This is a genomic window from Shewanella morhuae (assembly GCF_900156405.1).
In the GTDB taxonomy this organism is placed as follows: Bacteria; Pseudomonadota; Gammaproteobacteria; order Enterobacterales; family Shewanellaceae; genus Shewanella; species Shewanella morhuae.
In genome coordinates this window covers 57,672-115,342 of sequence record NZ_FTNN01000001.1, presented here as the reverse complement: position 1 = coordinate 115,342, position 57,671 = coordinate 57,672, and the positions used below count along the sequence as shown (strand labels likewise).

The following is a 57,671-nucleotide window of genomic DNA, read 5'->3' as shown; positions in this document are numbered from 1 at the left end:
ATGCTGCCAATTCGATAGGGTAATTTTTTTCGGCTTATCGATACGCCTCCCAAGCAGAGTCGCCACCAGCTGGCGCGTTCCCATTTCTTTCTCCGCACCAAGTTGCGCCAATGCCCAGTTTAAATCTAACGTTGAAGCAACACTGATACCCCATTGCTGCTTGAATGCTTGCGAATCACTGCGTAAACCAATCCCGACTTTGAGTATGTTTTCATCTTCCAATACGGTTTTTAACTGAGTGAATTGCTCACCTAAAATGGCATGTTGAAATAAATAACAAGCATCCATTGTGGCGATTTGGATAAGGCTTAAAGGATATTGCACACCACGCTCAAAGCTAGCGCGGGTTTCAGTATCAAAACCCAAGATTTGCTCAGCCTGTAATCGCGCAACAACTACATCGAACCCCGATGGCTGCACCACTTCAATGTGGATATGTTGCAATTCAAAGTCCGCTAATGCCACAAGCTCTGCATCATCGATACGAGTGGTTAAAGCAATACGCTGTTGCAACCATAAATAGGCTAACTTACGCTGCGCTTGCAGTTGTGGGTTAACGTTAACACTGCTTTTAGTCTTTGCTATACCCTTCTGAGTTTCTAACGCTTCATATTCTATTGATTCTGCCGAAGTATTAAGCTTATCCAGATAAGCAGAGCCTGCCGCATCCATTGCCGCAATCAGCCCGTCAGTATCTTGACCAAATTCTTTACGTAACCATGCCAGCTTACTTGAAGAAATACAGTGCCTCATTAACTTCATCGTCGCCCTTCCTTGTTCAGCCAATCCCTAATTACCAATACGCGCACCTCACTTGCTGCGGAGTTTCTGTAAGCCAGTCATCACCGCGAGCGCTACAGCGCCAGCAAGCACACCAAACAAGCCATTGAGCACAGTGGGTGTCAGCAGGGCAAGCACTGGCCCTACAATATCAATCGTTGCGACTACTTGCTCAGCGTGCTGAATTTGCTCAGCCACCGAGTGCAAACCGTGGGTTAAAATACCGCCACCCACCATAAACATGGCCGCAGTGCCAATAACAGTTAAACTTTTCATCAATAAAGGCGCTGCACTCAATAGGCCTAAGCCCAGTTTACGGTTTATTTGCGTTAATGCTGAGTCGCCTTGACGTTGGCTCAGATACAAGCCTGCATCGTCCATTTTGACAATTGCTGCCACTAAACCATACACGCCAATAGTCATAATGATGCCAATCACCGCTAAGGTAAAAAACTGCGTTGATAGAGATTTGTCCGCCACTATGCCTAAGGTAATGGCGATAATCTCAGCGGATAATACAAAGTCGGTACGAATCGCACCTTTGACTTTTTCAGCCTCGTAGGCAGCTAAATCTTTGATGTCGGGTAGCTCATTGCTTTGTTGTGTTTCGCTGTGTTGCTGACCTTTTTTATGGCTATAGCTGTGATGCAGTTTCTCAAATCCTTCGAAACACAAGAACAGCCCGCCGAACATTAATAGCGGCGTGACAGCCCAAGGAATAAAAGCACTAATCAACATGGCTGCGGGTACTAAAATACATTTATTACGAAACGATCCCTTAGCCACAGCCCAAACTACCGGCAATTCGCGCTCGGCGCTGACGCCGGTGACTTGCTGTGCATTAAGGGCTAAATCATCCCCAAGCACTCCCGCAGTTTTCTTTGCCGCCATTTTACTCATTAATGCAACGTCATCTAAAATCGATGCGATATCGTCAAGTAAGGTTAATAAACTCGCGCCTGCCATAGTAAATCCCTCTATGCATCATCGATAAATCATTCTACTTTTGCCATAGTAGCTTAGTTAGATTAATGACGTATAGCGAAATGCTTTCTAACTTAACTGCCTAAGTTACTTAGATTATCGGTACTCCTTTCGCTTATCAAAAAGCGCGTAAGCAAGATCACATCAGCAATGTAATTACGGCGCATTGTTGTCGAAAAAGCGTATACTAATGCGTAGAATTTTTTACTCATTTGCCGTTACAGGATGTCAACATGACTCAAGATGAAATGAAAAAAGCAGCCGCTTGGGCCGCACTCAAGTACGTTGAAAAAGACAGTATTGTTGGTGTTGGTACGGGTTCGACCGTGAATCACTTTATTGATGCATTAGCGACCATGAAAGCCGATATCGAAGGTGCTGTCTCAAGTTCTGAGGCATCAACACAGAAAATGAAAGCGCTGGGTATTCCTGTTTACGACTTAAACAGCGTTGATCGTTTATCTGTCTATGTGGATGGTGCGGATGAAATCAACGACCATATGGATATGATCAAAGGCGGCGGCGCTGCATTAACACGCGAGAAAATTGTTTCTGCTGTGGCTGAAAAGTTTATCTGTATCGTTGATAACACTAAGCAAGTCGACATTTTAGGTGAGTTCCCACTGCCGATTGAAGTCATTCCTATGGCTCGCTCTTACGTGGCGCGCCAGCTTGTTAAGCTTGGTGGTGATCCTGTGTATCGTGAAGGTGTGGTGACTGATAACGGCAACATTATCCTCGACGTTTACAACATGAAAATTCTTAACCCTAAGGAATTAGAGAAGCAGATCAATCAGATAGTTGGTGTAGTAACTAACGGTCTGTTCGCCAATCGTGGCGCCGATGTGTTGTTAGTGGGTACGCCTGATGGCGTAAAAACCTTTACTGCCAAATAAGTTCAGCCTTAATTATTGCATCACAGCCATAAGGCATTGATATAAAAATGCCAGCCACTTTATACAAGAGGCTGGCATTTTTTTATGGTTCTATTTTTAAATCTAAGACCTATAAAAATTTAGGCTACCAAGCTCTAGCGACTAAACCTTTTAAATAGAATCCTTCAGGGAAGGCGCTACCAATAGGATGATCGCTTGCCTGACTTAAGCGTTCGATAAACTGGATTTCACGTTTCGCATCCAACGCGGCATCAGCCACGATTTTTTGGAATAGATCCGCAGGCATTAACCCTGAGCAAGAGAAGGTCAATAACACCCCGCCCGGATTCAACAACTGCAATGCAATCATGTTGATGTCTTTATAACCGCGGCAAGCTCCGTTCAGTTGTGCTTTATTATCGGCAAACTTAGGTGGGTCGAGCACAATCACATCAAAGGTTTTGCCTTCATCACGGTATTGGCGCAGCAACTTAAACACATCGGCTTCGTTGTAATGCACATTGTCATCGCTCAAGCCGTTAATTTGCATATTATAGCGAGCATTTGCTAGCGCTAGAGAAGATACATCGACGTTTTCAATACTCGCAGCACCGGCTTTAGCCGCATAAACACCAAAGGTGCCTGTGTAGCAAAAACAGTTCAATACCGATTTGCCCTTAACAAAACGGGCAGCAATAGCGCGGTTATCTCGTTGATCAAGATAGAAACCTGTTTTATGACCTTTAATCACATCAACCGCAATCTTAATGCCATTTTCTTCAATGATTACCGGCATTTCAGGCAGGGTGCCGTGCAATAAACCAGTAACGGGCAGCAGGCCTTCTTTTTTGCGAGAATCTACATCTGAGCGCTCGTAAATGGCACAACCTGGGTATTGTTCGGCCAATAACTCGACTAACGTATCACGCCAAAGCTCAGCACCCGTGCTTAATAGCTGACAAACGAACACATTGTCATATCTATCAATGGTAATTCCAGGTAAACCATCGGATTCAGCGGCCACTAAACGATAACCGGTTAAGCCTTGCTCACGGATGAGATCATTACGTCCTGCTTGAGCACGTTGCAAACGTCTAGCAAAAAAATCGCGATCAATTTCTTCTTCGCGATCGAATGTCCAAATCCGTACTTGAATTTGTGATTCGCCCGACCAAGCACCACGACCTAACCAATGACCATCATGGGCAACCACATCGACGGTTTCACCCGCTTGAGGTTTTCCCTTAATATTATGAATAGCATTAGAAAATACCCAAGGATGGCGGCGTTCGAGCGACTTTTCGCGCCCGGGGTGAAGTTTGATTCGGATAGCCATGATGTCGCCTTCTAAAAAATAGGACAGCGATAATATACCCAAAAAAGCCTGATTGCGAGAAGCTAGCGCGCCCCAGCGCGATTATTCTGCCTATTTCGATTTAAAAGTTAGAATTGGCCAATATCATCGACTGCGTGCGCTAGCGCCTAATTAGCGCCACAACCTAAGCGTGAACCACTTGATAAATATCCATAATAATGCCCAGTATTAGGATAATTTATCGACGAAGTGCGAGAGATACGACTACAGGTGCATGATCCGTACTGTAAGCATCACGCTCATACTCAGGTCTAACTAAGTGTCTATCGCAGGTTAGATAATCCACGACTTGAGCTAGGCTGCGGCCATGACTGGCATCAAACTCACTCGATAATAAAATGTAATCCAGCACCGAGCCTTTAGGACCATAGTAATGCGTCGCTGGCCTGTGCTCTTTATAATAAGCCGTATTACTGTGCAAATTATCCCTTAAATTCGCCTCAACAAATAATTCGTAAGCATCTTGTAACTGGTATTGAGCGAATACACTGGCCAGTGCGGCGTCAGACAAATGCCCTAATCCAGCAGCTTTCACATCGCCGCTGTGAATACTATCGCCCTGTATTGTTAATGCATCTAAGGCGCCCATCGAGAGACTATCATTAAAGTCGCCCATCACTATGACGGGATACTTGGACGTTTGCCTGCGTACTAATATGCCATTAAATAGTAATGCCGCTTCTGCGCCGCGCTGCATCGTTGACGCCCAGCGACCTAAGGCTTGCTCGGTGAGTAATTGGGTTTCAGCATGCAGTTTTATACAAGAGGCGCTGCCTACCCCCTCATCTTGCCCTAGAGGTTTCGATTCGAGCGCAAGCCCTGCGCGCTTAGACTTAAAGTGCACCACATAATAGTCACACTTACCAATATACGGCATTTCAACCGTTGCGCGCAGCACCTTACGACTAAAAGCAAATTCACTCGACAATCCCATCGCCGCCACTAAGCGCGAGTCTGGCTCAACACTGCTCACCTCAATAATGGGATAACGTGATGCCAGCGCGACCACAGGGCTGCGATAAATGTAATCACTGACCTGCGTTGGCTCATCGATTACGACAAAATGCACTAGGCCTTGCTCACTGGCGATACGCTTTAGTGGTTCAGGGCTAAAGACTTCTTGAAACCCTATGATATCGGGTTGACGGTGCGCTAAAAACTCACTCAGCCATTGGCACTTTTTTTGCCACTGACCGTGACTATAGATATTTTCAAAATCGTAGTACGCCAAAGGCGGCTCAATAAAGTTAAACAAGTTAATGCTGGCAATCTTAATGTTACTGATTGAAGTGCTATTGATGGCGGTGCTGTGGCTTAGCACGCTGCTTGCCTGAGCCTCGAGTATTGCGCCATGGGATGATGCGAGCTCAATCGGCCGCTCGGTAACGCCTTCTGCCGTAACTTTAGTCGACATAGTCGGCTCCTCAAATAACAATCAGTAAAATACTGCCATCGTAAACTATCGCAACGAAAATCCAATCGTTTACATTACTCGTACAAGCTTAAAAAGGAGCATCACACAACCAATCGATGGCTTCGCCCGTGATGGGATGCAAAAAAGCTAAACGCGTGGCATGCAACATTAAACGCTCAGCATGAGCATCTGGTATAAGTGTGTCAGATATCAATGTATTGACTCGATTGATTTCAAGTGCGCCAACGCCACCATACAGATCGCAACCTAAAATCGAATGTCCAAATTGCTGACTATGAATACGCAGTTGATGGGTGCGCCCCGACACAGGCGTAAATTCTACCCGCGTCACAAAGGGATCATTAAGGCGCTCTAATACCCGATACTGACTGATGGCAGGCTTGCCAGTACTATGGCAAATTTTTTGTAGCGGAAAATGTTCCACATCTTTAGCTATCGGCAGGTTAATCACCCCGCTGTCATCGACTAAATGCCCGTGGAGCAAAGCGGTATAGCGCTTCTCAATGGTACGTGCCTGAAATTGCTTTGTTAGCATGCCATTTACGGCTTTATTCAGCGCAACCAGCATGATGCCCGAAGTGCCAAAATCAAGTCTGTGCAGCAAGGTGGCCGTCGGAAAATCCTGCACTAAACGATAATGTACTGAATCAATGTTAAGCGGATTTTTACCTGACAAACTTAATAGACCACTGGGCTTATCAATCAGTAAAATATCGCTATCTTGATAAAGTATACGAATTTCACCAAGACAAGGCGGTGCAATAAAGGTATCAACTTTGGCAAGGCTATCGGCTGGCGCAGGCATAACAACTCTCGAAAAAATAAGTAAGACAAATAAGTGAATAGACTAAACACAAAACAGATTGCAGATTAAATAATAAGGCCGCATAACCTAAGCTATGCGGCCTTAACATTGTACATCAGAGCATTGGCTTATTTAGCCAAAATACGCTGGTGTAATTCTTGTAGTGAAATAACGTTACTACGGTCATCAGCTGTATGGGCCATACAGGTGGCAAACGCGCCGTTAATTGTCGTAGTGTAATTTACTTTGTAACGCAGTGCTCCGCGGCGTAATTGACGAGAATCTTCAATTGCTTGGCGACCTTCTGTGGTGTTAACGATATAAGTATATTCACCATTCTTGATGCGATCGAGAATGTGTGGGCGACCTTCGTGTACCTTGTTCACTAGGCGCGGATTAATACCCGCTTCACCTAGAATGATTGCAGTACCATGGGTCGCATCGATTTGGTAACCGAGCTCAATTAACTTCGCCGCTAAATCAGCAACACGTTTCTTATCGCTATTACGCACAGATAATAATGCGCGGCCAGATTTCGGCACCTCTGACGTCGCACCTAACTGCGCCTTAGCATAGGCTTCGGCAAAGGTATCGCCCACGCCCATCACTTCACCCGTTGAGCGCATTTCTGGGCCTAATAGGGGGTCAACACCGGGGAACTTGTTAAATGGCAACACCACTTCTTTCACTGAATAGAAAGGTGGGATAACTTCTTGAGTGAAGTTTTGTGATTTCAAGCTCTGGCCAGCCATGACTCGCGCAGCAATCTTAGCTAACGGTACACCGGTGGCTTTCGACACAAAGGGTACGGTACGGGCAGCACGTGGGTTAACTTCAATCATATAGATTTCGTTATCTTTCACGGCAAACTGCACGTTCATCAAGCCAATAACACCGAGTTCCATTGCCAGCTTGCTGACCTGAACACGCATACGATCTTGGATTTCTTGGCTTAAGGTGTATGCAGGTAAAGAACAACCTGAGTCACCAGAGTGCACCCCTGCTTGCTCGATATGCTCCATAATCGCGCCAATCACCACGGTTTCACCGTCGCAAATGGCATCGATATCTACTTCAATCGCATCATCTAAGAAACGGTCAAGTAGCACCGGAGATGCGTTAGACACGCTCACCGCTTCGTTAAAATAACGCAGTAAATCTTGCTTATCGTAAACGATTTCCATCGCACGGCCACCCAATACATAGGACGGACGCACCACTAATGGATAACCAATACGTTCAGCGGCAATCACAGCGCCTTCAACGGTAGTCACCGTTTGATTCTCTGGTTGCTTCATTTCTAAACGCTGGATAGCTTGCTGGAAACGCTCACGGTCTTCAGCGCGGTCAATCGCGTCAGGGCTAGTACCAATAATGGGTACGCCAGCCGCTTCTAAGGCACGCGCCAGTTTCAGTGGCGTTTGGCCGCCGTACTGCACGATAACGCCCTTTGGCTTCTCGATACGCACAATGGCTAACACGTCTTCCAGTGTCACAGGCTCAAAGTACAAGCGGTCTGACGTATCGTAGTCAGTCGAAACGGTTTCAGGGTTACAGTTCACCATAATGGTTTCATAACCGTCTTCACGTAACGCTAATGCCGCGTGTACACAACAGTAATCGAACTCAATACCTTGCCCGATACGGTTTGGCCCGCCACCTAACACCATGATTTTGTCACGGGTCGATGGGTTGGCTTCACATTCTTCTTCGTACGTGGAGTACATGTAAGCGGTATCGGTAGCAAATTCAGCCGCGCAGGTGTCGACACGTTTGTACACTGGGTGCAGGTCAAACTTGTCACGCAGCTTACGTATCTCGGCTTCGTTCACGCCTAATACATCGGCTAAACGCGCATCAGCAAAGCCTTTACGCTTAAGCTTACGCAGTAAATCGTAATCTAAACCTGCTAGACCCGCATCGGCAACGACGCCTTCAAGCTGGATAAGTTCTTCAATTTGCACAAGGAACCAAGGGTCGATATTGGTCAGCTTAAAGATTTCATCTAGGCTCAAGCCTGCACGCATCGCATCGGCAATGTACCAAATACGGTCACAACCTGGCTCTTTCAGCTCATGGCGAATTAGTTGCATCGCTTCAGGCTTAGACATATCCGTAATAGGGTCTAATCCGTTACGGCTCACTTCTAAGCCGCGCAGCGCTTTTTGCAGTGACTCTTGGAAAGTACGGCCAATTGCCATCACTTCACCGACAGATTTCATCTGTGTGGTTAAGCGATCATTAGCGCCAGCAAACTTTTCAAAGTTGAAACGTGGCACTTTAGTCACAACATAATCGATAGCAGGCTCGAATGAGGCTGGTGTGCGACCACCAGTGATATCGTTCATCAGCTCATCAAGGGTGTAACCTATCGCTAATTTTGCCGCGATTTTCGCAATCGGGAAACCGGTTGCTTTTGATGCCAATGCAGATGAGCGCGATACCCGTGGATTCATCTCGATGATAACCATACGGCCATCTAGCGGATTGATACCAAACTGTACGTTTGAGCCGCCCGTTTCCACTCCAATTTCACGCAGTACGGCCATAGAGGCATTACGCATGATTTGGTATTCTTTATCCGTCAGGGTTTGCGCTGGCGCTACAGTAATTGAGTCACCGGTGTGCACGCCCATAGGATCAAAGTTTTCGATAGCGCAAACGATAATGCAGTTATCATTGCGGTCACGTACCACTTCCATCTCATACTCTTTCCAACCGATTAAGCTTTCATCGATTAAGAGTTCATTGGTGGGTGATAAATCTAAACCCTGTGAACAAATCTCCTCGAACTCCTCCTTGTTGTAGGCGATACCGCCGCCCGAGCCACCCATAGTGAATGAGGGACGGATAATACAAGGAAAACCGACTTGATCGAGCACGCCGTAAGCTTCTTCCATGTTGTGGGCAATGCCCGCACGTGGACAGTCAAGACCGATACTTTTCATCGCTTTATCAAAGCGGCTCCGGTCTTCAGCTTTATCGATAGCATCGGCTGTTGCGCCAATCATCTCGACGTTAAATTCTTTGAGTACGCCTTTAGCTTCAAGCTCTAATGCACAGTTCAGTGCAGTCTGGCCGCCCATGGTTGGCAAAATCGCATCGGGGCGTTCTTTAGCAATAATATTGCGAACCACTTCCCATTGAATCGGCTCGATATAGGTTGCATCGGCCATTTCTGGATCAGTCATAATGGTGGCTGGGTTAGAGTTCACCAGAATAACGCGGTAACCTTCTTCACGCAGCGCTTTACACGCCTGCGCGCCAGAATAGTCAAATTCACATGCCTGACCAATCACAATTGGGCCGGCGCCTAGGATAAGAATACTTTTTATATCGGTACGTTTTGGCATTGTTCTTCTCTTCTCCTAGGGACTACTTAGCAGTCTGACGATAGTGCTCTATCAACTCAATAAAGTGATCAAACAGCGGGGCGGCATCGTTCGGGCCTGGACTTGCTTCAGGATGACCTTGGAAGCTAAACGCAGGTTTGTCAGTCAGATGGATACCTTGCAGTGAACCATCAAATAACGATTTATGTGTCACCTTAATGTTGGCAGGCAATGTGGTTTCATCAGCAGCAAAACCGTGGTTTTGGCTAGTGATCATCACAGTTCCTTGCTCAATATTACTCACTGGATGGTTGGCACCGTGGTGACCAAACTTCATCTTTAAGGTTTTTGCGCCACTGGCCAGAGCCAACAGTTGATGGCCTAAACAAATACCAAAAATCGGCATGTCGGTTTTGAGTATTTGTTGAATCGCTTCAATCGCATAATCGCATGGCTCTGGATCGCCTGGGCCGTTCGATAAGAACACGCCATCGGGATTCATCGCCAGCACGTCGGCGGCTGAGGTTTTAGCTGGCACAACGGTGACGTCGCAACCACGATCAACCAGCATACGCAGAATGTTTTGTTTAACGCCGTAGTCGTAGGCCACTACTTTGTATTTAAGCTCATTTGCTGGGGTATCTTCTGGTAAACCGCCCACTAAACGCCAGCTACCTTTGCGCCATGGATAGGCAGCTTTAGTGGTGACTTCTTTAGCGAGATCCATACCTTTTAAACCTGGGAAGGCTTTCGCCGCAGCCAATGCTTTTGCTTCGTCTAAGCCAGCACCCGCCATAATACAACCGGCTTGAGCTCCTTTTTCACGAAGGATACGCGTTAACTTGCGGGTATCGATATCTGCTATGCCAACAACATTGTTCGCTTTGAGATAATCGCTGAGGGATTGTTGATTACGGAAACTACTTGCAATGAGCGGAAGATCGCGAATGATAAGGCCACAAGCGTGAACCCCATCGGATTCAATATCTTCATTATTAGTACCAGTGTTGCCTATGTGTGGGTAAGTTAAGGTTACAATCTGGCGTGAGTAGGAGGGATCAGTTAAAATTTCTTGGTATCCTGTCATTGAAGTGTTAAAAACAACTTCACCAACACTGAGACCATCGGCACCAATTGCTGTGCCAGAGAATACAGTTCCATCTTCGAGTACGAGTAAGGCAGACTTTGTCAACGCGACCTCCATAAAGAGCCAAGCCACTGAAATATAGTGTTTTTATGTTATGTTAAGATACCAATTTCCGCGTTTTTACGAAATTTTGACAAATTCAGACGAGTTTACAGCAAAAACATCTCATCGTCTACCCGTTGGTAACTGGGTGCAAAAAAAAACGCCATATAGGCGTTTTAATATTTGTTAATGCAAACCTAAAACCTGCTGCATATCATACAAGCCCGGCTTTTGCTCCACTAACCAGTGGGCGGCGCGTATCGCGCCGTTAGCAAAGGTCATCCGGCTCGAGGCCTTATGAGTGATCTCTAAACGCTCACCGATATCGGCAAACATCGCCGTATGTTCACCGACTAGATCTCCGGCACGAATGGTCGCAAAACCTATAGTATTGCGATCACGTTCACCGGTAATCCCTTCGCGACCATATACGGCACATTTTTCAAGATCTCGACCTAAGGTATTAGCAATCACTTCACCCATTTTTAGGGCGGTGCCCGACGGCGCATCTTTTTTATATCTGTGGTGACCCTCGATAATTTCGATATCGGTGTAATCGCCCATGACTTCTGCAGCCAATTCGAGCAACTTCCACATCAGGTTGACACCCACTGACATATTAGGCGCCATCACTACCGGCGTTTGCTCGGCAAAGGCATTGATCTGTTCTTTTTGAGCATGATTGAAACCGGTCGTACCGATCACCATCGCTTTATGATGACGCACACACCAATCTAAATGGACAATACTGGCTTCTGGCGCAGTGAAATCAATCAACACATCAAAATCATCGGTCGCATCATCGAGCGAATCCATGATCATGACCTGCAATTTGCCCACACCAGCAAACTCACCCGCATCCACGCCCACCAAACTTGAGCCCGCGCGCGCAATGGCAGCGCCCAGCATAATATGGTCGTGATGGTAAGCCGCTTCAATAAGAGTGCGTCCCATACGCCCACCGGCACCGACGATTGCCACTCTCACTTGTCCACTCATTTCAACTTCCTCAATCTTTTTGACTTACATAAGAAAACGCCTAAGACAGGCTTAGGCGTTTTATCAGTACTAGATGATATCTAATAATTCAACTTCGAATACCAAAGTTGAATAAGGAGGAATCGATGCCCCCGCGCCGCGCTCACCATAAGCTAAGTGATGTGGCACAAATAATTTTAACTTGGTACCGACAGGCATCAGTTGCAGTGCTTCGGTCCAGCCAGCGATAACGCCAGATACTGGAAACTCAGCGGGTTGGCCACGAACCACAGAGCTGTCGAACACATCACCATTAATGAAAGAACCATGGTAATGAGTACGTACTGTGTCTTCGTAAGTTGGCTTAGCGCCATCGCCTTGGACTAATACTTCAAACTGCAGACCAGAGTCAGTTACAGTTACGCCATCACGCTTAGCATTCTCAGCTAAAAACGCATCACCTTCTTCAGTGGCAGCAGCTGCAGATAGCTCTTGAGCCGCTTGAATACGACCACTGATTTCAGTGAAAGCCACTTGCAGATCTTGCATAGACACTGCGCTTTCTAAACCAGCAAACGCATCGGCTAAACCAGCTTGAACGGCAGAAATATCGACACCATCAAAAGAATTGGCGGCCAGTTGCTCACCCATTTGACGGCCTACACCGTAACTTGCTTGTTGTTCAACAGTACTGAATTTATCAGACATAATTAACGACTCTCAATTGCTCAGTGGAATTTTGCGCGCCAGTTTATCATAGTTCTGCCGTCTATGCCGTTAAACTGACTGCTTATTTAATTAAAGAGGCTTTTTTAGCTCCTTAATGCGTATTTATCCAAAAACTTAACTCATCCGCCCTTTATCTTAATGCGACCAAAGGAATAGCAAACACTAGAGCTTTACTGCTATTAGCGTACGACCCATTTATTTGGGGGCAACGCACTGATTCTTTACCTGCGCTTTAGCAGTAGCATATAACGGCTGCATTTGCGCTTGTAACTGTTGCAACTGCTCGATGCGATGGCTGTTTGATGGATGAGTCGATAATAATTCTGGCCCTTGGCTACCGCCCACCTTTGACATATTTTGCCATAACAGCACACTCTGAGCCGGATCAAAGCCTGCCCGCGCCATCAACTCTAAGCCCATGACATCAGCTTCGCTCTCTTGCGCACGGCCAAAGGGTAAAATCACTCCAACCTGAGCACCAAGACCTAACGCTGACATATATAAGTCACGATTTGCCACCCCACTCACGCCAAGCGCTGCATCGGCAATTTGCATACCCACACCCGTTAACTGCCCGCGAGAAACCTGCTCGTTACCATGTTGCGCCAACACGTGCGCCACTTCATGACCTAATACCGTGGCAAGCTGATCGGGACCATTAGCGACCTTGAGCAATCCTGTGTACACGCCGATATGTCCACCAGGCAGTGCAAAGGCGTTAACTTGTTCTGAGTCAAACAACACCACATCCCAGCGCTGAGTTTGATCCGGCAGCACTGCCGTGACGCGATTCGCCACGCAATTTACATATTGCGTGAGCTTTTTATCACTGCTCACCTTTTGCTGCTTTTTCATTTCTTCAAAAGAAGCATCACCCATCTGCTGCATTTGTGCTGATGAATAGAGCAATGTTTGCCCACGTCCCGTTGGCGATTGGGTACTCATGCAAGCGGTTAATCCGAGCACGACAGACACTGCCACTAAGCCTAAACGCATAGATTTCATGTAGCACTCCTTAAATCCCATAACGGGCGTGAAAATCCTTGAGCCAACAGAGGCTCAGCTAATGAAGATATTTTACTGAGATAAGGCCAAGAAGCCAAATGTAAGTCAATACAAGACGATTAAAGTAACTCAACACCTTTTTTACCGTCACCATGACAAAAAAACAATCTCCATAAAAATTAACAAATGTAAATATCTTGCAAAAAACACTAGGTGATAATAATTATCATTCTTGCACTTCATGTTTGGTATACCAGTCTTTAGTTGGACTTTAACGACCTAAACAGTTACGGCTAGATTTTTTAGTCTGTATTAGATTAAGTTAGCTATCTGTCTTTATTAAATAAACTCTTCACCATCATGTATTTCATTGTAATCGCGAACCTATGTATAACTATTCTATTAGTCGTTCAATTTAAAAACTTTGCTAAAATCCAGCGTCACGTTGAAAAGTATTATCCAGAAGAATGGCATAAAGCTTCGGCGAATCCGATGAAAGCCCGGCTCAGTACAGCCAGAAGTGCCTACATTCGCGAGTCACTACAATATGGCTTTCTCTCTACACAAGAAGATTTAAGGCTGACTCAATTTACCCGAAATGAAAAACGCATTAGCTACCTTTGTTCTGTTATTCTTTTATGCGGTTTTATTTTTGCCTTGGTTTATTAATACTCATTTTTTAACATGGCATAAAGATACTCATCGCCCCATGCGCCCTTAAAAAAGGTGTTTTTTACATAATTGGCTTCGCGCCTAAAATGGAGTTTTTCCAGTAAACGACAGCAGGCTAGATTTTGTGTATCGGTGACGGCAATCACCCGATGTTTATCGAGTTCAATAAAGAGGTAATCCAGCAATGCGCTGACGGCTTCAAAAGCGATATGTTGACCTTGATACTCAGGCGCAATCGTAAAGCCAATTTCAACCTGTTGTTCATCGATAAAATGTAGCGCCAGATCGCCAACGAGCTTGGTCAAAGTGGCTCCCGCCGTAGAGACAATCACTAACTGAAACCAATTTCCTGCGGCGCCAAATTGCGTATAATCCATGCCTTCATAAAGGGTTATAGCATCGCTATCGCTGTAATTGCTCCAGCTTTGATATTTAGCAACCTGAGGGTCGGCGCGATAGGCGGCAAAAGCCTTAAGATCCGCTCGCTGAAATGGTCGAAGCATAAAGTGCTGAGTCGTTAAACCGTTATTCACCATGTTATGCAGTGCTTTACTTAACCCTAAGGTTGATGCCATCACTTAACTCCTTTCAGCTTCAAGCAATCAACGCTTACCTTTAAACTCTTTGGCGCTGTGCTTATTAATGCTACGGCGGTTTGCCTGTTTATCCCGCGGCGCTCGTTTACGTTCAACCTTGTCACCCTCTACAACATCACTAGCTTTTTCACTTGGCTTATCCGTTACCGGAAAATCGGCCAATAATGCCAGTGGCAACTCCCGTGTGGTCAAGGTGCGGATTGCGGCTAGGGTTGGCATTTCGCTATGGCACACAAGGGAAATCGCCAGCCCTTTGGCACCTGCTCTGGCAGTGCGGCCAATTCGGTGCACATACACTGGCGCGCTCATGGGCAAATCCAAATTAATCACCACAGGCAAAGCATCGACATGAATGCCACGCGCCATTAAATCTGTGGCCACTAATACTTGCAGCTTATTGGCTTTAAAGTCAGCTAAGGTTTGGCTGCGTATAGTTTGATCTTTTTCACCGTGCAGTGCAGCAACTTTCATCCCCGCTTTAGCAAGGCGCTTGGCAACCGCATCGGCATCATCACGAGCACTGATAAACACTAGCACCTGCGGCCATTGATATTGTTTTAATAACGCAATTAACACCTGCGCCTTACTGCCCTTGTTGACTAAATACAGCTGTTCTTCAATCTCAGCGACCACTGAGTTAAGTTGTTGGGCTTCAATACGCTGCGCGCTATGGTTTAATAATTGGCTCGCGACTTGTTCTAACGCTGGCGGAAAGGTCGCTGAGAATAACAAGGTTTGGCGAGCTTTAGGCATTAACGCTAATAGCTTTTGTATATCAGGCCAAAAGCCCATCTCAAGTAAACGGTCGGCTTCATCGAACACTAAATACTTTATTACGCTAAGGGCGATATGCGATTGCTGACATAAATCGAGTAATCGCCCCGGCGTTGCCACCAACACCTGCGGCTTGGCGGCTAACTCTGCTAATTGCGTTTCAAGCTCAACGCCGCCGCAAAGGGTTTGAATAGTAATCGGCTGTAACGTCGCATATTGCGCGAATAGATTACTCGCCAAGGTTTGCAACGCCTCGGTTACTTGCATTGCCAACTCGCGGGTTGGTACTAATATCAGCACAGATGCAAAAGCTTCGGCTTGATAAACACCGCCACCTTTGGCGTTATGCTTAGCGGTATTTATGGATTTTGGCGATATCAGTGATTGAGATAACGATGGTAATGATTGCTGCAGTTTTTGTAACAGTGGCAAACCAAAGGCCAACGTCTTACCGCTGCCTGTTTGCGCTAAAGCCAATACATCTTGCCCCGCTAGCACCACAGGAATAGCCAACTGCTGCACCCGAGTGGGTTGCACCAACTCTGCAGGCAACGCCTTAAGTAATGCCGAATTTAAGCCAAGCTTGGCAAAAGTTAACGACTCAGGGGAAGAAGAAAGCTCGGGAAAGGTCATTACAGCACCGGATCAACACATGGGAGCGAAAGTTTACTCAGTGTCGAATGGGAATACCAATATTGTTTCGGCTTTTACTCCGCTGATTTCGGGCTAGCTTATGGTAGAATCCCCTCCAATCAGCTTTATGAATGTGCAACACAACTCATTTGTTTAACTGAACGTAGTGGAACACTACCGTGATTAACTAAATGAAGAGACAAGATTATGAGTAAGTTAAATGCCGCAGAACGTAAAGCCCGCGATAACGCCCGTTTTTCACAACGTGTTGATGAGCGCCGAGTAAAAGGCGAAGACGTGGTCGCCTACGTGCTGGGCAACAAGCTCGCGTTTAAGTTTTTGACTAAACCAGAGAGACACGAATTTAAACAAAGAGAAGCGGCACTCGAAGAAGAAGCCAAGCTTAAAAAGCAGCAAGCATTTGAGCTTAAAACCGAGCAAGAGTTAGAGAAAGCAGAAGCGGCATTTACAGTTCCAGAAGAGTAAAACTCTTAGGTTTCCAAACTTCGTTTGGATTTTTGAATCGAAATCAAAGTCGAAATCCATATCAAGGTCGTGGCGCTTCGCCCCCTGATTTTTATTAGAGAATCGACCAAGGAGGACGCTCGCCCTATCCTCCTTGGATTATCCAAGACGCCCTAGCAAAGTTACATGCATTGACTACTTGCTTCGTGCTTATTCAAAAATCGCTAACGCGATTTTCCTCAACGCCCTTCAGCAACTTTGCAGGGAAGGTGAACTCTTGAAGTTGCAGTGTTGGCTGTTAATCCCAAAAGAGTTCAACCTGTCCTATCTTTTATTAATGTGTTTGTCCCATTTATTTTGTAGTACAAGTTAATATGCTAATCGGGTAACCGGAGGTATCTAGCCTCCAAAAAGAGTTATGCCTGTCTCAACTCTTCATCTCATGATGAATAATTTTGATCTAGATGAACACTAACCTATGCAATTATTTTTCTAATAGTGGCTGAATTCAGTTAGCCACTATATTAGGGAGTAACTCCTCTAGTTTATTAAGCTTTTCCGGCATAAAAACCTCTTACCGTGAGTTTTGTTCCATTGAGTGTCAGCCCCCTAATACAAAGGAAAGTTATTGTGCCTAAAAATCTGGATTATGAATATGCTCGTTATCAAACTACATCTGCCAGCAACTCGCAGCTTTAGTCAATTACTCGCAGTATATTCCCAATAATTCAAACAGACTGAAAACCATAACCAACTGATGTATAGATGCATTTATCTATTAGTATGACGATTGAGTGAATTATGATATAAGTTATGCACTAAGTAACAGGCATGACTTCCGTATGGAATAAGGACTCTTTTTGCTTCAATGGCTGAAAAGTTTTTTGCTTATCAGGGATCAAGACATTTTAAATCCTGATAGAACAATATTAAAAACTAGCTTATTGCGGATTATTCTGCTCAGTGGCGCGATTTTGACCGCTAGCATAGTGCTGCATAGCTCTTTAATTGCGTATGAGTTAAACCTCGTTTTTATTATCAGCATTACGGTCAGTTTTTTAACCGTACTGATATTAACTTTATGGTTTACGCGCAAATATTTATTCGTCAGCTCAATCAGCCTACTGGCCATGGTGATTGCCGCCTGCATTTCTATACTCTTGTTTATCCCTGACTTTAACTTATCGCAGGCAGGGATTACTTTCTTATATACCTTGCCCTTAATGGCACTTTTTCTATTTGGCAGAAAAGTGGCCGTTATTATGATGTTTTTTAATGTATTGCCTTTTTTACTGCTACTGCGTAACCAAAATATTCCCCCTATTATTGATATTGATATCAGCCTGCCTGCGACCCATGCTTATTTGAATGGCTTGCTTTTTGTCTTTTTTAATATCTGCATTCCCTTATCGGCGATGCGCCTGCTAAAAACCCAGAAAGTCCATGCGCAGAAAATGATCCAGCATCAAAATGATCTGCAACGTACCTTAGAACAATATGCTGAAATATTTGAAAACAATGGTACCGCTTCCTTCTTTTGCAATGAGGCCGGAGTGATTATCAACTTGAATAATGCGGCCAAAGAAATCGCCGGAGAGGTCACACTCAACCGCACTCGCCTATGTGACATTTTTGAACTTACCGAAGACACCAGCACAAATTTACTGGCGGCCTCGTTTCCGACTCATTTAAAAAACAATAACAGTATTAAATATCTACTGCAGAAAGCCTCCTTATCGCACCATGATACTTTGTTGTTCCACTGCCACGATGTCACAGAACAAGCAAACCATGCGATTGAACTGAGCCGACTTAAAAAGCACCATATCAGCACACATTTCTATGATTTAGTGACCGGATTACCAAACGAGAATCACTGGTATAACCCAGCTCCAAGTATGATCCATTTGGACATGAGCGTTGCCATAGTCAAAATTGATAATCTGAGTCAAATCAATGCTGCCTTTGGCATGAATTACGGGGATGCTATCCTAAAAGCCTTTGCGGTCGAACTCAAAAATCGCTTTGGGCATCAAGCAAAAATATATCGGTTTAGGGGCGCGTCGTTTGCACTTGAGTTTACCAGTCTGCCGCTGATTTCCCCCGAAAACCTAGCGCTACAATTACGAAAGCGTATTCCAACAAACCTGCAGCTTAAGCAAGAACAGCAAATTGAATTTAATCTCGAGTGCCGAGTCGGTTGCAGCTCGGGTAATAAAGCCTCACCACAGCAAGCCGCAGAGCAATGCTTAATTGCCATTAAACAAACCACCCAAGCTAACCCAGTCATGGTGTACTACATTAGTTTGATTAATAACCTTCTCGAAGCATCATCGCAGAAAGCCAGAGTTCGGGATGCGCTGAAACATAATCGCCTTGAAATGTGGCTGCAGCCCAAAGTGATGGCCGATGGCCACATTATTAGCTTTGAAGCGCTGGCAAGAATGTTCGATGAAAACGGCACTATGATTATGCCGAATACGTTTATCCCCATCATAGAGTCATCTCAATTACAGGCTATTTTTGCGATAAAAGTCTTCAGGCAATTACTTCAGTTGATCCGTTCTTGGCCGGAAAACGTGCCACTAGTCAGGATTGCCTTCAACTTATCAGGGCAGGATATTCTGTCGGATCGCTTCTTTAAAGTGTTGATCCAAACCTATATGAATCATCCAGAACTCATTCCATTATTAGAAATTGAAATTACTGAAACCTCAGTATTTTCAACCCATAAAGAAACGGGAAGGCGCCTAAATACCTTAGCTCGCATGGGGGTTTCTATCGCCATTGACGATTTTGGCACTGGCCATGCATCATTAAGTCAATTAATCGATATTAGTGCCGACACGATTAAAATCGATCGTTTATTTGTCAGTCAAATGGGCATTAGCGAACGCCACACCCAAATTGTCAAAGCGGCTATCCTGTTAGCCAAGAGCTTAAAACTCAACGTGATTGCCGAAGGTATCGAAACCGAAGCTCAGTTATTGCAACTCACTGCACTAGGATGCGAACAGTTTCAAGGCTATCTATTCGGTAAACCCGCTCCAGCAAATCTATGGCTTAAAACCTTTAGAATGCAAACTCCCACGCATTGGTTCGCCAAGAAAATGAGCGCTAATTGAGTCATGCCACTACAAATCAGAAGATTCCTCATCACTATGCCACTACAGTATTGAAATTAGAGAAGCATTGGCCAAAGTGCCATACCTCGCTCACATTGAAACTCAGGACGACTACGAGCAGGCATTGGCATTAATGGACAACCTAGTTGATGACTATGACTCGAACAAGTTTTTGATTGAGATGTTGTCACTTAGTATTGAGCTATGGGAAGAACAGGCTGATGAATTTGCTGAATTTAATGCTGCCATTGCCGAAATGGACAGTGGTATAGCTGTATTGAAAACGCTTATGTCTCAGTATCGTCTGGGTGTTGCAGATCTTCCTGAATTAGGTTCAAAAAGTAATGTGAGTAAGTTACTCAATGCCGTAGATGGCTAAATTTGCCCAACGCGCTAAAAGTGTAAAGTTAGATTTATGCATGAGGTAACAACTTGTTTTCAATATCAAATACACCTTAAACCTAAACATTAAAATTTTGCCATAATCTCCTTAGAGATTTTGATAACCGACTTATAATAGTAGTTTTGATAGGTGATAAATTACTCTATTAAATTGTATACATTCTGAACCTTATAAAATTCGGCTAAATTGACGTTTTAACCGCGTTGGGCAAATTTAGCCATTAAGGAGTTTTGGAAGCTTAACTTTTTTATCGAGGCGAATGGCTCGGCCCGTCCAATCGATAAGTTCAAGATAATCGGCAAAATGAAACGGAATGCCCGTTTGCTGACTCAGATGGTTGCACCATCATAAAGTATCAGACTTAAATAAAAGATTTCAAAAAAGTGAACCAATTATCATATCTGGATTTATAAATCATTAAGTACATATAAATTTAATAAGTAATTTAATAAGTAATTTAATTCCTGATTTCATCAATTCGTATAAATAAATAAACAAGTAACAATATTGGCAATACTATTAAAGAGATATTTATAAAAATGCTAGACATTTGATTTATGAACAATATCTTATATGTGGCAGCATACATGAAGGATGCAAATGCCAGTAATTGATAATTACATGAGAAATCAAATGACTCTCCACAGTGATAACACTTTCCTTCTCTACTAAGAACTAATTTTAATAATGAAATTGTCTTCTTACAACACGGGCAATGTTTTAATATTGTCATAACCTATACCTCGACAGAGGCTAACTTCAGTCTACTCTAGCAGACTGAAGTTAATACTAAAAACTTTTAGTTTTGATTTCTATGATAATTTGGATCACCTGAAAAGGTGATACCACCACTGCCACCTGAGCCACCTACAAGAAAAGGATCGGACAGGCATAACTTTTTGCCTAAACTTCCTAGTTGCCACTAGGCGAATGAAATCGGCAACCTTACAGATTATCAAATATACGAAGGACTTAATAGGCGTTAAGCACTGTCATGGAAGTGACCGTTGGCGGCATGGATGCCGTCGTCGAGCCCTCAGGGACGAGTTAATGGCGAGTCACTGGAATGACAGTGCTTAATCGGTTACTGCGCACTACTCTCTGAAAATCTGAGTATTCAATCGAACATAAAAAAGCCCCGCGGTGTTAAACACTGCGGGGCTTTATTCATCTAGCGCTACTAACATAACAGCTGCGCCACTAGACCAAGTTAGCTATTCAAGTCTTGAAAAAACTTCTTCACGCCATCAAAAAAACCTTCAGCCTTTGGGCTGTGCTTTCTTGACTCACCCGTTAGGGTGGCTTCAAATTCGCGTAACAGTTCTTTTTGACGTTCGTTTAAGCTAACTGGCGTTTCCATGACCACTTTGCAGAGCAAGTCGCCAACAGCATGGCTACGAACCGATTTAACCCCTTTGCCACGTAAACGGAACATACGACCCGTTTGCGTTTCGGCTGGGATTTTAAGGCTCACTTTACCATCCAGTGTTGGTACTTCAATCTCACCGCCTAGGGCCGCTTTACTGAAAGATATCGGCACTTCGCAGTAGAGGTTGTTACCATCACGGACGAAAATCGCATGCTCACGCACACTGACCTGAACGTATAAATCCCCTGGAGGCGCACCAAACTCACCTGCTTCGCCTTCACCGGCTAAACGAATACGGTCACCCGTATCGACGCCAGCTGGGATTTTAACTGATAAGGTCTTGCTCTTTTCAACACGGCCATCGCCATGGCACTTGGTACAAGGATCTTTGATGATCTTGCCGCGACCATGACAGGTTGGACAAGCTTGTTGTACGGCAAAGAATCCTTGACGCATTTGTACTTGGCCTTGGCCATGACAGGTGCCACAAGTGGTTGCAGAGGTGCCTTTTTTAGCGCCGCTGCCGTCACACAGATCACAACTTGCCAGTGTGGGAATACGTAATTCTTTGGTGAAACCTTTAACCGCTTCTTCCAGTGATAATTCGAGGTTGTAACGTAAATCTGAGCCTCGGGCCGCTTGACGTTGACCGCCACCACGACGTCCACCGCCGAAAATATCGCCAAAGACATCACCGAAGATATCACCGAAATCGCCCTGTCCACCACCGTAACCACCGCCACCGCGATTAGGATCGACACCTGCATGACCAAACTGGTCATAAGCCGCTTTTTTGTCGGCGTCGGTTAGGATCTCGTAAGCTTCTTTAATTTCTTTAAAGCTAGCTTCTGCGGTTTTGTCACCTGGGTTGCGATCTGGGTGAAACTTCATGGCCAGACGTTTGTAGGCCTTTTTAATTTCACGTTCGCTGGTGTCACGACTGACACCTAATACTTCGTAATAATCTCGCTTTGACATAATCTCATGCTTCTGGCTTAAGTTGAACAAACGGGCGTTAGGGTTGCCCCGTAACGCCCGCCTAGAAATTAACTATTTGAAATCAATCGATTTGATTGAGAACAAATCATTATTTCTTGTCGTCTTTCACTTCTTCAAATTCAGCATCGACAACATCATCGGCAGCAGCGTTAGCCTGTTTGCCCGCGTCGGCATTGTCGCCGCCTTGAGCTTGAGACTTAGCTTGAGCAATTTCCATCAGCTTAGCAGACGCTTCGATTAAGTTTTGAGTTGCCTTTTCAATGGCTTCTTTGTCATTGCCTTTGATGGCAGTGTCAACAGCAGCCATAGCAGCTTCGATCTTCTCTTTATCTTCGCTTGGCAGTGCATCGCCCGCTTCTTCTACTTGTTTCTTAGTCCCGTGGACTAAGCCGTCAGCTTGGTTACGTGCTTGCACTAACTCTTCAAACTTTTTGTCTTCATCTGCGTGAGCTTCAGCATCACGTACCATTTGTGCCACTTCTTCTTCGCTTAAACCAGAAGAGGCTTTGATGGTGATGTTTTGTTTCTTGCCGGTTTTCTTGTCTGTCGCAGACACATGTAAAATACCGTCGGCGTCGATATCGAACATCACTTCAATTTGTGGCTGGCCGCGTGGTGCAGGCTCAATACCATCTAAATTAAACTGACCTAATGACTTGTTCGCGCTCGCTTGCTTACGCTCACCTTGCAGTACGTGAATTGTCACTGCACTTTGGTTGTCATCGGCTGTTGAGAACACTTGCTGCGCCTTAGTAGGAATAGTGGTGTTTTTCTCAATCAGCTTGGTCATTACGCTGCCCATGGTTTCAATACCCAAAGACAGTGGTGTTACGTCTAACAGTAATACGTCTTTCACTTCGCCCGACAGAACACCGGCTTGAATCGCAGCACCTACGGCAACGGCTTCGTCTGGGTTCACGTCTTTACGAGGTTCTTTACCGAAGAAGTTTGTTACTACTTCTTGAACCTTAGGCATACGTGTTTGACCACCCACAAGAATCACTTCGTTGATGTCTGATACTGATAAATCAGCGTCAGCCAAGGCAACTTTTAATGGCTCTAATGTGCGCATAATCATGTCTTCAACCAGTGCTTCTAACTTAGCACGAGTGATTTTAATCACTAAATGCTTAGGACCAGTTGCGTCTGCTGTAATGTATGGCAAGTTAACTTCTGTGTGATTTGTGCTTGAAAGCTCAATTTTCGCTTTCTCAGCCGCTTCTTTCAGACGTTGCATTGCCAAGGCATCTTTACGCAGATCAAGACCTTGTTCTTTCTTGAATTCATCAGCTAAGTAGTTGATCAAACGGTTGTCAAAGTCTTCACCACCTAAGTGGGTATCACCGTTAGTTGCCAATACTTCAAATGTTTGGTCACCATCGTTGCTATCGATTTCGATGATAGAGATATCGAACGTACCACCACCTAAGTCGTATACCGCAACAATGTTGTCGCCTTGCTTCTTATCGATACCGTAGGCTAATGCAGCTGCCGTTGGTTCGTTGATAATACGCTTAACATCAAGACCTGCGATGCGACCGGCATCTTTAGTAGCTTGACGTTGTGAATCGTTAAAGTAGGCAGGAACAGTAATAACTGCTTCTGTTACTTCTTCACCTAAAAAGTCTTCTGCTGTTTTCTTCATCTTTTTCAAGATTTCAGCAGACACTTGTGGTGGTGCCATTTTATTACCACGCGATTCAACCCATGCATCACCGTTGTCGGCTGCAATGATTTTGAATGGCATGATGTTCACGTCACGTTGAACTTCATCATCTTTAAAACGACGACCGATCAAACGCTTAATCGCGAAGAATGTGTTAGTTGGGTTAGTCACAGCCTGACGCTTTGCTGGCGAACCAACAATAATTTCATCGTCTGTATAAGCGATGATTGACGGTGTTGTGCGCTCGCCTTCAGCATTTTCAATAACACGTGCTTTGCCGCCATCGAGGACTGCAACACAAGAGTTTGTTGTGCCTAAATCGATACCAATAATTTTACCCATGAGGTCCTCCGGAAAATTTCATTCAATCTAAATTTGTTTAGTTGGTGTTGATATGAGGCTAGATGGTTTAAATATCAAGTCCATCACTAGCCACCTTCTCTGCCTTGATACCTATATTGGGACAGGGAATTTAATTACAAGGGTGAACAAAAAATTTTTCTAATTTTTCTTTCCCGTAGCAGTATCAAGATAAAACATTTATCAATACAAAATAGTCTTGCTTATCAGCCAAGGCTGTTATTCAATCAGCCCCCATTGAGCAGGTATTTATCCATGTAAGGTCATTAGAGTGAAGGCTTCAAATCTAGCGTATGTGTATGGTATGGCGGCGGTCTTTCTATGGTCTACGGTTGCCACAGCATTTAAGATTGCCTTAAGCTATTACAGCCCGTTGCAATTAGTCTTTGTGGCGGTACTCACCTCCATTGTTGCCCTTGGTGGTATTCTCGCCTGGCAACGTAAACTCTCTTTGCTGCAACAACAGTTTTTGCGCCGCCCCACTTTTTATTTAGTCACAGGGCTTATCAATCCCTTTCTTTACTATGTGGTGCTATTTAAGGCCTATGCCTTATTGCCCGCACAGCAAGCATTGTCACTTAATTACACTTGGGCGGTATTACTGCCGTTACTCGCCGCGCCTTTGTTAAAACAACATTTGCGTAAAAGTGACATAGCCGCAGCATTGATTGCCTACTCAGGGGTTTTTATTATTGCCACTGGTGGCGATATCAGCGGTTTTAGTTTTGATAGTCCGCTCGGCATTGGTCTTGCCCTCACAAGTACCTTGCTCTGGTGCTTATATTGGATCGTCAATACCAAAGATCAAGGGGATCCCGTAGTGAGTTTATTACTCAGTTTTCTCATCGGTTTACCTTTTATCGCAGTCACGTTAATGCTGACCGATGTGATACCGAGTTTTAGTGTTAAGGCAATATTCGCAGGTATGTATGTAGGATTGTTTGAGATGGGCATTACTTTTGTGCTGTGGTTAATGGCACTAAAAACGGCTATCCGCACAGCTAATATCAGCACTATGGTGTTTTTATCGCCAGTGATGTCAATTGGATTTATCGCGTGGATTTTGCAAGAAACCATAACCATGGCAACCTATCTCGGGCTCGCTTTTATTCTGTCGGGTATGGTGTTACAGCAACTTTTACCGCGTTATATTGACCGCAATAATAAGCTTGGCCCAAAGCTAGCCAAGTAAGTATCGATATTGTAAAGGAGTAGAAAATGACCCCTGCTGTTCGTCTGGTGAAAAAAAACCAGATCCCATTTGATATCCTTGAGTACAGCCACGACCCACATTGTGCAGCCTACGGCGAAGAAGCCGCCAACACATTAGGGCTAGAGCCGGCACAGGTATTTAAAACCCTGTTAGTTGCCACGGATAAAATGCACGCTCCGCTTGCGGTCGCTTTAGTGCCGGTTGATCATCAGCTCAATTTAAAAGCCGTAGCTAAATGCTTAGGACAAAAAAAGCTGCAAATGGCCGATGCAGAATTAGCGCAAAAATCCTCGGGTTATCTTGTGGGCGGTATTAGCCCGCTGGCACAAAAAAAACCACTACCCACCTTGATTGATGCTAGTGCGCAGAACTTTGATAGGATTTATGTGAGCGCCGGCCGCCGCGGTTTAGAAATTAGCTTAGCGGCTACAGATTTAGCCAAGCTGTGTAAGGGATCGTTTGCCGACATCAAGACGCTATAACCATCACTTAGCTATAATCTGCATCTAAATATAACAATTACCGCCATCACGATAGCCATGTAATATTTAAAACGTTTGAAAAACCGCTTACATCAAGCTATAAATTGTACAGAAGTCAACGAGACTAAGGATAGTCATATGGAAAAGTCAACGCAATGGATGCCAGAAAATGGCTTAAGCCGCCTCAGTTGGGTGGCGATGCTGCTCTGTATTGGCTTGTTTGTTTTCGAATATTTTTGGGGTAACGACTTCACTACTATGGTGGTGATGTTGTATTGCAGTTTTATGTTGCCAGCGGTATTACTCACCCGCAGCGTGCAAGAAAAATACTTTATTTATACCTTGGAATATATTGTTCCATTTCGTAAATTTACGGCACTAATGTCATTAATATTTTTGTGTATTTGGATCATCGCCACGAGTCTGCAGCTATTCCATTAAGCCTCTTGTTTATCATCGTTTTATTTTTAATACTTTTAACCCTTAGCTCCTTCATTGCAAACCTTCACACCACCCTTCACAAAATCTTTCACACCACGACATGCTGTTATAGCAATCGTATTAAGCAGAATCTATCGATTAATTCGCATAAAAAAGCCGTCGACGCAAGGCGTTAACGGCTGTTTGTTTCTAACAGAAAAACATTATATGCGGCTGGTGTAATCGCCCCATGCTAACCATTTATAAGTGGTTAATGCCTCAAGTCCCATTGGGCCACGGGCGTGGAGTTTTTGTGTGCTCACCGCAACCTCAGCGCCAAGACCAAACTGGCCGCCATCGGTAAAGCGCGTGCTAGCATTGACATACACAGCAGCTGAGTTCACTTCGTTCATAAAGTGCGCCGCGGCGTGAATGTCATCAGTCAAAATCGCTTCGGAATGGCCGCTAGAATAGTCGCGAATATGGCTAACAGCGGCGTCAATGTCACTGACCACTTTAATACCTAAGGTTAACGACAACCATTCGATACCAAAATCTTCGGATTTGGCAAGGGAAACATCAAAACCTAAGCCATCAAGCAATGTATAAGTTTGCTCACAGACTGAAAAACGCACACCTAAACTATGTAGATATTCGGCAATTTGCGGCACAAACGTGCTCGCTACCTGCTCATCCACCAGCAAGGTATCGAGCGCATTACACACGGTAGGACGCTGCACTTTAGCGTTAGCTATCACCGCGAGCGCGCGTTCAAGGTCGGCATTTTTATCGACATATAAATGGCAAATACCAATACCCCCTAAAATAACTGGTATTGTCGCCTGCTCGGCGCATAAACGCTGCAACGCTTGACCACCACGAGGCACTATCATATCGACATATTGGTCAAGCTTAAGTAAACCTGTCACTAAGGATCTATCTGGCGAGTCGATAAATTGCACCGCATCAATAGGTAAACCTTGGGCGACTACGGCGCTGCGGATCACATCGCTAATGAGTTTATTAGATTGCAGCGTTTCTTTGCCACCACGAAGAATGATGGCATTGCCAGTTTTGAGTGCCAGCACTGCAATATCAACGGTTACATTGGGCCGCGCTTCATAAATAACCCCGATAACCCCAAGCGGTACGCGGCGGCGAGTGAGCCTTAAACCGTTATCGAGTAATTGACTGCCGAACTCTTCGCCAACGGGGTCAGCAAGGCGAACAACATCAGCAATATCACTAATGATGCTCGCTAAACGCGCCTCGTCTAACAATAATCGATCAATCATCGCATAGGTTAGCCCATCCGCTTTAGCCGCAGCCACATCTTTAGCATTCGCGGCTAAAATCGCCAATGTATTCTGAGTTAACGCATCGGCGATGGCTTTGAGTAACTCAGCTTTTTGGATTGCAGTTAAGCTTGCTAAAGCATAACTTGCCTGTTTAGCATTAATACCAAGTTGCTGTATGTATTGCTCTTGCTGAATTTGACTCAAAACGGACCTCACTTATAGGACTACCATGTCGTTGCGGTGCACTATTGCATCACCATAATCGTAACCGAGTACTGACTCGATCTCGTCGGAATGTTTACCTGCGATTAAACCTAGGGCTTGAGCACAATAGCGTGTCATCCCTTTGGCTATTACCTTACCCTGTTGATCGACTAATTGCAGTGTTGCGCCGCGCTCAAATTGGCCTTTAACGCCTACGATACCTTTAGACAATAAGCTGCGGCCCTTATCAGTCACGGCTTTGACCGCGCCGGCATCGAGCACTAAAGAGCCTTGGGTCGCAGGGCCAGCTAAAATCCACTGTTTACGGCTTTCGAGCGGATTTTCGATGGCACTAAAATGCGTGCCAACCGATTCCTTGCTCACCACTTTTTTAATCACATCAGGGTGATGGCCAGAGGCGATCACCACTTCTATCCCCGCGCGGCGAGCAATATCGGCCGCTTCTAATTTCGTCGACATACCGCCAGTGCCTAAACCCGACACAGAACCGCCCGCCAGCATCCGTAGGCTATCGTCAATTTTGACTACCTGCGAAATCAATTTAGCATCGGGATTAGTGCGTGGGTCGGCATCAAATAAGCCTTTCTGATCCGTCAATAAAATCAATAAATCGGCATCACACAGCAGCGCGGCACGGGCCGATAGATTGTCGTTATCACCAACTTTGATTTCATTAGTAGCCACTGCATCGTTTTCATTGATGATTGGCACAATATTATTGGCTAACAAGGCATTAAGCGTGTCACGGGCATTCAGGTAACGTTCTCTATCCTGCAAATCAGCACGGGTCAGCAACAATTGGCCCACATGCAGCCCATAAATACTAAAGAGTTGTGACCAAGCGAGGATTAACTGACTTTGCCCGACAGCGGCTAATAACTGCTTATTGGCCATAGTGTCGGGCAGTATCGGGTATTGGAGATGCTCACGCCCTGCGGCAATGGCTCCTGAGGTGCATAATACGACTTCGACCCCTGACTTCATCAGCGCGGCCATTTGACGAGCAAGCTCAACCATGTGGGCTTTATCTAGCTGTTTACTGCCAGAGGTCAGCACACTCGTCCCTAATTTCACTACCACACGGCGGTACGCAATATCACTTAAGTTCATTATTCATTTGTTAAAAATAACCGAACAATCCTTATACCTAATCCGCTGGGTAATTGGTAGCAAGGAGTGGTTAACGAGAGATAAATTTTGCAGTTTGCTAGAAATTGCACATAAAAAAGGGTCATCTGTTGGATGACCCTCAAAAAATATTGTCTATTGTAGACAATATGCATACTGATTTTCGCTAGCAAAGCTGACTCATCGGACACTCGAATATGGCCTATGGTGCTTCACTATAAATACCGTTAGCTATAAATGAATTTAGCTAAAAACAGTGCTGCAATCACTAATATACCCACATTGAGGTCGCTAAAGCGGCCGGTCATTAACTTAATCGCCGCATAGGAAATCATCCCGAAGGCAATGCCCGTCGCGATAGAAAAGGTCAGCGGCATTAAAATACACACCACAACGACTGGGGCGGCTTCGGTTAAATCTTCCCATTCCACATGCATAAGCCCTGACATCATCAAAATAGCCACATAAAACAATGCACCCGCCGTGGCGTAAGCAGGGATCATGCCTGCCAATGGCGATACAAATAATGCGGCAATAAACAGTAATCCCACCACCACAGCGGTTAAACCAGTACGACCGCCTACACTGACGCCCGCGGTACTTTCTACATAACTGGTTGTCGTCGACGTTCCAAACGCTGCACCTACAATCGTTGCTAAACTGTCGGCAGTTAAAGCACGATTTAAACGTGGTAAGCGACCCTTATCGTCAAGAAAACCACCGCGCTGCGCAACGGCAACTAAGGTACCTGATGTATCAAATAAATCGACGAACAAGAAGGCGAATACGACCGATAACATACTAACTTCAAATACTTGAGATAAGTCCATCTTCATAAATGTTGGCATGATAGACGGTGGCATAGACACAATACCGTTATACTGCACATCGCCAAATATCAGCCCAAGGCCAGTGATAATCAGGATGCTTAACATCACCGCCGACTTCATCCCACGTTGCACTAACGCAATAATCAGGAAAAAACCTAACACCGCCATCACAGCCGGAAAGGCAGTAATATCGCCTAAAGTCACCAGTGTTGCGGGGCTTGCCACCACAATACCCGCACTCTTAAGGCCGATCAGCGCAAGGAACAAACCAATACCCGCGGCAATACCAATACGCAGCGACATAGGGATGCTATTTACAATCCACTCTCGAATTCGCACTAAGGATAAGATTAAAAAGCAAATTCCCGACAGGAATACTGCACCTAAGGCAGTTTCCCAGCTGTAACCCATCTCACCGACAACGGTATAAGTAAAAAAGGCGTTAAGCCCCATGCCAGGTGCAAGCGCGATAGGATAATTCGCCATCAAGCCCATCACTAAACAGCCAACAGCAGCAGCTAAACAAGTGGCAACAAACACAGCCCCATGGTCCATGCCCGCATCAGCTAACATCATGGGATTCACAAAAATGATGTAAGCCATGGTCATAAAGGTGGTCAAACCTGCGATAGCTTCCTGCTTGAGGCTCGTTTGATTTTGTTTAAGTTTGAACAATTTTTCTAACATGGAACTGGATGCCTTTTTATTTTAAGTAGGTAGGGTCACTACATATCACCATTTTTTAATATAGCGATATTCGTTGCAAGTATAGGGAGTTTAGGCTGGTCAGGCCAGAAAATTGGCAAGAGTCTAACAAAGGAAAACTATCTAAACACAAATATCAATACGGATAAGTAGTTAGATAGGATGAAAGCTAAATCCAAGACTAAATAGAATGATTCTGGTGCTCTCTGACTTACAGTGAAACACTTTTCCAACCTTTCTTTTTTCAAACTTTCTAATGCTAGATCTACTTTTATAAAAATTGATTAATGTAAAAAAAAGACAAAAAAAAGCCTGCTCAATGAGCAGGCAAAGACATATTTCAAGCGTCCCTTTCGGGGAAGTACATTACCGCGCTAACGGGAAAAACCTGGTATATTCATGCAAAAACACAAACATACTACTTGAGTCTAAACACGCCAAAAAGGCGATACAAGGGTTGATGGATGATGGAAACTCAAACTTTAAGGAGGGTTAAACCTTAAAGCTCATGGCGAACAAACCGCCACGCAAAACATCAGTGTTAAACCAAGTGTTCTGCCAATAAATATGTTTTGTGCCTGTATAAGACATAGTCAATGCTCCTCGTAAATGTGATTAAGTACTCTAGTAAAGCTTGGCTCGGTTCCTTGGAACTAGATTTTCTCAAATCCATTGAGACGACTTGTCACTCGGGTCCTTGGAGAAATTTATCCATCCTGGATAGACTAGAGGGAATAGGCTACTGCCTAATCCACGAGAGCAATTATATGGTTTTGTAGTTTTATTACAACCTTTATTTGTATTTTTTTTAATTAACGCCATTTAATGTAATTAAATTACACAATTATAATGAGGTTAATAGCGACCTACTTCACATAAAAATACAAATAAGACTGTAACCAACTAATAAATAAGATATTACAGGATTATTTCTGTTTGTTATTAGGATGTGTGATGTTAAGAGGTTGAATTTTGTTCGCTCTGACAAGCCCGTAATCACGAAACGAAGAGTGAAATATCGTTACTCTACCCAAATATGGGCGTCTCGTAATAAAGAGAAAGTAACAGCAAGACCTTGCCAAACGACCCTTTAAGGCAGCATTTGGCTGGCGTTATCGCCCGCTGATGTAGAAAAACGACATCAACGGGTTTGTCTTGCATCAAAGAATTAAATCACTACAAAAAATAATCCTGAAACGCCAATACGCCCTACTCGTTAGCGATTGACCAAATATTGATACAAGCCCACTAGCGGGCTAGCCGTAGGTTTACCATAGAGTGGATCGCCTTCTGTTGCACTGCCTGCGATATCTAAGTGCATATAAGCTAATGGAATAGGTGCGGTTACACCATGGTCAAATAGCCCTGATGCTTTCAGTAAAAATGCCGCAGGATATTGATGCCCACGCGCAGTAATCGATGAAGGCGCATTATTTGACGACAACATTTCAGCGGCGCCAGATACATCGCGGATTTTAGCGAAGTCTTCGGGGCGCAGCGTCGACACTTCAAAGGGTTCGCCCCATTGAGTGGCCTGCTGTTGTAAAGTGACAGCGCATTGCTGCGAACTCGCCACTGAGTTTTCCACCGCCGCAGGATAACTGCCATAACAACGCACCACGTGCCCTGTCAGTGTTGCGACCGAAAACATTTCAGGCTTCACCGCCGACACGGCTTTGATGCGTAAATGGCTCAGTAAATCCGCCAGCACTAAGCGCCCTTCGGCGTCCGTATTACCAATCCGCACTCGCACACCCGCATGACTGGTGATGATTTCGTCAGTCACAAAAGCTTCGCTGCCGATACTGTTACGCACTAAACCTAACTCGGCAATCACGCGAATGCCCTTAGGCTTGAGCATTGATAGAGTTTTGAATAGCCCCGCCACAGCTGAAGCGCCACCCTTATCGCGGCTCATACCCGCCATAGCACCGCCAACTTTGAGATCGGCGCCGCCAGTATCATAAATAACGCCCTTACCCGCAAACAGGAAAGTACGAGTCACTTCACCCTCGGGTAGATATTCTAATTTCACTACGCGGGGTTGATGACGACCGACAGCAAAAGAAGAACGCGCCACGGCACTTAATAATGGATAGTCACGCTCTAAAATATCTCGGTCTTCCACTACCGCAGTTTTGATCACGCTGCCCGCTAAGGATTGCAGACAATAATCGGCAAAGGCTTTAGCCGACATGCGCTCAGGTTCAGTACCACATAAATCTCGCGCTAATACGCGGCCCGCTTCTAACGCATTGAGTAAATTGCTGTTGTGGGTTGATAAGGATAATAATCCTATCGCCTCAAATGCAGGTGTTAAACGTGTCGCTTCACGCAGCTCTAAGGTTTGCCACAGTTCTTGACCGCAGGCTAACGCCGCGACTTCAGCGGCAAAACCAAAACGCGAGTCCTTCGATGGCACCACATATAATAACGGACGTTTGGCGCCGGCCTCTTTTGCAATGGTAATCGCCGCCCTTGCGGCATCGGCATACACACGCACATCGACATACTCGTCGTTCACTTGGGTAACAGGCGCGATGATCAAACGACCTCCCGCAAGCCCTGGCGCAAACAGTAATGTTGGGCTCTTACCGACACGCTTATCGACATGGGCACCGTGCTGAGCCAATAAACCTATCTCATCAAAAATGATGGAGTCCAGATCTGGCGTTATCACCACGACAGCATCCCAGCCTTCACCATCAAAAATAGCATTTTCTGCTTTTACATCAACGAAGTTAACTTGAAACATGACCCATCCTTTTTCATTATTGTGCCTACATTATTCCCGCTCTATCACCTAATTACCAATCTAAAAGTGATGTCTACACTCACAGAAAAAACCGAACTGGAAACTTTGGCTGCCAGCTCAGCAAAAGCCTATGGCACTGAGATTAATTGGCTGCACAGAATGTGTTAGAATGGCCGCAAATTTGCCCTATACCCACAAGACCTTATGAGGGACACTCAAGTGACAGCATTAAGTCAGTTATACCCACAGCCATTATGGCAATGGTTTGAACAAATTTGTGCCATTCCACACCCATCCAAGCATGAGCAAGCCTTAAGCCAGCACATACAAGCCTGGGCTAAAAGCAAACAACTTGCCGTAGTCGAAGACGCTGTTGGTAATTTGATCATCCGTAAACCGGCTACGCCCGGAATGGAAGATCGTAAAATAGTGGTCATTCAAGCCCATATCGATATGGTGCCGCAGAAAAACGCCGACAAAGTACACGATTTTACTAAAGACCCTATCGAAGCTTATGTCGATGGCGATTGGGTTAAAGCCAAAGGTACTACATTAGGTTCTGATAACGGTATCGGCATGGCATCAGCTTTAGCCATTTTAGGCTCTGATGATATCAAGCATGGTCCATTAGAAGTGCTGCTGACGATAGATGAAGAAGCGGGCATGACTGGCGCCTTCGGTTTACAGGCGGGTATGTTAGACGCTGAGATTTTGATCAATACCGACTCAGAGCAAGAAGGTGAGATTTACATGGGCTGCGCCGGTGGCGTTGACGCACAAATCACCCTGCCTATGGTGTGGCAAGCGTCTGAGCAAAGTTACTCAGCCTTTAGCCTGCATATATCAGGCTTAAAAGGTGGCCACTCAGGGGTGAACATTCACTTAGGTCGTGGCAACGCCAACAAGTTATTGGCGCGTTTCCTCTTTGAAAACGCCGATGATTTAGCCTTAGAACTGACCCAATTTAGCGGTGGTTCGCTACGCAATGCCATCCCACGCGAAGCTAACATCAGCTTTATGTTGCCTGAAGAAAACCTCAGTGCTTTACATGAGAAAGTCGCTGAGTTTGAGGCCCTGATCCGCACCGAACTCGCCATTGCCGACCCTGATATACGTTTAGTGCTAAACACTATCCCTACGCCAAAACGGGTGATGAGCGAAAACAGCCAAAATACCTTAATTGACTTGCTGCATGTGTGCCCAAATGGCGTGATCCGTATGAGCGATGAAGTCGAAGGAGTCACTGAAACCTCACTCAACATTGGCGTTATCAGCACTGACGATGAACAAGTCACTGTCTTGTGTCTTATTCGCTCACTGATTGATTCTGGCCGCAGCCAAGTTGAAGGCATGTTAACTGCGTTGACTAACTTAGCCGGAGCCGATATTGATTTAAGCGGCGCCTATCCTGGTTGGAAGCCAGATAACAGCTCGCCTGTAATGGCGATAGTGCGCGAAACCTATCAAGATATTTACCACAAAGAACCGGTGATCATGGTTATCCATGCAGGTCTTGAGTGTGGTCTATTCAAGAAACCTTACCCAGAGATGGATATGGTCTCGATTGGCCCCACGATCCGTTATCCACACGGGCCAGACGAGATGGTGAACATCACCACAGTTGGCCAATACTGGACCTTGTTACTGGCTGTACTCGAGCGCATTCCCGTTAAGGCTTAAGCCTTCAACGAAGCTCGCTTACTCTGTGCGCTTTTAATATAAAGCCGCATCTGCTTAATGCCGATGCGGCTTATTTTTAGCACTACTCAAAATGAGGAATTATTGGCTTAAAAACCTAATAAAGTCGCTAAAGCGCTAAATCTAGCTGTGTTTGGGCATAGATAGTTGCGGGAACGACAAGGGTAGAATCAGCGAGCCCAACCGAAATACCCAGTAACCGAATGCCCCGTCCCTCCTGCCTTACCATTGCCTGTGCAAGTAGCTCATAAAACATCTCAATTGAGACCTCATCACTGCGATGTTCAATAGTAGTCTGCTTAAAATCATTAAATTTGAGTTTTACCACTTGCTTACATATTTGTCTGTTTTTAGCGCTGCGATTTAAGCGCTGCAGCAACTCTTGGATTAATGCTGGTATAACTTGCTGGCATTGCTCTAAATGATAGATATCTTTTGCCAGAGTGGTTTCTACACCGACTGATTTACGCTCCCTATTTGCAGAAATACCACGCTCATCTATACCGTGAGAACGCTCAATCAATACACTGCCAAATTTGCCAAATCGCGCCACAAGCTCAGTTTTAGAATAGGCTTGTACATCACTGCAGGTATGGAGCCCTAACAAGGCTAACTTTTCAGCGGTAACTTTACCTACACCGGGAATTTTTCGTAAGGATAAGGTTTTAACGAACTCAGGCACAGTATCTGGCGTGATCACATATTGACCATTGGGTTTATTCAAATCCGATGCAATCTTTGCAAGAAACTTAATCGGCGCTATACCTGCAGAGGCCGTTAACCCCGTTTCGATTAAAATATCACGGCGAATAGCTTGGGCTATCAAGGTAGCAGAACCTTTATATTGCTGGCACTCACTCACATCCAAATAGGCTTCATCGAGTGAAAGCGGTTCAATCAACGGCGTATAACGGGAAAATATTTCACGGATCTGCAACGATACTTCTTTGTAAACCTGCATACGACCAGGTACCAGAATAAGTTCAGGGCACAATTTAAAAGCATAAGCTGTGGCCATCGCTGAACGCACACCAAATTTACGCGCCTCATAGCTACAGGTGCTGATAACGCCGCGGCGATCGCTACTACCGCCCACCGCTAACGGTTTGCCAAGATACTCAGGAAAGTCACGCATTTCCACTGCGGCAAAATAGCAGTCCATATCGATGTGAATAATTTTTTGCACGTTGAATCCTCCAACGCCAAAATACTGTATATAAAAACAGTTATCAAGCATTGTGATGTACACCGCACAACTTTTATGGCGGATAAACACGCCAGAGAGCTATTTGGGTCTATTAAACTTGGAATGCTGGATTTGAGTTTAAGGAAAGGCTACTAGGGTGTTATTAGTCTGGCGCTGGTAGTGTAAGGGCGATAGAAAAGTTGCAAGGTGTGAATCGCGGGCTTGTCGTGTAGGAGGGTAGTCTAGATAAATCCCAGCGCTAAGTGTTTTTTGGCGCTGGGATTATAAATTACATCTTAGTTTGTAAATAATTTTGCAACCCGATACGGTCAATTAACCCGAGTTGTTTTTCAAGCCAATACATATGATCCGCTTCTGTATCGTCGAGTAACACTTCGAGAATTTCGCGGGTCTGGTAATCTTGCTTTTGCTCACACAGTGCAATCACTTGGCGTAAATCATCTGCAACCTTGTACTCGTAGGCGAGATCGTTACGCAGCATTTCTGTCACATCTTTACCGATGTTTAATGCCTCACGGGCGGCAACATCAGGTGTACCTTCAAGGAACAAAATACGCTGCACTAACTTAGCAGCATGGGCTTTTTCATCATCTGACTCATGGGCAATACGCTCATAAAGCTCATTGAATCCCCAATCTTCGTACATATGGGCATGGACAAAATATTGATCCATTGCCGAGAGTTCTCCCGTTAGGAGTCGATTTAACGCATCGATAACGTCTTTATCGCCTTTCATATCCTGCTCCTATTGGTCGCTAATTTGCGATTGTAGATAATTTTGAATACCAGTTAAGCTAATGAGCTCTTGTTGCGATTCAAGCCAATCTAAGTGCTCTTCTTCGTCTTCAAGAATTTCTTCCAGCATATCGCGGCTCACGTAGTCTTGCTCTGCCTCACATAAGCTAATCGCACTGCGCAGTATGATGAGTTGCTCTTGCACCATGGCCGCATCACAGCCGAGTATTTCTTCGCTGTGCTCACCAATGCGCAGCTTTTCAAGTTGCTGTAGATTAGGTAATCCTTCTAAAAACAATACTCGCTCAATGAGCTTATCGGCATGTTTCATGTCTTGAATGGATTTTTTGTATTCAACGTGATTTAACTTCTCAAAGCCCCAATGTTTAAACATACGGGCATGGAGGAAATATTGATTGATGGCAGTCAACTCACAGGTAAGCACCCCATTCAGTTGTCCAATCACTTTAGGATGACCTTTCATAAGTTACTATCCTTGGTAAACGAGAAAAGATTGATCTATATCAAACGACTAGCCTAGTACAATTTAGCCAATAACTCAAATTATCTTTATATTTCACCCACTTAATGATAAAAACCGTTCTCATTCACACTTAGATTTACAAGCCGTATCACTCATATCATAAGGATAAATCTCAAACGGTTAGGGCATATAGATAAATTTGAGGAAAAAAAAAGCCTCCAAAACGGGAGGCTGTTTTTTTACCTGACTCGAGATAAACTTTGCGTCTCTACAGGTTATTTAGTGAATACAATTAAATAATACGATCTTTTGTTAACTTCTCACGACGCGCTTCTTCAGCGGCCATACGACGTTTACGTTTGTCACAAGGGTCATCACAATCACACGCTTTCTCAATCCCTAGAACACCCAAACCGCCACAACTTCCTTCAACGGCCTTGCGCTTGATGAGATAACCTATCGACATGAGCAAAAAGAATAATAACAAAATCACAAATGCCGCGATAAAAGAGGTCATGGTTTACTCCAAAAACTAAATAAGGAAAGGCTTAAAGGCGTCGCTGTAATAGACCTTAAATCCGTCGCCTTGCTTTTCAATTAGCATTATCGCCAAGTGTTGCTGCTTGGCAAGCTCCAATGATGCTTCTGTCCCTAAAACCATCATCGCCGTCGCAAAACCGTCAGCAGTCATGCAATTTTGATGCAATATTGTTACGGATGCGAGCTTATGATTAATCGGCATGCCTGTACGCGGATCGATTATATGCGTAAAGCGCTGACCGTCTTCCTCATAATAATTACGATAGTCGCCTGATGTTGCCATTGCCATAGTACCCGGGGCGATAACTTGTTGTATCGCTTCAGCACCATCGTCAGTCGGTTGCTCTATCGCAACGCGCCAAGCACTGCCATCGGCTTTAGTGCCTTTGATACTCAGCTCACCACCTATTTCAACCAAATAGCCTGTAGCATGGTATTGTTCAAGAATAGCAGCAACCTTATCAACCCCAAAGCCCTTCGCAATGGATGATAAATCCACATACAAATGCGCGTTATGTTTAGTTAGACGATTACCCTCAATGGAAAGTTCATTAATACCCGTTTTTGCTTTAGCGGCATCAATATCCGCTTGCGTTGGCACTTTTGTCGGGCGTTTATCTGGACCAAAGCCCCACAAATTAACTAAAGGACCTAAGGTAATATCCAGCGCTTTGTCCGTCACTTGATATAAACGGATCCCTTCTTCGACGACTTTAATTGTATCGGGCGACACTTCAACGCTCTGCTCCAATGGCAATTGGTTGAAACGAGATAATTCTGAATCTGGTCGGTATGTCGACATCTGATCATTAACGCGCTCAAGGGCTAAATCAATTTCCTCTTGGAGTAACTGCGCCGTTGGCATCTGCTCGTTCGGTAACACTTTAATATGATATGTGGTACCCATGGTGCTACCAGACAACGATATCATCTCGTTCTGTTTAGCACAGGCTGAAACAAAAAAGGCCAGCCCGAGAAGGACCAGCCAATTTACTGAATGCTTTAATGCTGAATTATTGATTTTTAAGGTCTGAAACATAATGACCTACCACTCTTATTTGTGCCCTTAAACGCAAAAGTTGCAGATGAAAGGATATCCTCAGCATCTGCAACTCTTCTATCTAGGACTAATGAACATTAGCCGCCGAAGTCATCCAACAAGATGTTTTCGTCTTCGACACCAAGATTTTTCAACATACCAATTACGGCAGCGTTCATCATTGGAGGTCCACACATGTAGAACTCACAATCTTCTGGTGCATCATGGTTTTTCAAATAGTTTTCATACAAAACATTATGAATAAAACCTGTGTAACCATCCCAGTTATCCTCTGGTTGAGGATCTGAAAGTGCCACATGCCATACGAAGTTATCATTCTCAGCCGCGAGGCCATCAAAGTCTTCTACGTAGAACATTTCACGCTTAGAGCGTGCGCCGTACCAGAAGCTAATCTTACGTTTAGAATGCAGACGCTTCAGTTGGTCGAAGATATGTGAACGCATTGGCGCCATACCTGCACCACCACCAATAAATACCATTTCAGCATCGGTATCCTTCGCGAAGAATTCACCAAATGGGCCTGATATAGTGACTTTATCACCGGCTTTTAAGCTCCAAATGTAAGATGACATTTTGCCGCAAGGCAAGGTCAAGTTACGTGGTGGAGGCGTAGCAATACGCACGTTCAGCATAATAATACCGAACTCTTCTGGGTAGTTAGCCATCGAGTATGCACGAATCGTTTCTTCATCAACCTTAGACTCAAGATTGAAGAAACCAAAGTGTTCCCAGTCGCCACGATACTGTGCAGGTACATCAAAATCTGCATATTTAATGTGGTGAGCAGGTGCTTCGATTTGAATATAACCGCCAGCACGGAATGGTACAGACTCGCCATCAGGAATTTGTAGCTTCAGCTCTTTAATGAAAGTGGCTTTATTATCGTTAGAGATAACTTCACATTCCCATTTCTTGATACCAAAGATTTCTTCGTCAAGCTCGATTTCCATATCGTTCTTAACGTTAACCTGACAAGAAAGACGACAACCTTTACGGGCATCACCTTTGCTGATGTGGTCAAGTTCAGTTGGCAGAATATCGCCGCCGCCAGACTTAATCACTACGCGACATTGGCCACATGAGCCACCGCCGCCACACGCGCTCGATACGAAGATGCCGCTGTTAGCCAAAACACCTAACAACTTACCACCCGCACCAGTTGTAATTACTTTTTCAGGATCGTCATTGATGCCGATCTTGATGTCACCACTAGCCACTAACTTAGATTTAGCGAATAAAATCACTAACACCAAGACGAGGACGATAGCAGTAAACATACCCACACCGAGGTAAACCTCAAGCGGAGTTGATTTAAAAATACCAAGAATATCCATTAACTTATCCTTAGAAGGTCCAATTCAAGAAGCCGTTATGCATCTCTTACAGAGACACACCAGAAAACGACATGAAACCTAAGGCCATTAAACCTGCAGTAATAAAGGTAATACCTAAACCACGCAGACCGTTAGGCACGTCGGCATACTTCAGCTTCTCACGGATACCGGCCATCAATACGATAGCTAATGCCCAACCCACTCCTGAGCCGAAACCAAACACCAAACTTTCGCCTAACTTGTAGTCACGCTCAACCATGAATGATACCGCACCGAAAATCGCGCAGTTCACTGTGATCAAAGGTAAGAAAATACCCAATGCGTTGTACAAAGGTGGAAAGTACTTGTCCAGTGCCATTTCTAGAATTTGAACCAAAGCCGCAATCACACCGATAAAGGTAATGAATTTCAAGAAACTTAAGTCAGCTTCAGGTGCGCCAGCCCAAGCAAGTGCACCAGGAGCTAGTAGCCCTTGATAGATAACTTGGTTTGCTGGGACAGAGATAGTTAACACTACAACTACCGCAATCCCTAGGCCCATAGCAGTGGTTACTTTCTTAGACACAGCCAAGAAAGTACACATACCTAGGAAGAAGGCCAGTGCCATGTTTTCAATGAAAACAGAGCGAATTAACAGGCTAATATAATGTTCCATCGCGCTTACCCTTTTGCTTCAACTTGCTCTGGCTTATAGGTACGAATAATCCAAATCAGAATACCGATCAGGAAGAACGCACTCGGAGGCAGTAATAGCAAACCGTTTGGTTGATACCAGCCACCATCAGAGATCTTGTGCAGGATTTCAACACCGAACAGAGAACCGTTACCAAACAGTTCACGTACGAAGCCAACCGCTAACAGAATGACACCGTAACCTAAACCGTTACCGATACCATCCATAAAGCTCAACATTGGCGGTGTTTTCATCGCGTAGGCTTCGGCGCGTCCCATTACAATACAGTTCGTAATGATTAAGCCCACGAATACCGACAACTGCTTAGAGATCTGATAAGCATAAGCCTGAAGCAATTGGTCAACCACAATCACCAAAGAGGCAATAATGGTCATCTGCACGATAATACGCACACTGCTTGGAATATGATTACGGATCATTGAGATAAACAGGTTCGAAAACGCAGTTACCGCAGTTAACGCCAACGCCATTACCAGTGCAGTTTCGAGTTTACTCGTTACTGCTAATGCACTACATACACCCAGTACTTGTAAAGCAATCGGGTTATTGTTGACTATAGGTCCTGTCAGAACCTGTTTCAGTTCTTTAGCGTCAGACATTAGCTGAGACCTCCATTGCGTGCTTTTTCAATGAAACTCGCAAAACCTTCTTTTCCTAACCAGAATGTCAGTGAATGCTGCACACCGTTACTGGTTAAGGTTGCACCAGACAATGCATCAACACCATATTCAGTGCTAGCAACTGCTGGGTTTTTAGTTACGCTGATTGCGAGTTTACCTTGCTCATCAAATAACTTTTTGCCATGCCATTTCGCTTTCCACTGTGCATTTTGTACTTCGCCACCTAAGCCAGGAGTTTCACCCTGCTCGTAGTAGACCAAGCTCTGCACTGTATTTAGGTCAGCATCCATAGCTAAGAAGGCGTACATAGTTGACCACAGGCCATAACCATGGATTGGCAGGATAATACTTGTTAACTTACCTTGTTCATCACGAACGAGATAAACCACAGCGTTATCCGCTACGCGTTTCACAGAGGCGATGTCATTCACAGGTACAAATGAGGTTTTCACATCACGAGACGCTTTACGTTGATCAAATGTGTCAGCATCAACACCCTCAACCCAAGCACCCGTTTTCAAATCGACCAGTTTAGCTTCGATGTGTTTACCGTATGTATCCAGAATTTGCGCTTTAGTAACTTTGCCAGCTTTAGTGTCGATAAGACCTGCTGCTTCCAGAATATACTTTTGCTTATCAAGCAGTTTATTTTCTGCCTGAGTCGGTCTTAGCAATACGGCTGCGGTAGATACAAATATCGCACAAATCAAACACAGGCCAACGACGACAAATAAGGTTCTGCCGAACGAATCTTTATTATTAGCCACGGGCAATCCTCCGCTTGATATTTGCCTGAACCACAAAGTGGTCGAACAATGGCGCGAACAAGTTAGCAAACAAAATTGCCAACATCATGCCTTCAGGGAATGCAGGGTTAATCACGCGGATAAACACAGCCATTGCACCAATCAAGATACCGTATGCCCATTTAGCTTGATTAGTAAATGACGCTGACACAGGGTCTGTCGCCATAAACATCATGCCAAAAGCAAAACCACCTAACACTAAGTGCCAGTACCAAGGCATTGCAAACATTGGGTTAGTGTCGCTACTGACAAAGTTAAGCAGCATAGAAACGGCAATCATACCGACCATTACACCGCCAACGATACGCCATGACGCGATACGAGTGTAGATGATGACCAGACCACCTAACAGAATCGCTAATGTAGACACTTCACCGACAGAACCAGGAATGAAACCGAAGAACGAATCCCACCAGTTTTGGTTGATTGCGTAATCTAACGTGCCCGCAGCAGCTTGGCTCAGTGCAGTCGCACCAGAGTAACCGTCAGCCACAACCCATGAGGTATCACCGGACATGTTCAACGGATAAGCGAAGAACAAGAAAGCGCGACCCGCTAGTGCAGGGTTTAAGAAGTTACGCCCTGTGCCACCGAATACTTCTTTCGCCACGACCACACCAAAGGTGATACCCAGCGCAACCATCCATAATGGAATAGTAGCTGGTAGCGTTAAAGCAAACAGGATAGAAGTAACGAAGAAACCTTCGTTAATTTCATGGCCTCGGATAGACGCAAATAGCACTTCCCAAATACCACCGACGGCAAAAGTCACCGCATAGATAGGTAAGAAGAAACAAGCGCCGTACCACATTAGTGCCGGCCAACCAGAGTTTGCGGTCAGTTCAGTACCAAATAGGCTGAACAAGCTCACTTGCCATACATCAGGAGTCGCAAAACCCGCGATTAATGCAACTTGAGCTTGTAAACCTACGTTGTACATGCCCACGAACATCGCTGGGAAAGCACAAGCCCAAACCGTAATCATCATACGTTTTAGGTCAAGGTTATCGCGAACGTGGGTTTTGCCCTTGTTCACTTTGCCTGGGGTATAAAAAATCGTATATGCCGCTTCAAACAGGGCATAAAACTTTTCGTATTTACCGCCTTTCTCAAAGTCGGGCTCAATACGTTCGAAAAAATCTTTCAAGCTCATTAGCCTTCCCTCTCGATCGTATTTAAACAGTCACGCAGATATGAACCATAGTCATACTTGCCTGGACATACGAACGTACACAGTGCGAGATCTTCTTCATCTAACTCTAATGCGCCTAAAGTAACAGCACCGTCAAAGTCACCCGAAATTAAATCGCGCAGCAGCATAGTAGGAAGAATGTCCAATGGCATTACACGCTCATAGTTACCAATGGGTACCATTGCGCGGTCTGAACCACCTGTACTGGTCGTCATACTGAATAGACGAGAAGGAACAAGATGTCCTAAGAATGCACGGGTAATAGAATATTTGTCTGAGCCTGGTAAAACCCAGCCTAAAAATTCTTTTTCTATGCTTTCTTCTAACATACTGACTTGAGTATGGTAACGACCTAAATACCCTTGAGGACCAACAGCTGTACGGCCGTTCAGAACTGAGCCTGAAATCAGACGAACATTGCCTTCTAAGGCTTCACCGGCAGTTAGTTCCGTCATGCTCGCGCCCATTACAGTGCGTAGCAGTCTTGGTTTAGCCGCTTTAGGGCCTGCGATCGCAACAACACGCTCGGTATTGAGTTCACCCGTTGTAAATAGCTGACCAACAGCAATTACATCTTGGTAACCAATATGCCAAACGGTACGTTTTGCAGAGGCAGACAATAAGAAGTGAATGTGAGTACCCACTAATCCTGCTGGGTGCATACCGGCAAATTCTTCAACTTGGGCGTTTGCGGCAGGAATATCAGCGCCAGGCGCTTTACAAAGGTAAACTTTACCGTCAGTAAGTCTTGCTAAAATCTTAAGACCATTAGCAAAATCTTCTTTATGCTCACTGATAACCACAACAGGATCAGCAGCAAGAGGTTGAGTATCAATTGCGGTGACAAAAATACCAGCAGCAGAAGAGTCTACAGCGGGCACTTTGCTAAAAGGACGAGTTCGCAAAGCAGTCCATAAACCTGATTCAATCAGGTTGTCACGGACTAACTGTGAGTCAAGCGTATCGAGCGCAGTGGCATCATATTTAGCAAAGGCAACGCTATCGTTTCCTTCCACTTCAATGACAACAGACTGCAGAACACGCTGAGCGCCCCGGTTAATGTCTAATATAGTACCACTGGCTAAAGCCGTATATTTAACGCCTAAATTCTTCTTATCTTCAAAAAGAACCTGGCCTTTTTGTACTTTATCGCCCACTTTGATCTTCATCGTTGGACGTAAGCCAATATACTCTTCACCCAAAGTCGCTACATGTCTAATGGCTGGGCCATTATGGATAACTTGCTCTGGTCCGCCTGCTATAGGCAGTTCCAATCCTTTCTTAATTGTAATCATATCCACAAGCACTACGTTTGAAGGAAAGACAATGCGCCGCGTTCCTGCTAAATACGTAGGTTTTAAATAAAAACCTACTGCATTGAGCTAGCGCAGGTTTATCACAGAAATGCGATCGCAATCACGCTGGTCGCGCGCAGTTTACCCCAATTGACTTGGCATCGCCATGAAAATTATAGGTGATTTCAAACCTAAAATTCGGTTTTAAAAGAATCGTGCACTACAGAGTTCACCTTCTGACTTAGTGAGAGGTCGGAAAGAGAGAATATTACGATCACAGGCTACTATAACATTAATATTTAAAGATTTAATTTAGTAAAAAGTTAAACACGGTGAAATCGATTTTATTTGTTTCGATTGATTTAAATTTAAACAACATTAACTTCAACTCAAAAGCGTAATTGATAGCCTAAATAGCTAATACGCCCATTTTCAGATCGAATTCCGCTATTTGCTGCTGTAGTGACTAATGTCTCATCGAAGAGATTTTCTATGCGAAAATAAATCTCATTATGGCGGTCAAAATGATAGTTCGCTGCTAAATCAACCCGCCACTGCGCCGCTACAGGTTGTAATTGTGCACCAAACTGACCCATTTCTCTTTCTGATTGATAAAAGACATTGGCATTCAATGCATATTCGCCATACTTTATCCCTGCGCTCAACTGCAGTTGCTGCTCAGGTAACCAAGCCACTCTATCGCCAGCCACGACGCAGCCCTGTATTTCATTGCAACTATCGGTTTGATACTCTGCGTTCAAATAATGATAATTCAGCGCCAAAGGTAACTGCACACTACCTACATCCCATTGATAGCCAAGATCCAGCTCAACGCCTTTAGTTAATACATCAGTCACATTGCCTTGAACCCACAAACGACTATCAGCACAACTTGCATAAGCATCACAGCTAACATGCAGGTTATCAAAATCTTGAATATAAGTTTTAACGCCAGCATTAAAACGATTGCTGGTATATTGGGCACTGACTTGATAGTGCAACGACACTTGCGCTTCTTGATCAAGATTGCCCGCACTCGCCGCTGTCCATGAGCGGCGAATATCCGTACTTAGGCTCCAATTTCCTGCATTATACAAAACGCCCAGTTGCGGCATCCAATCGCTATCGGAAAAATCGACCGCATCAAGCCCGGCATAGGCAATGTCGACCTTACGGGCAATATCGACTTGCTCATAAGCTAACGCGAGCTTGAACTGCAATCCCTCCCAATTAAATAACGAGTCGATTGCTGAAGTGAATGCGGTCGCATCATCGGTATAGGCTAACAGCGCATTGGAGGCATCACTGATTAAACTTAGGTCTTGCTGCCATAAGCTCTGCTGGGAACCAAAGTGCATTTCGGCTTTATCGGTATGGTAACGGGCGCTGTAGATAATCTGGTGAGCACCATATTGATTCACCGACTCTGTTTGCATACCAAAGGAGCTGTAATCATTATCTTGCTGTAGTGAAGCCACCGCTACGCCATTAGCGGTTGGTTGACGTTCAAATGCCGCAATCGCAGTGAGACTCTGAATATCTATCTGTTGACCATCAAATTGATTAAGTTGATTTAATTGTTGTGAGTAGGATTGATAATAGAAATCGGTGATGACCTTATAGCCTCCTGCGAGTGCAACTTGATGCGAGAGCTGATACTTATGATGTCGTCCTTGGTGTTTATCCGCTGCGGTTACCGAATATACACTCATTGGATCTTGCAGCCAATCGGCCTGCGTTAACCCAAGTAAGGAGCGATAGCTATCATCATCAAGGAATTGATAGGTAAACTCAGTTATCTGCGGGCTTCTGGCGCCAAGTAAACTGGCGGCATTGATTTTAAATAAAATATCTGTAGTTTGACGTTCGGTATCCTGACCATTAAGCAAGTAATCGCTGCCACCGTCATTGTAATTAACGGCGAGTATCATGCCATAGTCTTTTGTTTTCACGCCCCAATTTACATCAACGCTGTAATCCGAATCGGCATTACCCTCGAGAGCAGCCTTATTAGCTGATTTTTCGGCTACGGCTAAAGTTTGATAACTCACTACTCCAAATGCCCCTTGGCCACCCACTGCCATATTGGCCATAGGCGTCGCTGTAACATTCTGTTGTTGAAGTAAATTAGGTAATAATTGTAATTGCGGTGCAGCATAAGGCGCAGGAGAAAAATACACTCTATCTTGTAATATCGCTACGCCTTGGCTCGCGCTACGCATGCTGATATTCGCAGGGTTACCACTGAGATCTGCCGGTAAAACCGTCAATGGCGTTAATTGCTCTAAAGCTAAGCTGCTAGCGGATGAATGGAATGCACTATTAAGTTCATTAAGCTCAAGTAGTTGACTATGAAGGTCATCGGCAAGGATATTGCTAGAACAAACCAAAGATACCGAAATAGCACAGAGCGACACAGTGAAGTAATGAGTAGACATACCAAACTCCCAAAAACTTTATTAGCGCACGGCACTCGCGTGACACTTTTGTTATTGGATTGTAAAGTAACTGAGTTTGTTTGAAAAAAAAAGCGACTTTGGTCGCTTTTTTTTATTAACTGCAGGAAACTGAATTTGTTAAGCTATCCAGCGAAAAAACGGTACGCTAATAATTACAAATTACCTAAAATTTCATCGCTCAATTTCAAATCATCATTACGATTGACACTTACGCCAGCTGCAATAATATTACGAGCAATCTCTTGCGCTTGTTCTAATGAATGCATCTCATACGTACCGCATTGGTATTCGTTCAGCTCTGGGATTTCAGACTGTTCAACCACTTTAAGCACATCTTCCATTGCAGCTAACCAAGCATCGGCGACTTGGCGCTCAGTCAGCTCACCAATCAAACTCATATAAAACCCAGTACGACAACCCATAGGCGAAATATCAATAATTTCAACGTTACTGCCATTTAGGTGATCACGCATAAAGCCGGCGAATAAATGCTCTAACGTATGAATACCCCGCTCACTGAGAATATCTTTATTCGGTGCACAAAAACGTAAATCAAATACCGTAATCGCATCACCTTTAGGTGTACTCATATGCTTAGCTACGCGTACGGCAGGTGCATTCATTCTAGTGTGATCGACAGTAAAGCTATCAAGTAGTGGCATAAAGTTCTCCAAATTCTCAAGGCGACACAATGCCGCTATAACAGTGGGTTTATGGTTTGAAAGCATAACACTAAATAAATTATGCCGATAACAACATAATCAAAGATGAAATCATCTCATCTATAATCGCCCAAAAAATCAACCAACGAGAACCGCACTTTATATTAGCGCCATACAAAAAAGCCACTCGTGTTAGGAGTGGCTTTAAATTGAACAAATAGGTTTAGCCGCGACAATTTGGCGTGTTCGCCACTTGCGCATCAGCATCCCATTCACTTTGGGTAAAAGTATGAATAGATAACGCATGTACGCCATTTTCTAACTCATGGGCCAATTGCGTGTTCACTAATCGATGGCGAGCCAGTAGGCGTAAACCATCAAATTGTCCACTCACTAACACCACTTTAAAATGAGTTTCTGAATTGGGCGGTACATTATGGCGATTACTTTCGTTGATCACTTCTAAGTGGCTTGGTGAGAAACCAGCCGTTAACTTTTGCGTGATCGTGTTAGCCGCAGTGCCCTGAGCTTGAGTGTTGGACATATTTGAGTCTCAGAATGGGGAAATCCAGTGGGCGAAGATTAATGCTTCGAGTGGCAAAGATCAAATTGCGACGCTGTTGGTCAACGCTCCCTCATTTATGCTTTATCACGCGGCTGAATATTTTTACCGTCATGAATCCAAAATGATTAGCGTAAGGGTTGAGTTCATAGATAGATATCAAACATTAGATATTAAGCACAGGCATTAAATACAGACATTAAGCATGAAAATTAACCATTAACTGCCTGAAGGTGTAATTCCAACGCGGATCTTTTACTTTCAAACGCTTAGGTAAACTATGCTGCCAATCCTTTTGCATCGGCCAATGCATAATCAATAAATCGCCACTCTGTAAATTAATGCTATATCGAGCAGGGCTGTGTTTATGCTTAAGCACAAAATCCCGCGATGCACCCAAGGTAATCGAAGCAATATCACTGCCCTTGGCAATTTCAGGTTCATCATCGCTGTGGGCGCCCATGCAGTCTTTACCGTCGACGTAATGATTCACTAATACGCCATTACTACCCAAACCAAAATCCTTAGCTAGTTTATGTCTAAGCTTATTGGCGTATTTAGGCCAAGGTAAGGCGCGAATAAAAAGACCTGAATATAAATAGTCGCAGCCTAGATCGCCAAACCAAACTTGCTGGCGGGGAATGGCATGAAATTTACCAAAGACTTGGATTTCAGGACGACTCAAGGGATAAGCCTGCGCTTCATTTATCAGCGCGACTTGCTGCTCGTTATTAAGATAACCTCGTATTAAGGTAATGGGAGGTTTTGGCTCTATTGTTAGCAGAGCTTTTTGCGGCGTTATGTCGTCATCATGCTTACTCACACATTCTCCTGTCGAGCGGCTTACACTCTGCTCTGAGCCAACACGCTAAGGCGTCGCACTACGCCATTAAATCTGCGATAATCGGCGCCCTAATTTATTGGCGCAGTGTGGCACATGACAACACAATTTTCAGTAGCGGGTGTTGAACTCGAACTTTTACGCTATCCAGCAGAGCAAGAATCTCATCTTCAAGCTTGGGATGCCGCCGATGAACACTTACTCAAAAGCCTGGTTGAAGCTGCACAACCCGCCGTTGCCACCGCCATTATCAACGATAATTTTGGCGTGTTAAGTTGTGGTTTATCCAAAATAAACTCTAGCTGGCCGCTGTTTGTTGAGACCGATGCTAAAACCAGCTTTTTAGGCACTGAGCAAAACCATGGCCGCAACCAGCTATCAGCTAGTAATCTCCAATGGTTTACCAGCCGTGATACCTTGCCAAATCACTTAGCTTTAGTTTTAATGAAGTTACCTAAAAACTTAAGCTACTTTGCCCACCAGTTAACGCGTCTATCGCAAGTATTACCCGCAGGGACGCGTATATTAGTGGCAGCAAAAGCTAAATCAATCAATGGTGCCTTACTCGATATTTTCACTAAAAACGTAGGCCCTGCAAGCGCCAGCTTAGCCTGGAAAAATACTCGGGTGATCACCTGTATTTGCGATGGTAAATCAAGAGCATTAGCTAAAGAAGTCACTTGGGCCATACCTGAATATCAATTCGAGATCAGTAATTTAAGCAATGTATTTGCCGCGAACAAACTCGATATTGGCGCACGTATTATGTTAGACAATCTGCCTAAAGGAGACTTTACGTCGATTGTGGATCTGGGTTGTGGCAATGGTGTACTGGGTTTACGAGCTGCGCAGCTATTCCCGGCTGCTGATATCCATTTTATCGACGATTCTGATATGGCAGTTGCATCCGCTAAAGCCAACTGGGCGCATAACTCATTGCCCGCAGATAAAGGCCACTTCTATTGGGACGATTGCATGACACATCTGCCCGATGAAGTGCAACCCGACTTGGTGCTGTGTAACCCGCCCTTTCACCAAGGCGAAGCGATTACCGATCATATCGCGTGGCAAATGTTTTTAGACGCTCGCCGCCGTTTAAAAGATGGCGGTATCTTACATATTGTGGGTAATCGTCATTTAAATTATCACGTGAAATTACAGCGTTTATTTCAGAACTGCACCACAGTTGCCTCCAACGGTAAATTTGTAATATTGCAAGCACAGAAAAAATAGCCCATTAAATCAAGTAGATTATCTTGCATTAACGTGAATAAAACCCACAGTTAACTTAATCGGCAAAAAGCCGCCATCGACTCAATCGGTGGCGGCTTTTAATTGTTAATCATAAAGTTAAGAATAAAACGTTAAAAGATTTCAATCTCACTGCAATTATACTAATCGTATTAAAGCAGTGCTTTATCAAGTGCTTGTGCAACATCGGCAATAATATCGTCGATATGCTCAATCCCAACCGAAATACGCACGAGATCCTCTGATACCCCTGCCCTGGCTAATTCATTAGCATCCAATTGTCTGTGCGTCGTACTTGCAGGATGACAGGCTAACGATTTTACATCACCAATATTAACTAAGCGTAAAATCATCTGCAGTGCATCAATAAAACGTCCACCTACAATTTTACCATCTTCAGGCGTGGCCGCTTTAATACCGAAGCTAACAATGCCAGAGGCTTTTCCACCGGTGATTTTGTGGCAATTTGCTTGATAAGGACTGTTGGCTAAGGCGCCGTAGTTCACCCAACTGACCGCGGGATGCTGCACAAGATACTCAGCCAAAGCGAGAGCATTAGAACAATGACGCTCCATTCTTAGACTTAAGGTTTCTAGCCCTTGCAACAGTAAAAATGCACTGTGTGGTGAAAGTGCAGCGCCGGTATTACGCAGTGGTACAACGCGGCAACGGCCAATAAACGCGGCAGGTCCAAAGGCTTCGGTATACACCACGCCATGGTAAGAAGGATCCGCTTGGTTCAATAACGCAAATCGCTCTTTATTTGCTACCCAATCAAACTTGCCTGAGTCAATAATTGCGCCGCCAATCGTTGTACCATGGCCGCCAATATATTTAGTAAGTGAATGGATAACGATATCAGCACCATATTCAAACGGGCGACATAACACAGGTGTCGCTACTGTATTATCGACAATCAAAGGTACGCCATGTTTATGGGCTATCTCAGCTAAACGCTGTAAATCAACAATATTACCTGCTGGATTACCAATAGATTCGCAAAACAAAGCCTTGGTTTTATCATCGATTAACTCATCGAGCCCTGCAAAATCATCGAAGGCGGCCATACGGACTTCAACACCTTGGCGCGGCAGCGTATGGGCAAACAGATTATAAGTACCGCCATAAAGCTGGCTAGTACTGACAATATTATCACCCACCTGAGTCAATGCTTGAATCGCATAGGTAATGGCCGCCATACCCGATGCCACAGCCAGCGCACCGATACCACCTTCAATGGCAGCAAGACGCTGCTCTAACACACTAGTCGTGGGATTCATGATCCGTGTATAAATATTACCTGCGACTTTTAAATCAAATAAATCAGCACCATGTTGGGTATCATCAAAGGTATAAGAGGTTGTTTGATAAATAGGTACAGCAGCCGACTTAGTGGTCGCTTCTGACTCATAACCATGATGCAATGCCAGTGACTCTAGTTTCATGTTCTCTTCCTTATTGATATCGCTTATTAACGATGCCTACGTTTCAACGCTTTGCCGTGGTGAGTGACAACACTTAGCTTTCAGCATCCTCACGCATCTGTATTTTCGTTAATCACAATGCCAACCTTCAGCCAAACAATGTTGGGACAGCATTGGATTTATGCATGTTCAACAAGCTAACAGATAGCCATCTAGAAGTCTAAATATTTTTAACTGCTGAATATGGCTGCCCCAATATGACACTCTAAATATGACCATCTGCGGTGCATTTACCCGCGGGTTACGTCTATAGTGTTGATTTAACAAGCTTAAGGTCTTAATTTGAACACCTCGTTATATTTTTTATAACCTTGATTTAAATACGCTAAACCACACAATTGCTACATAATGGGGTTATTTTAGCGATGCGCTAAAATCTCACAGTTTATTTGATCAGCGTAAGTCATGCCTTACGAGTGTTATTTCAGCGTAAAACTCACTTATACCGGTAAACAAATCTATTTATCGACATTCGCAGAGTCAGGCTTGCTTTATTTTTTTACTTATCCTATGGTATCAACCAAGCACTTATGATGTATTTAACTAGCCAATAACGACTAATGTTTTAATAAAATTTTAAATAAATTTCAAATAAAAAACAGGCTAAAAATCAGTTTTCATAAGTTTGATTTTTATGGCGTTAAAAAAAGTTAAACCGCTAAATATTCATTTTGACTGGAGATGTAAAACTATGTTTAACAATGCATTTTCATCACAACATTTAAATGGGCTTGCTATCAGACTTCACTCAGCAAACGCCATTCGCTTCTCTCTAAAATTCCCAGTTTAAGCCGAGCGTCACTCACGCTCGGCAGGTATCAAAAAATTATTTAAAATAAACTGAGAATACTAATAATAACATTATATTATTCCCTGTTTATCTTTGTAACTTCGTTATTTTAGAGGTAGCAATGACATTCTCTTTATTTACTAATTTTTTTCAGAATCTTATTTTAAAAACAGAAACATATTATTTGCAGAATAGTTTCAATACCTCTCTACGCCCAACAGCGTTAGCAGGGGTGATCAGTAAACTTGAACAATTAAAAAATAATACAACAAGCGATAATGTCACAGTTGGAAGGCAAATCTGTTTAGTTAATTTGCAGGACCAGCAGGAGTACCAAGTTGAACTTGTGTATCCACAAAGACATAAACCCAGTGCGGGACGCTATTCTGTGATATCTGATTTAGGTGTCAGTCTGCTTGGACGCTCGAAGGGTGAGATGGCAGAGGTTAATATTTTAGGTAAACCCGTTTTATTTATGATTAAAGACGTTATTTTAGCTAAAAAATAATTATAACCTCTAACTGTTTATATAAAACTTTAATGCTAATGTTTAAATAACAGTATGTTCAATTCAGTGGCAGCATACTGTCAACTCGCTTTAGCAACTGCTTATAGCGGCTTTTAACACTGTGGAATAAGGGGAAACTTTATTTTGAAGTCATTAACAGGCCGCACTATTTATTAATGATGCGCATTGACCAGGCAATATAATGTAAAAACATAACATTTAAACTAACTCGTTAATTAGCTTATATAAAGTCAAGGCAGCGCTTTATTAACTATACAACATGATGTTGCGAGGCTTAAGCACTACACCTCGATTGTTAAATTTATACATCACGTATCGTATATGGTCATGCATCACTATAAATATTCTGGTTCAATTGAAGTTTAAAGAATTGAGCCTCACTATCAAAACCGAATTGCGGCGCGGGATTGGGTAGTAAACTTCACTTTAGTTACCTTCGTTTTGGAGACAATATCTATGAGTAAAGAAAAAAATAAAAAACCGCCAATGAAAACCTTAAAAGAGAAGCGTCAGGATAAACGGAATCGCCCAAAAGCAGCCGACTAAACTTATCCTATATTATAAAAACCCCTTCAATCCTCTCTTAAATTAAGTCAAAAATAGGGTGCTAAATTCTTTAGCACCCTATTTTATTTTATCGGTTTATTGTCCAGTCATGCTATTTCTGCAATCCAATTATCATTGGGTGATTTATCGTCTCATACATCCTAACGCCATTAACTATCCCAATCGGCGTCGATACTGCTCTGGTGAACACTGAGCATATTTTTTAAACATCACGATATAAGGTGAGGTTTGGTTATAGCCAAGCGTCAATGCAACTTCTTTTATCGCTAATCCTTGCCGTAATAATTGCAGGGAATAAATAAATTTATGTCTTTGCCTTAACTCAGTAAAACTCATTCCTAATACTTGTTGGCAGCGGCGAGCCAAAGTACGTTCAGTCGTATGTAACTCACCCGCCCAAGTTTTAAAGGTTTTTGGGCTCGCAGGATCAGCCTCAAGGGCTTGCAGCAGCGGATATAATAGTCTATCAGTCGCGTTAGGTAAAAACTGCGGCAAGGCTTGTCCTAAGGTTAATTGATCGAGTAAAACCTTCACTAAACGCTTATCTGCTAGTGTTTCCGCCACTTTCACGCCTCGCTCTCGCAAATCATTAACAATCGATTGGGCAATCGGCGTTACGCTTAAAAGACAAGTTTCAAGGGGAAAGCCTAATGTCTGTCCTACGACTATGTTCATTGAACAATAATGAATACTGCGCCGAGTATAGCTTTCATGCTCTATGCCTGCCGGCACCCAAATAGCATATTGTGATGGTGATAGAAATCGCTGTCCTGCGGCATGTAACTCCATAATACCGCCACTGATTAACTGCAACTGTCCCCAAGGATGTTGGTGTTTAGGCGTAACCGTATTAGGCAGAAATGCTTCATAATTGAAAAAGATATCCGCGAGGGGCTTTTGCTCTGCCCATAAAGGATGGTAAACAATTTGTGTGTTCATATTTTCACCTCAAGCGGGTATCACTTTCGTCACTCATGCTAACGGGCTCAGCCCCGCACTACGGTATTATACCAGTCACATTAACTATCTAATCAGTTCAGAGCCTCACAGGTATTTCAATCCGAGGCGCATTGACGCAGAAATGGTTATTCCCTTTTAAGTTAATGCAACACGGGAGTGGGATGCCTGTGAGGCTCCCAAAGGGCGGGTTTCAACGCGCTTTATACTGCGTTTAAGGCTTTCGACAGAGCACCACTATGCCTTCAAGCCTTCGCCTTATCTAAAGCGCGTTGAACTCCCGCTGAATGAACAGATAGTTAATACGATTGGTATTAATGCAATAAGTCAAGAATGCTCATGCAAGGTGTAATATTTAATCGTACTCTGTCCGAAGCGAAATTGACCTTGTCTGTTAAGCGATATTTATATCGTAGCCGACCATAGATAATAGCGGCTTCTATAGTGATGTCGATACTTAACGACGCTAGATTAAGGCAAAATTATGTTGTACCTATTTCCCCTATTGGCTGTCTTTATCTGGGCGGGTAATTCGATTGTGAATAAACTGTCCTTTGGAATGATTGAGCCTGAGGCGATCGCTTTTTACCGCTGGTTTTTCGCCATGCTAATACTGACGCCATTCGTTATTAAGCCTGTATGGAAAAAACGCCATATCATTCAGCCACTGTTACCCAAATTTGCCACACTCGCATTGCTTGGTATGGTGTTAAATCAGAGTCTGGCTTATTTTGCAGCGGCCACGACCACGGCGACGAATATGGCACTCATCACCTCATTAGTGCCGATGATAAGCCTATTTTTAGCCGTGCCATTACTCAAACAAAAGTTATCACCACTTGCATTGATAGGAATGATTATTTCACTGTTTGGATTGATTTTTATGTTGAGTCATGGCGATATCGTAAACTTTTCGGTTGGCGTAACCCAAGGCGACATGCTGCTGCTGATCAGTGCTTTTATGTATGCCCTCTATGGTGTTTTAATCAAACGCTGGCAACTACCGTTAGCCACTTGGGAATCCGTGTATATTCAAGGAGTGATAGCTGTGGTTTTACTGTTACCACTATTATTTAGCGGTTCAAGTATGGCCATTACCACCCAATCCGCGCCGCTTGTTATGTACGCAGCCATAGCGGCATCACTTTTAGCACCATGGGCGTGGATCAATGGTATCAATCGACTCGGGGCAGATAGCGCCAGTGTATTTTTCAATCTGATGCCTATTGTTGCAGCGGTACTGGCGGCAATTATTCTAGATGAAACCTTAGCCATTTATCATTATATTGGCGGCTCTATGGTTATTATGGGTGTCATGCTGGTACAGATTAAATTTAAACCCAAAGTAGCTCCTACGTTAGCTTGCCCTGACTAATATAGGTTAAAGAGTCAAAGCCTTGGCAACACTGTCAAGGCGATTCACACGCGAGTAATTAACACAAAATAGCGCCGCAATCGGCTGCAAATAAAGGCAACTCCATAAATAACGGCTAAGCTATTTAGTAAGTTATTAATGGAGATGTCCCTATGTTCAATAGTATTCGTGTTAAGTTTTCACTGATGTTTGCAATTATGGCTGCTGCACTGATTATTATGGCAATAACCGACGCTACGCAGAGCCGTGCTACGGTGAAACAAATGCAAGAGTTTAGTCAGTTATTTAATCCGGCAATTTCAGCAATACTCAATGCTGATCGCGATCTTTACCAAGCGCAATTAAGCGAAGAAGTGTTACTAAAACCAGAGCTAAACGCTGATAATCGCAAAAGTGAAATTGATAATTGGCAAGAAAACGTCGATCAAGCCCGCGATAGAATGGGTGAGTTTAAAAAAATCCTAAAAGACCATCCTCAAGTTCTGCAATCAACCAATGGATTTGATGCGCAATTTTCGCTTTGGTATCAAGCTTCATCTGAAGTCATTAATGCCGTCAAAAGTAATGATATTGAAAGCGCTAAACGGCTGCACGAAACTAAAGCTAAGCAAGAGTTTGATGCGTTAAGAAGCATCTATAATGCCGCTGGGGAAGCTGCTGATAACAGAGTGAAAGAGTTAGATTTACAAGCAACTGAACAAGCGACGACTCAAAGCCAAATATCCTTAACTATTGCCAGTTTAGTGGCCATTGTCGCCCTCCTAATTGCCTATTTCGGCCCTAAAATCATCGTTGATGCTATTAAGGATATTACCAGTAGAATCAATGATATTGTTGATGGTGATGGCAATTTAACCCAGCGCATTCCCATCGTTCGCCAAGATGAAATAGGTGCTCTTGCCCATGCTTTCAACTTATTTGTCG

At 44.2% G+C, this 57,671-nt stretch carries 47 protein-coding genes (2 of these 47 cut by a window edge); 12 read left to right on the top strand and 35 right to left on the bottom strand.

All coding sequences use genetic code 11. The annotated features are described in order from the left end of the window. Both BW947_RS00475 and BW947_RS00470 read right to left on the bottom strand, forming a co-directional pair. Positions 1-762, bottom strand: partial view of a 3'-5' exonuclease gene (locus tag BW947_RS00475; protein ID WP_076496346.1) — the 5' portion only. 183 nt of this gene lie to the left of the window's left edge; the window shows 762 of its 945 coding nt (coding positions 1-762); the start codon lies at positions 760-762; its stop codon lies beyond the left edge, outside the window. Positions 763-810: 48 nt separating this feature from the next. After that, complete coding sequence (locus BW947_RS00470; RefSeq protein WP_076496343.1) at positions 811-1,746, bottom strand: DUF808 domain-containing protein; 936 nt, start codon at positions 1,744-1,746, stop codon at positions 811-813. 251 nt (positions 1,747-1,997) lie between these two features. Between BW947_RS00470 and rpiA the strand changes: the two genes are divergently transcribed. After that, a complete protein-coding gene (gene rpiA, locus BW947_RS00465; protein ID WP_076496341.1) occupies positions 1,998-2,660 on the top strand; it encodes a ribose-5-phosphate isomerase RpiA in 663 nt (220 codons plus the stop codon). Between the two features lie 124 nt (positions 2,661-2,784). Here the strand turns inward: rpiA and BW947_RS00460 are convergent, their stop codons facing one another. The 10 genes from BW947_RS00460 to BW947_RS00415 form a co-directional block, all read right to left on the bottom strand. After that, entirely contained in the window at positions 2,785-3,975 is a 1,191-nt protein-coding gene (locus tag BW947_RS00460; protein ID WP_076496339.1) for a class I SAM-dependent rRNA methyltransferase, read from the bottom strand. Between the two features lie 217 nt (positions 3,976-4,192). Next, entirely contained in the window at positions 4,193-5,428 is a 1,236-nt protein-coding gene (locus BW947_RS00455) for an endonuclease/exonuclease/phosphatase family protein (protein WP_083948115.1), read from the bottom strand. Positions 5,429-5,516: 88 nt separating this feature from the next. After that, positions 5,517-6,254 carry an RluA family pseudouridine synthase gene (locus BW947_RS00450; protein ID WP_076496336.1) on the bottom strand — a complete coding sequence of 246 codons (738 nt, stop codon included), beginning with the start codon at positions 6,252-6,254 and terminating at the stop codon, positions 5,517-5,519. Positions 6,255-6,382: 128 nt separating this feature from the next. Beyond that, positions 6,383-9,607 (bottom strand): carbamoyl-phosphate synthase large subunit, encoded by a 3,225-nt coding sequence (gene carB, locus BW947_RS00445; RefSeq protein ID WP_076496334.1) that lies wholly within the window; start codon positions 9,605-9,607, stop codon positions 6,383-6,385. A gap of 22 nt (positions 9,608-9,629) precedes the next feature. Then, the gene (gene carA, locus BW947_RS00440; protein WP_143562180.1) at positions 9,630-10,790 is read right to left on the bottom strand and encodes a glutamine-hydrolyzing carbamoyl-phosphate synthase small subunit; all 1,161 of its coding nucleotides are present in this window, start codon (positions 10,788-10,790) and stop codon (positions 9,630-9,632) included. Between the two features lie 171 nt (positions 10,791-10,961). Continuing rightward, entirely contained in the window at positions 10,962-11,774 is an 813-nt protein-coding gene (gene dapB, locus BW947_RS00435; RefSeq protein WP_076496331.1) for a 4-hydroxy-tetrahydrodipicolinate reductase, read from the bottom strand. A gap of 69 nt (positions 11,775-11,843) precedes the next feature. After that, positions 11,844-12,461, bottom strand: coding sequence for a BamJ family beta-barrel-assembly machinery protein (bamJ, locus tag BW947_RS00430; RefSeq protein ID WP_076496330.1), 618 nt, complete (start codon positions 12,459-12,461; stop codon positions 11,844-11,846). Between the two features lie 216 nt (positions 12,462-12,677). Continuing rightward, positions 12,678-13,487: a M48 family metallopeptidase gene (locus BW947_RS00425; protein ID WP_076496328.1), complete on the bottom strand. Its 810-nt coding sequence runs from the start codon at positions 13,485-13,487 to the stop codon at positions 12,678-12,680. Positions 13,488-14,152: 665 nt separating this feature from the next. After that, positions 14,153-14,734, bottom strand: coding sequence for a GNAT family N-acetyltransferase (locus BW947_RS00420; protein WP_076496325.1), 582 nt, complete (start codon positions 14,732-14,734; stop codon positions 14,153-14,155). A gap of 27 nt (positions 14,735-14,761) precedes the next feature. Next, complete coding sequence (locus tag BW947_RS00415; RefSeq protein WP_076496322.1) at positions 14,762-16,162, bottom strand: DEAD/DEAH box helicase; 1,401 nt, start codon at positions 16,160-16,162, stop codon at positions 14,762-14,764. A 207-nt stretch (positions 16,163-16,369) separates the two neighbouring features. Here BW947_RS00415 and BW947_RS00410 point away from each other — a divergent pair, with 207 nt between their 5' ends. The 3 genes from BW947_RS00410 to BW947_RS00400 all read left to right on the top strand — a co-directional run bounded on the left by BW947_RS00410 (position 16,370) and on the right by BW947_RS00400 (position 20,131). Next, complete coding sequence (locus tag BW947_RS00410; RefSeq protein ID WP_076496319.1) at positions 16,370-16,648, top strand: DNA polymerase III subunit epsilon; 279 nt, start codon at positions 16,370-16,372, stop codon at positions 16,646-16,648. Between the two features lie 839 nt (positions 16,649-17,487). Further along, positions 17,488-19,752 (top strand): GGDEF domain-containing phosphodiesterase, encoded by a 2,265-nt coding sequence (locus BW947_RS00405; RefSeq protein WP_076496316.1) that lies wholly within the window; start codon positions 17,488-17,490, stop codon positions 19,750-19,752. 76 nt (positions 19,753-19,828) lie between these two features. Beyond that, on the top strand, positions 19,829-20,131 hold the full coding sequence (locus BW947_RS00400; protein ID WP_244153210.1) for a helix-turn-helix domain-containing protein: 303 nt from the start codon (positions 19,829-19,831) through the stop codon (positions 20,129-20,131). Between the two features lie 1,234 nt (positions 20,132-21,365). On the opposite strand, the gene dnaJ is transcribed toward BW947_RS00400, so the two are convergent. Together dnaJ and dnaK are read right to left on the bottom strand one after the other, a co-directional pair. Beyond that, complete coding sequence (dnaJ, locus tag BW947_RS00390) at positions 21,366-22,502, bottom strand: molecular chaperone DnaJ (protein ID WP_076496313.1); 1,137 nt, start codon at positions 22,500-22,502, stop codon at positions 21,366-21,368. A 109-nt stretch (positions 22,503-22,611) separates the two neighbouring features. Beyond that, positions 22,612-24,531, bottom strand: coding sequence for a molecular chaperone DnaK (gene dnaK, locus BW947_RS00385; protein ID WP_076496311.1), 1,920 nt, complete (start codon positions 24,529-24,531; stop codon positions 22,612-22,614). A gap of 289 nt (positions 24,532-24,820) precedes the next feature. Between dnaK and BW947_RS00380 the strand changes: the two genes are divergently transcribed. From BW947_RS00380 to BW947_RS00370, 3 genes are all read left to right on the top strand, one after another. Beyond that, the gene (locus BW947_RS00380; RefSeq protein ID WP_076496308.1) at positions 24,821-25,741 is read left to right on the top strand and encodes a DMT family transporter; all 921 of its coding nucleotides are present in this window, start codon (positions 24,821-24,823) and stop codon (positions 25,739-25,741) included. A 26-nt stretch (positions 25,742-25,767) separates the two neighbouring features. Then, complete coding sequence (gene ybaK, locus BW947_RS00375) at positions 25,768-26,244, top strand: Cys-tRNA(Pro) deacylase (protein WP_076496305.1); 477 nt, start codon at positions 25,768-25,770, stop codon at positions 26,242-26,244. A 138-nt stretch (positions 26,245-26,382) separates the two neighbouring features. Continuing rightward, positions 26,383-26,685 carry a hypothetical protein gene (locus BW947_RS00370; protein WP_076496303.1) on the top strand — a complete coding sequence of 101 codons (303 nt, stop codon included), beginning with the start codon at positions 26,383-26,385 and terminating at the stop codon, positions 26,683-26,685. A 203-nt stretch (positions 26,686-26,888) separates the two neighbouring features. On the opposite strand, the gene BW947_RS00365 is transcribed toward BW947_RS00370, so the two are convergent. The 4 genes from BW947_RS00365 to BW947_RS00350 all read right to left on the bottom strand — a co-directional run bounded on the left by BW947_RS00365 (position 26,889) and on the right by BW947_RS00350 (position 33,605). Next, complete coding sequence (locus BW947_RS00365; protein ID WP_076496302.1) at positions 26,889-28,166, bottom strand: glutamate-5-semialdehyde dehydrogenase; 1,278 nt, start codon at positions 28,164-28,166, stop codon at positions 26,889-26,891. Positions 28,167-28,178: 12 nt separating this feature from the next. After that, positions 28,179-29,297 (bottom strand): glutamate 5-kinase, encoded by a 1,119-nt coding sequence (gene proB / locus BW947_RS00360; protein WP_076496299.1) that lies wholly within the window; start codon positions 29,295-29,297, stop codon positions 28,179-28,181. A gap of 245 nt (positions 29,298-29,542) precedes the next feature. Next, positions 29,543-30,832 (bottom strand): NCS2 family permease, encoded by a 1,290-nt coding sequence (locus BW947_RS00355; protein WP_076496297.1) that lies wholly within the window; start codon positions 30,830-30,832, stop codon positions 29,543-29,545. A gap of 1,234 nt (positions 30,833-32,066) precedes the next feature. Then, positions 32,067-33,605 (bottom strand): M17 family metallopeptidase, encoded by a 1,539-nt coding sequence (locus BW947_RS00350; protein WP_076496294.1) that lies wholly within the window; start codon positions 33,603-33,605, stop codon positions 32,067-32,069. Positions 33,606-33,824: 219 nt separating this feature from the next. Between BW947_RS00350 and BW947_RS00345 the strand changes: the two genes are divergently transcribed. Then, positions 33,825-35,285 (top strand): aminoacyl-histidine dipeptidase, encoded by a 1,461-nt coding sequence (locus BW947_RS00345; RefSeq protein ID WP_076496291.1) that lies wholly within the window; start codon positions 33,825-33,827, stop codon positions 35,283-35,285. Positions 35,286-35,412: 127 nt separating this feature from the next. Here the strand turns inward: BW947_RS00345 and dinB are convergent, their stop codons facing one another. The 15 genes from dinB to BW947_RS00270 form a co-directional block, all read right to left on the bottom strand. Continuing rightward, on the bottom strand, positions 35,413-36,489 hold the full coding sequence (dinB, locus tag BW947_RS00340) for a DNA polymerase IV (protein WP_076496288.1): 1,077 nt from the start codon (positions 36,487-36,489) through the stop codon (positions 35,413-35,415). 289 nt (positions 36,490-36,778) lie between these two features. Continuing rightward, a complete protein-coding gene (bfr, locus tag BW947_RS00335) occupies positions 36,779-37,246 on the bottom strand; it encodes a bacterioferritin (protein WP_076496286.1) in 468 nt (155 codons plus the stop codon). Positions 37,247-37,255: 9 nt separating this feature from the next. Next, positions 37,256-37,729, bottom strand: coding sequence for a bacterioferritin (bfr, locus tag BW947_RS00330; RefSeq protein WP_076496285.1), 474 nt, complete (start codon positions 37,727-37,729; stop codon positions 37,256-37,258). A gap of 292 nt (positions 37,730-38,021) precedes the next feature. Continuing rightward, positions 38,022-38,246, bottom strand: coding sequence for a (Na+)-NQR maturation NqrM (gene nqrM / locus BW947_RS00325; protein WP_006080474.1), 225 nt, complete (start codon positions 38,244-38,246; stop codon positions 38,022-38,024). Positions 38,247-38,261: 15 nt separating this feature from the next. Continuing rightward, positions 38,262-39,308 (bottom strand): FAD:protein FMN transferase, encoded by a 1,047-nt coding sequence (locus tag BW947_RS00320; RefSeq protein WP_076496282.1) that lies wholly within the window; start codon positions 39,306-39,308, stop codon positions 38,262-38,264. Positions 39,309-39,406: 98 nt separating this feature from the next. Then, positions 39,407-40,663 (bottom strand): NADH:ubiquinone reductase (Na(+)-transporting) subunit F, encoded by a 1,257-nt coding sequence (gene nqrF / locus BW947_RS00315; RefSeq protein WP_076496279.1) that lies wholly within the window; start codon positions 40,661-40,663, stop codon positions 39,407-39,409. Between the two features lie 46 nt (positions 40,664-40,709). After that, positions 40,710-41,318, bottom strand: a complete 609-nt coding sequence (gene nqrE / locus BW947_RS00310; protein ID WP_011071351.1) for an NADH:ubiquinone reductase (Na(+)-transporting) subunit E — start codon at positions 41,316-41,318, stop codon at positions 40,710-40,712. 5 nt (positions 41,319-41,323) lie between these two features. Beyond that, a complete protein-coding gene (locus BW947_RS00305; RefSeq protein ID WP_076496277.1) occupies positions 41,324-41,956 on the bottom strand; it encodes an NADH:ubiquinone reductase (Na(+)-transporting) subunit D in 633 nt (210 codons plus the stop codon). After that, positions 41,956-42,744, bottom strand: a complete 789-nt coding sequence (locus tag BW947_RS00300; RefSeq protein ID WP_076496274.1) for a Na(+)-translocating NADH-quinone reductase subunit C — start codon at positions 42,742-42,744, stop codon at positions 41,956-41,958. Before BW947_RS00300 ends, BW947_RS00305 begins: the two co-directional genes overlap by 1 nt. After that, positions 42,737-43,936 (bottom strand): NADH:ubiquinone reductase (Na(+)-transporting) subunit B, encoded by a 1,200-nt coding sequence (locus BW947_RS00295; protein ID WP_076496271.1) that lies wholly within the window; start codon positions 43,934-43,936, stop codon positions 42,737-42,739. The genes BW947_RS00300 and BW947_RS00295 overlap by 8 nt, the downstream gene beginning before the upstream one ends. Further along, positions 43,936-45,270, bottom strand: a complete 1,335-nt coding sequence (locus tag BW947_RS00290; protein ID WP_076496719.1) for a Na(+)-translocating NADH-quinone reductase subunit A — start codon at positions 45,268-45,270, stop codon at positions 43,936-43,938. Before BW947_RS00290 ends, BW947_RS00295 begins: the two co-directional genes overlap by 1 nt. A gap of 389 nt (positions 45,271-45,659) precedes the next feature. Then, a complete protein-coding gene (locus BW947_RS00285) occupies positions 45,660-47,708 on the bottom strand; it encodes a TonB-dependent receptor (protein WP_076496268.1) in 2,049 nt (682 codons plus the stop codon). A 173-nt stretch (positions 47,709-47,881) separates the two neighbouring features. After that, the gene (gene luxS, locus BW947_RS00280; RefSeq protein ID WP_076496266.1) at positions 47,882-48,391 is read right to left on the bottom strand and encodes an S-ribosylhomocysteine lyase; all 510 of its coding nucleotides are present in this window, start codon (positions 48,389-48,391) and stop codon (positions 47,882-47,884) included. Positions 48,392-48,614: 223 nt separating this feature from the next. Next, entirely contained in the window at positions 48,615-48,935 is a 321-nt protein-coding gene (locus BW947_RS00275) for a BolA family protein (RefSeq protein ID WP_076496264.1), read from the bottom strand. Between the two features lie 217 nt (positions 48,936-49,152). After that, the gene (locus tag BW947_RS00270; protein ID WP_083948113.1) at positions 49,153-49,776 is read right to left on the bottom strand and encodes an alpha-ketoglutarate-dependent dioxygenase AlkB family protein; all 624 of its coding nucleotides are present in this window, start codon (positions 49,774-49,776) and stop codon (positions 49,153-49,155) included. A 114-nt stretch (positions 49,777-49,890) separates the two neighbouring features. Between BW947_RS00270 and BW947_RS00265 the strand changes: the two genes are divergently transcribed. After that, positions 49,891-51,027: a methyltransferase gene (locus BW947_RS00265; protein ID WP_076496263.1), complete on the top strand. Its 1,137-nt coding sequence runs from the start codon at positions 49,891-49,893 to the stop codon at positions 51,025-51,027. Between the two features lie 170 nt (positions 51,028-51,197). On the opposite strand, the gene BW947_RS00260 is transcribed toward BW947_RS00265, so the two are convergent. After that, positions 51,198-52,490 (bottom strand): O-acetylhomoserine aminocarboxypropyltransferase/cysteine synthase family protein, encoded by a 1,293-nt coding sequence (locus tag BW947_RS00260; RefSeq protein WP_076496261.1) that lies wholly within the window; start codon positions 52,488-52,490, stop codon positions 51,198-51,200. A gap of 950 nt (positions 52,491-53,440) precedes the next feature. On the opposite strand from BW947_RS00260, the gene BW947_RS00255 reads away from it, so the two are divergent. Next, positions 53,441-53,827, top strand: a complete 387-nt coding sequence (locus BW947_RS00255) for a GreA/GreB family elongation factor (RefSeq protein WP_076496258.1) — start codon at positions 53,441-53,443, stop codon at positions 53,825-53,827. A gap of 741 nt (positions 53,828-54,568) precedes the next feature. On the opposite strand, the gene BW947_RS00250 is transcribed toward BW947_RS00255, so the two are convergent. Further along, positions 54,569-55,354: an AraC family transcriptional regulator gene (locus BW947_RS00250; RefSeq protein WP_076496255.1), complete on the bottom strand. Its 786-nt coding sequence runs from the start codon at positions 55,352-55,354 to the stop codon at positions 54,569-54,571. Between the two features lie 502 nt (positions 55,355-55,856). Between BW947_RS00250 and BW947_RS00245 the strand changes: the two genes are divergently transcribed. Together BW947_RS00245 and BW947_RS00240 are read left to right on the top strand one after the other, a co-directional pair. After that, entirely contained in the window at positions 55,857-56,747 is an 891-nt protein-coding gene (locus tag BW947_RS00245) for a DMT family transporter (RefSeq protein WP_076496252.1), read from the top strand. A 152-nt stretch (positions 56,748-56,899) separates the two neighbouring features. After that, positions 56,900-57,671 carry the beginning of a methyl-accepting chemotaxis protein gene (locus tag BW947_RS00240; protein ID WP_076496250.1) on the top strand. 860 nt of this gene lie beyond the right edge of the window, so only the first 772 of its 1,632 coding nucleotides appear in the window; the start codon lies at positions 56,900-56,902; its stop codon lies beyond the right edge, outside the window.

Bases quoted from the DNA above. Each gene is read 5' to 3' on its own strand.
- BW947_RS00470 (WP_076496343.1), bottom strand. From the start codon at position 1,746: ATGGCAGGCGCGAGTTTATTAACCTTACTTGACGATATCGCATCGATT.
- rpiA (WP_076496341.1), top strand. From the start codon at position 1,998: ATGACTCAAGATGAAATGAAAAAAGCAGCCGCTTGGGCCGCACTCAAG.
- BW947_RS00460 (WP_076496339.1), bottom strand. From the start codon at position 3,975: ATGGCTATCCGAATCAAACTTCACCCCGGGCGCGAAAAGTCGCTCGAA.
- BW947_RS00455 (WP_083948115.1), bottom strand. From the start codon at position 5,428: ATGTCGACTAAAGTTACGGCAGAAGGCGTTACCGAGCGGCCGATTGAG.
- BW947_RS00450 (WP_076496336.1), bottom strand. From the start codon at position 6,254: ATGCCTGCGCCAGCCGATAGCCTTGCCAAAGTTGATACCTTTATTGCA.
- carB (WP_076496334.1), bottom strand. From the start codon at position 9,607: ATGCCAAAACGTACCGATATAAAAAGTATTCTTATCCTAGGCGCCGGC.
- carA (WP_143562180.1), bottom strand. From the start codon at position 10,790: ATGGAGGTCGCGTTGACAAAGTCTGCCTTACTCGTACTCGAAGATGGA.
- dapB (WP_076496331.1), bottom strand. From the start codon at position 11,774: ATGAGTGGACAAGTGAGAGTGGCAATCGTCGGTGCCGGTGGGCGTATG.
- bamJ (WP_076496330.1), bottom strand. From the start codon at position 12,461: ATGTCTGATAAATTCAGTACTGTTGAACAACAAGCAAGTTACGGTGTA.
- BW947_RS00425 (WP_076496328.1), bottom strand. From the start codon at position 13,487: ATGAAATCTATGCGTTTAGGCTTAGTGGCAGTGTCTGTCGTGCTCGGA.
- BW947_RS00420 (WP_076496325.1), bottom strand. From the start codon at position 14,734: ATGGCATCAACCTTAGGGTTAAGTAAAGCACTGCATAACATGGTGAAT.
- BW947_RS00415 (WP_076496322.1), bottom strand. From the start codon at position 16,162: ATGACCTTTCCCGAGCTTTCTTCTTCCCCTGAGTCGTTAACTTTTGCC.
- BW947_RS00410 (WP_076496319.1), top strand. From the start codon at position 16,370: ATGAGTAAGTTAAATGCCGCAGAACGTAAAGCCCGCGATAACGCCCGT.
- dnaJ (WP_076496313.1), bottom strand. From the start codon at position 22,502: ATGTCAAAGCGAGATTATTACGAAGTATTAGGTGTCAGTCGTGACACC.
- dnaK (WP_076496311.1), bottom strand. From the start codon at position 24,531: ATGGGTAAAATTATTGGTATCGATTTAGGCACAACAAACTCTTGTGTT.
- ybaK (WP_076496305.1), top strand. From the start codon at position 25,768: ATGACCCCTGCTGTTCGTCTGGTGAAAAAAAACCAGATCCCATTTGAT.
- BW947_RS00370 (WP_076496303.1), top strand. From the start codon at position 26,383: ATGGAAAAGTCAACGCAATGGATGCCAGAAAATGGCTTAAGCCGCCTC.
- proB (WP_076496299.1), bottom strand. From the start codon at position 29,297: ATGAACTTAAGTGATATTGCGTACCGCCGTGTGGTAGTGAAATTAGGG.
- BW947_RS00355 (WP_076496297.1), bottom strand. From the start codon at position 30,832: ATGTTAGAAAAATTGTTCAAACTTAAACAAAATCAAACGAGCCTCAAG.
- BW947_RS00350 (WP_076496294.1), bottom strand. From the start codon at position 33,605: ATGTTTCAAGTTAACTTCGTTGATGTAAAAGCAGAAAATGCTATTTTT.
- bfr (WP_076496286.1), bottom strand. From the start codon at position 37,246: ATGAAAGGCGATAAAGACGTTATCGATGCGTTAAATCGACTCCTAACG.
- bfr (WP_076496285.1), bottom strand. From the start codon at position 37,729: ATGAAAGGTCATCCTAAAGTGATTGGACAACTGAATGGGGTGCTTACC.
- nqrM (WP_006080474.1), bottom strand. From the start codon at position 38,246: ATGACCTCTTTTATCGCGGCATTTGTGATTTTGTTATTATTCTTTTTG.
- BW947_RS00320 (WP_076496282.1), bottom strand. From the start codon at position 39,308: ATGTTTCAGACCTTAAAAATCAATAATTCAGCATTAAAGCATTCAGTA.
- nqrF (WP_076496279.1), bottom strand. From the start codon at position 40,663: ATGGATATTCTTGGTATTTTTAAATCAACTCCGCTTGAGGTTTACCTC.
- nqrE (WP_011071351.1), bottom strand. From the start codon at position 41,318: ATGGAACATTATATTAGCCTGTTAATTCGCTCTGTTTTCATTGAAAAC.
- BW947_RS00305 (WP_076496277.1), bottom strand. From the start codon at position 41,956: ATGTCTGACGCTAAAGAACTGAAACAGGTTCTGACAGGACCTATAGTC.
- BW947_RS00295 (WP_076496271.1), bottom strand. From the start codon at position 43,936: ATGAGCTTGAAAGATTTTTTCGAACGTATTGAGCCCGACTTTGAGAAA.
- BW947_RS00290 (WP_076496719.1), bottom strand. From the start codon at position 45,270: ATGATTACAATTAAGAAAGGATTGGAACTGCCTATAGCAGGCGGACCA.
- BW947_RS00285 (WP_076496268.1), bottom strand. From the start codon at position 47,708: ATGTCTACTCATTACTTCACTGTGTCGCTCTGTGCTATTTCGGTATCT.
- luxS (WP_076496266.1), bottom strand. From the start codon at position 48,391: ATGCCACTACTTGATAGCTTTACTGTCGATCACACTAGAATGAATGCA.
- BW947_RS00275 (WP_076496264.1), bottom strand. From the start codon at position 48,935: ATGTCCAACACTCAAGCTCAGGGCACTGCGGCTAACACGATCACGCAA.
- BW947_RS00265 (WP_076496263.1), top strand. From the start codon at position 49,891: ATGACAACACAATTTTCAGTAGCGGGTGTTGAACTCGAACTTTTACGC.
- BW947_RS00260 (WP_076496261.1), bottom strand. From the start codon at position 52,490: ATGAAACTAGAGTCACTGGCATTGCATCATGGTTATGAGTCAGAAGCG.
- BW947_RS00255 (WP_076496258.1), top strand. From the start codon at position 53,441: ATGACATTCTCTTTATTTACTAATTTTTTTCAGAATCTTATTTTAAAA.
- BW947_RS00250 (WP_076496255.1), bottom strand. From the start codon at position 55,354: ATGAACACACAAATTGTTTACCATCCTTTATGGGCAGAGCAAAAGCCC.
- BW947_RS00245 (WP_076496252.1), top strand. From the start codon at position 55,857: ATGTTGTACCTATTTCCCCTATTGGCTGTCTTTATCTGGGCGGGTAAT.